The following is a 56,637-nucleotide window of genomic DNA, read 5'->3' on the forward strand; positions in this document are numbered from 1 at the left end:
GCTGCACAAGGCGCTCGTCCCTTCGCGTGGCCTGTTTGCCTCAGGCAAGTTCGACCAATACAAGCGCGACATCCCGTACTCCACCCTGGGCCAAGCCTTCCAGAGCCTTGTTCGCTCGCTCCTTACCCAAAGCGAGCGGGAGCTTGCACGGTGGCGGGATGCCTTGAGCGAGGCGCTGGGCCCAAACGGTCAGCTCATCGTCAACCTCGTTCCCGAGCTGGAGCTCGTGATCGGGAAACAACCACCGGTCGCGGACCTGCCGCCGCAAGACGCGCAGAACCGCTTCCAGATGGTGTTCCGGCGTTTCCTCGGGGTGTTCGCGCGCAAGGAGCATCCGCTCGCGCTGTTTCTCGATGATTTGCAATGGCTGGACGCAGCCACGCTCGACCTTCTCGAGCATCTGGTCACCCACCCGGAGGTGCGGCACCTGCTGTTGGTCGGCGCCTACCGCGACAACGAGATCGGTCCCTCTCATCCGCTTCTGCGAACGCTCGATGCTACCCGTAGAGCGGGGGCGTTGGTGCAGGAGATTGGTCTTGCGCCACTCGCCCGAGAGGACCTGGAGCGGCTCATTGCGGATACACTTGGCTGCACGTCGGACAATGCCGCTCCGCTGGCGCGACTGGTGCATGAGAAGACGGACGGCAATCCGTTTTTCGTCATTCAGTTCATTTCTACGCTGGCTGAAGAAGAGCTGCTCCGCTTCGACCATGACGCGGCGTGCTGGCGCTGGGAGCTCAATCGCCTTTACGCCAAGGGTTTCACGGACAATGTGGTTGACCTTATGGTCGGGAAGTTGACCCGCCTGCCGGTCGAGACCCAAGCTGCGCTGCAGCAGCTCGCCTGCCTCGGTAACCACCCAGATGTCACAATGCTTTCGATCGTCCTTGGGAAATCGAGCGACGAGGTGCGTTCGGATCTCTGGGACGCCGTTCGTCTGGAACTGGTCGAATATTTGGATGGCTCGTACAAGTTCATCCATGACCGAGTCCAGGAAGCCGCATATTCGCTCATGCCGGAACGGTTGCGCGCCGAGGCGCACTTGCGCATCGGAAGGCTGCTCGCGGGAAATACCCCGCCGGACAAGCGCGAGGAGGTCATCTTCGAGATCGTAAATCAGCTCAACCGCGGCGCCGTCTTGATCACCTCGCGGGACGAGTGTGAGCAACTCGCCGAATTCAACCTGCTCGCGGGTCAGCGCGCCAAGGCCACTACCGCCTACGCCTCGGCGCTCACCTATCTCACCGCAGGTGCGGCCCTGTTGGCGGAAGATTCGTGGGAGCATCGGCACCAGCTCAGCTTTGCGCTGGAGCTACACCGGGCCGAATGCGAGTTCCTCACCGGCGCGCTGGCGGAAGCGGAGCAGCGCCTGGCGGCGCTGTCAGGCCGTGCCGCGAATACGGTGGAACGAGCCAGGGTCGCATGCTTGCGCGTGGATCTGTACACGACCCTCGATCAGAGCAGCCGCGCCATTGCCGTCGGTCTCGACTACCTCCGGCATCTGGGCATCGATTGGTCGCCGCATCCGACAGAAGAGGAAGCGCGCCGCGAATACGAGCGGATCTGGTCGCAACTAGGCAGCCGTACGATCGAAGCCCTGATCGATCTGCCTTTGATGAGCGATCCGGCATCGCTGGCGACGCTGGACGTTCTGACCAAGATCGGGCCACCCGCATTCTATACGGATGCGAACCTTCTTGCCGTGGTCACCTGTCGCGCGATCAATCTCAGCCTCGAGCACGGCAACTGCGACGCTTCGTGCGTCAACTACGTGTACCTTGGCATCATCGCGGGCCCGCGTTTTGGCGACTATCAGGCGGCATACCGCTTCGGTCAACTCGGCTACGACCTGGTTGAAAGATGCGGGCTGACGCGTTTCCAAGCCAGGATCTATATGGATTTTGGCAATGTCGTTCTGCCCTGGACGAGACATGTCCGGCTTGGCCGTGATCTGGTGCGCCGCGCGCTCGAGGCGGCAAACAAGGCCGGCGACCTCACTTACGCCGCCTACTGCGGCAACGAATTGAACACCAACCTTCTCGCCGCGGGCGATCCGCTTGCCGAGGTGGAGCGCGAAGCCGAGCGCGGCCTCGCGTTCGCGCGGAAGGCGCGATTCGGCTTTGTTGTTGATACCATTGCCAGCCAGCTCGGGCTGATCCAGACACTGCGCGGCCTGACGCCTAAATTCGGCTGTTTTGATGATGAGCAGTTTGACGAGGCTCGGATCGAGCGCCGTTTTTCAGAAAATCCTGACCTCGCGTTTGTCGAGTGCTGGTACTGGGTCCGCAAGCTTCAGGCGCGATTCTTTGCCGGCGACTATGCTTCGGCCCTCGAGGCCTCCTTGCGGGCGCAACGGCTATTGTGGACATCGCCATCCTACTTCGAAAAGGCCGAATATGTGTTTTACAGCGCGCTGTCGCATGCCGCATCCAGCGACGCCGCGCCGGCAAACCAGCGGCGGCAGCATGTTGAGCAAATAGCGGCCCATCACGGGCAGCTCCAGCTCTGGGCGGTGAATTGCGCGGACAATTTCGAGAACCGCGCCGCGCTGGTCGGCGCTGAGATGGCCCGCATCGACGGCCGCGATGTCGATGCGATGCGCCTCTATGAGCAGGCCATCGGCTCGGCCCGTGCCAACGGCTTTGTTCACAACGAAGCGCTCGCCAACGAGCTCGCCGCGAGCTTCTACGCGTCGCGTGGCTTCGAGAAGATTGCCCGTGCGTATTTGCAGGACGCCCGCCATGGCTATCTGCGTTGGGGGGCCGACGGCAAGGTGCGACAACTCGAACAGCTTCATCCGCATCTTCGCGACGTACCAGTGCCTGTATCAGCCACCACTACCATTGGCGCGCCCGTCGAGCGGCTGGACGTCGGGACGGTGCTCAAGGCCGCGCAAGCGGTGTCCAGCGAAATCGTCCTCGGTGAGCTCATCAAGACGCTGCTGCGGATCGCGGTCGAACATGCCGGCGCCGGGCGTGGCCTGCTCATTCTGTTCGACGGCGAGGAGCCACGAATCGCGGCGGAAGCGACGACCGGCCGCGGCCAGGTTCAGGTCATGCTGCGCGAGACGGCCCCGTCAGCGGACGACCTCCCCGAATCCATGCTTCAATACGTGATCCGGACGCGGGAAAGCGTGATCTTAGATGACGCCTTGGCGCAGAATCCGTTCTCGGCGGATGAGCACATTTACCGAAAGCGCGCCCGGTCCATCCTCTGCCTGCCGCTGGTGAAGCAGTCCAAACTGATCGGGGTGCTCTATCTCGAGAACAACCTGGCGTCGCACGTATTCACGCCCACCCGGATTTTGGTGCTGGAACTGCTGGCGTCGCAAGCAGCGATTTCGCTGGAGAACGCCCGTCTTTATGACGATCTCCGCGAACGGGAGGCCCGGATTCGCCGCCTGGTCGATGCCAATATCATTGGGATCATGATATGGACGGTCGATGGCCGCATCCTGGAAGCAAATGAAGCGCTACTCGGGATGTTGAGCTATAGCCGTGAGGACCTCGTCTCGGGTGGGATAGGGTGGGCGGAACTGACACCCGCCGAGTGGGTCCCCGCCGACCAGGATGCGTTGGCCCAGATGAGTACGACCGGAAGCTGCAAGCCGTTTGAGAAGGAATATTTCCGCAAGGACGGTAGCCGCGTTCCCGTGCTGATCGCCGGCGCGCTGTTTGAGTGGAAACAGGACGAAGGGGTCGCCTTTGTCATCGACATGACCGACCGCAAGCAGGCCGAAGAGAAGCTGCGCGCCAGCGAACAGCGCCTGCTCGACGCCCTCATGGAGCTCGCTCACGTCAATCGCGTCACCACGATGGGGCAGCTTACCGCCTCTATCGCCCATGAAGTGAACCAGCCGCTCGCCGCCGTCGTTGCCAACGCGGAGGCTTGTTTGAGCTGGCTCGACCGCGAAACTCCCGATCTGGACGCAGCGCGCCGCTCAGTGAACTGGATTATCGACGACGGCAATCGGGCGAGCGAGGTGATCCGGCGCGTCCGGGCGCTGGCGAGAAAGAGCAACCTTGAGAAGGCGCCGCTCGACATCAATGGCGTCATTAGTGAGACCCTTGGGCTGGTGCAGCGCGAGTTGATCGGTCACCGGGTGTCGCTGCGGACGGAGTTGGCATCCGCGCTACCCGCGGTCCTGGGTGATCGGGTCCAGTTACAGCAGCTGATTACCAACCTGGTGATGAATGGCATCGAAGCAATGCAATCGGTCACCGATCGGCCGCGCGAACTGGTCGTCCGATCCCACCAGGACGAGACACAACAAGTGCTCGTAAGCGTGACGGATTGCGGCGTGGGGATCTCCGCCGGGAACGCGGACCGGCTATTTAACGCCTTCTTTACCACCAAATCGAGTGGCATGGGCATGGGATTAGCGATCTGCCGTTCGATCGTGGAAGCCCATGGTGGGCGACTATCGGCTTCCGGCAATGAAGGGCCGGGTGCAACCTTTCAATTCGTCCTGCCCTTGCATCATCACGAGGATGCGTCGTGACCGAGCGTCCCAAAACATCGCATGGACCTACGGGCGCCAAGGAACCGATCGTGTTCGTTATCGACGATGACGAATCGATGCGCAGGGCGCTCACCAATCTTTTTCAATCGGTGGGATTGCAGGTCGAGGCGTTCGGTTCGGCGCCGGAATTGCTGCAGAGAAAGCTTCCGGATGTTGCCAGTTGCCTGGTGCTCGACATCAGATTGCCGGGAGTGAGCGGGCTGGACTTCCAATCCGAATTAGCCAAGTCGAACATTCACATTCCGATCATCTTCATGACCGGCCATGGCGATATTCCGATGACCGTCAGGGCCATGAAGGGCGGAGCGGTCGATTTCCTGACCAAGCCGTTTCGCGATCAGGATATGCTCGATTCCGTGGTGGCGGCCATTGAACGGGACCGGAAGAGGCGCGAAGCCGATAAAATCGTCGCGAACCTGCAGGCGCTGTTTGAGACCCTGACCCCGCGGGAGCGGGACGTTTTGGCCTTGGTCGCTTCCGGCCTCATGAACAAGCAGGTAGCGGCGCAGCTGGGACTTGCCGAGATTACCGTTAAGATCCATCGGGGCCATATCATGAAGAAAATGGGCGCCAGATCGTTGGCCGATTTGGTCAGAATGGCCGAGACGCTCGGGGTTCATCGCCCCAAGCCCTCGGACCTGCAAACCTAAGTATATTTTACAATCTCGATTCCTAGCGACATCTTATGAACGGGCCGATGCGCTACCGCAAGCGCTCTGTTCCGGCGTTAGGAAGGACCGTCTTGTCAACGTTTTCGGTTATCTCCGTCATTGACGATGATGCATCTGTCCGTGCCGCGACGACCAATCTTCTGAACTCGCACGGCTATGTCGTCCACACATTTGCGTCGGCCGAGGAGTTCTTGCGGTCGACCCATCTGGATGACACGTCCTGTGTCGTTGCGGATGTCCAGATGCCGGGCATGAGCGGCGTGGACCTGCTAACCCACTTACGCAGCCAGGGTTACCTCGCGCCGTTCATTTTCATCACGGCCTTTCCCGAGGAAAGCGTCCGCGACCGGGCGCTGAAGGAGGGAGCGATTTGCTTCCTGGCCAAGCCCTTTGCGGGACCCAGCTTGATCAAGTGCCTCACTGCGGCGTTGAAGGGAGGTCGCGGCTGTACCGGCAGCTAAGATGGGTGCGCACCGGCGTCGCTTCGTGCACGCCTCCTGTAATCGCTTTTAGAGTGCTATCGCCTTCCATGGACGGCTTCTCCCGCTGCTAAACCAAGGTATAGGGCGCCCAAACCAACACGACATTGGAATCAACCTCCGTAGGATCGAGTCACTCGCCTTGATCGGATTAGGTTGGCATCGGGCGCCGGACCCAGCAATGCGCCGGGCCAGTGTTACGCCAGGGGTTGAACCATGTCGACGAAGTCGTTGCCGCTTCGGTCCAAGCCTCGCGGGCATTCCCAAGGGCATGCGGAAAAGGTCGGCGTCTCCGCGATCTCAGGGTGGAATGACCTCACGCAACTACCCGAGTTCACGCGCTCCACGACGCTGCGATGGACGTTGTTGGTGGCGGGCCTGTTTGCGGTTTTCACCGTTGCGTTGCTGGGGTTTGTCTACCTGAAAATGAAACATGACTTGACGATGCGATCCGACCGGATGATCGCCTCGCAGATTGGCGTCCTGGCCGAGCTGTCGTCCGAGCGGAGGCTGGATGCGATCAATGAGGACATCAAGCAGGATCCCGGTCGCGTCCGGCTCGCAGGCTTGTTCGGACCGGATGGCCGCAGAGTAGCGGGCAATCTGGAACGCCTGCCAGCCGATCTCAGGACCGGTGATACCGTACAAAACACCGTCGTCGACCGGTTGGATGAGAGCGGTCCGGAGAAGCAGGCGGCCCGCCTGATCTCACGCAGCCTGGCAAACGGCGACATCCTGGTGATTGGACGAAATGTCGCTGAAGTCAGCGAGATCGCAGAGGTCGTCGGCGGGGTCCTCGCGCTTGGTTTGTTTCCCGCCGTGCTTCTTTGCCTTGCGGTGGGCCTGTCGTTGAGCGCGCGGGCCCGCAAGCGTGTCGGTGAAGTCAACGAGCGGGTACAGCGTATCGTCGCCGGCAATTTGCGCGAGCGATTGCCGCATCGGAATACCGCCGATCCCTTCTCCGAGCTTGCCACGATCGTCAATGGCATGCTCGACGAGATGGAAACGCTGATCCACTCCCTTGCAGGCGTTGGCAACAACATCGCGCACGACCTGCGCACTCCACTAACCCGGGCGCGGCTGACGTTGGAGCGCGGTCGCAGCAACGCTACGACACTAGAGCAGCTACAGGCGGTTGCGGACAAGACAATAGAGGGACTCGATCAATCCTTATCCATCATTACTGCCATTCTGCGGCTGGCGGAAATTGAGAAAAATGAGCGATCGGCCGGCTTTGGCCAAGTCGCGCTCCCCGATCTCATCCGTGAAGTGGCCGACATGTACGAACCGATCGCGGAAGACAAGGGTGTCAGCCTGATGATCGATGCGCCGCACGAGCTAAGCGTGCATGCTGACCGGGATCTACTGATCGAGGCGGTCGCCAACCTCGTCGACAATGCCGTAAAATATACGCCGGCCGGCGGACGGGTGGAAATCGGACTGGTGCGCGGCGACGGCGAAAACATCGTGCGCGTCAAGGACACCGGTGTCGGCATCAGCGAACACGAACGCGACGCCGTATTAAGGCGTTTCTACCGGTCGGATCGAATTAAACACACGACAGGCCTGGGCCTTGGCCTCAACCTGGTAGCCGCAATCGTAAAGTTGCACGGCTTCCGGTTCACGATCGTTCCGGGGTCCGGGTGCGTGGTCGAGATCGGATGTCCGTGCGCACCGATACCAGCGTGAACCGCCGGGGCCACCCAGAAGGTGTTCTGCGCTAGATCGTTCGCGCTACGGCGGGAATCCTTCGTAACAACAGCGTTAGCGCCCAGCTCATCGATAGCGTTCCGGTGAACACGATGGCGAATTTCACGAAGGCCGGGAAGGGTGGATCGTAGACGATGTATTGCAGCCAGATCAGGAAAACGAAATGCACGAGATAGATGCCATAGGCGGAGGGCCGCATCGCGTCGAGCAGCCCGAGCGGGGACCGGGCAAAGCGCAGGAATACCGCAGGGATCGTGAACGTCATCGCTGCTGAGAACATCGCGAAGGCAAGACCATAGGCGGTATGCCACCATAATGGCGGCGAATTGAAATCCTCCAGCCAATTGTGGTGCGCGTAGACCAGAAGCAGGATCACGCCATAAAAGACAAACGCAAAGGCAAGCCACACAACCCAGCGCTTGGCCAGCGCCCCATTCTCGGCGAGCACTCCCGTTTTTAGGTTGACCGCACCGACGCCGACCCCGGTCAAGAAATATCCGGCATAGAGCAGGATACGGCTGGTCTGGATCGGGAGCGGATAGTGGCCGGGCACCAGCCAGGATGTATCGCCAAACATCACGCGCATCGGCAGATAGATAATGACCGTGAGGGTCAGGAATGCGGCGAAAGCGGTCATCGGCCGCTCGTGCAGGGTTGCGATGAGCTGTCCGAATGTCTCGATCAGCCGAGGCGCCGCAGCCCACAACAGAGCGGCGATCGCATCAAGCGCCAGCAATACCCACAAGAACCATGCGGACCCCGAGGGCCAGGGGCCGATGGTCAACGTGTTCCACCAGAAATGCAAAAAATTGGAATCAATCGCGGCTTGGGGATTATGGCGCAGAAAGGTCGGATAATAGGCGATCGGCATCACGACGAAGATCGAGATCAGAAACGGCACACCCAGCCGCCAGGCACGGTTGGCCAGGAAGTTCGCGGGTCGTCTGCGCGCCAGACTGTCATGAACGAACAATCCGGAAATGAAAAACATGCAGGCCATGAAGAAACTGTCGTTGAACAGGACGATCAGGTCGAACCCCAGCCAGCGCATCCGGTCGGCATTGCCGAAATAGGTGTAATTGATGACCGAGTGGTGCAGCACCACCAGCAGCGTGATAAAGCTGCGCGCGCGATCCAGCGGAACGATGCGTTCCACCGTCAGCACCGTCTGTGGGCCGCTGTCGGGTTTTCGCAGCATCAAATGCCCCCGCTCTTCGACCCTACCCCGTTCTGACCGCGACGTCGAACGTATTGCCGTTGACGGTGCGTAGCTGCAATGTGGCGACGTTATGGAGGCTGTCGGTGTTGACGCCGCTTGGGGCGGGCAATGTTATCGTCGCCATCGCCCCCACTTGCGCCCGCAGCCCGAACGGACCCGGTACAAAGCGGTTGTAGGCGAACTCGTTGTTGATCGCGGAAGCCGGCAGGTGACTCAGCGCGCTGCCGTCCCATTGCTCGAGCACGATGCCGTCATGGGATCTGAGCACCGCGGTCATCACGTTGGAAGGGGCTGCCGGCGTGCCGCCATCGAGATAGGCATGAAACCGCACCGCGCCGTTCGGAAGCAGAACGCCATCCGTCAGGCTGAGATGATGCTTGCCGGGGCTAACCGGGCCGCCATGAAACGGCGTGAGGACCGAGCCGCGATAGTAATTATAGGTTGCGACATTGAAGACGACAGTCGCCGCAAACACCACCAGCGCGAGCTTTTGAAAGGTGGCGCTCCGCACCGGAAGCGGCAAGGCGCCGGACATCCAGCGAAACCACCCCCGTCCGGCGAGCACCGGCTTGCGCGCCAGCAGCACATTGTCCAGCGAGAATGCGCCGCTGCCGCCAAGCATCAGGGTGGCACCGATCGCCAGATTGCAGGCTGCCATGGTCCATTCATCGATGCAGGTTGCGCCCTGCCATCCGAACATCAGCATCAGCGCGACCGAGAGGCCGATCGAGACCAGCGCCGCGACTCGCGTGAGAAAACCCGCCATCAAGAACAGTCCGGTAACCAGCTCGGCCGCGCTGAACAGGATCAGCGAGACATAGAGAAGATAAAAATGATGCAGGAGAAAGGCGATGATATGGTCGGTTCCCAGTAACGCCCCCGGCATCGCCGATTGGAATTTGTTCGCCATCCAGCTCGCCGCGTTCGGATCGAGCTTGGCGGGCGCATAGATGAAGCGGCGCGATCCGCCGCCCCAATAGATGAATCCTTGAATGAAGCGGATAGAAAGCAGCGCCAGTGCCGCGATGCGCAGCGTGTCCGCCTTGCTGCGGTGGGCGGCTGGATTGGCGGCTGAGGCCGTGCCGTCGAGCATAAGCGTGGACATGGTGATTTCCCGTCGTGACGGCTTCAGGTTTGCGCTGGTGGGCATTACGTTGCGTAGTGAAAGCCGGCCTGCTGCAATTCGGGTAGCGTGCCGACAGCTCCGGGGATCAGGACCGCGCCATCCACCAGATGGTTGGTCAATTCGGCCGCGAGCGCGCCATGCGAGAGCTTGTCAGGATTGACGCCGGTCTTGATGAGGGCTGCTGCCTGTTCCCAGATTGCATTGTGGCAGGCCATGAAAACCACGCCGCGCCGCATCAGCGCCGGTATCGAATTATCTTCACCGGAGAAGGCTCCCGCCGGATCCTCATAGTCCGCGGGATCGGCGGACGCTGCTTTCTTCTCGATGATCGGCGTATTGGTCTTGAACTCGTCGCCCGCCAGCTCGGTGAGCCGATACTTGTCCCACGTGGCCTGGTCGTAGAGCGCGAGAAGCGCCGTACCGTGGGTCACCGACACTGTGAGGAAATCCGGATGTTTGAACGACCAGATCTGCGTATTGAGCGCGGTGCGCATGAAGTTCAGCCAGGGACTTGCGATCGCGGTATTGTCCCAGACCTGCTTGGGCACGGGTTTGTAGGAGAGCACTTCCGTCAAGGCTTCGTCATCCCATTGCTCCCGGTGGTTCAGGATCATCGGCACGGTCTTGAAATCGCGGCGGCGGGGTGCCTGCGCGAGACGCTTCTTCAGCGCCTCAAGATGCGTAGCACCTGGTGGCGTCAACGCGGGTTCGACAGCGGCCGCCGCGGGCCTGGCTCCCGCCGACGCGAAGCCGATCGCGCTCGTCGCCATGCTCAAGGCGAGCGTTCTCAATACCTCCCTTCTTTCGCTGATGATGCTCATGGGCCTTCATCTCCCGACGATCATCTTCAGAAAGATACGCCGCGGGACCTCTCAAGACCAATAAATCCTTTTTTATAATAATCGAGTTTGGCTGGTCTTGCGCTATTCCAGCTCGCCTTCGAAGCATTGGCTTGATTGTCGTCACGGGCAGCCTGGCTCCGTCCACGGGCCACGAGCAAACGGAGCTAACAAAATGAAACTTGCATCTGCACCAGGTCGTATCGTCAGCCTCGGCCTAGCCTGCGTTCTGGTTTGCTCGGCCGGCGCCGTAGTCGCTACGGCGCAGACGAGCACACCGCCGGAGCTACCGGCGACACTCAACGCCGTGGATTTTAATTTTGTCGGTCAAGCGAACCTGGGCGCGCCGTTCCAGATCGATTCCGGCCGGCTTGCGGAAACCAAGGGCACGAGCGAAGCGATCCGCGGTTACGCCCATCTGATGGTAACCAGCCATATTCCGGTCGTCGATGCGCTGAACGTGATCCTCAAGCAGAAAGCCGTCACTCCGTCGAACACGCTTTTGCACGGCGCCTACAACGCCATGATTGCCACGCTCGAGGCGGATCGTCGCGCCGCGTTTGACCGCGACTATTTGAGCGGTCAGGTCGAGTATCAAAAAGGAAACGCGGCGTTGTTCGAACAGGAGATCCAGAACGGCAGCGATCCCGACCTCAAGGAGTTTGCGCGCAAAACCCTGCCGAAGATCGTGGATCACTTGCAGCGCGCCGAAAAGCTTGCCGCCGCAGCGGGCGTACACATCGCCTCGAAATGAGGCTCGATGGACTGACGGACTGAGCCCGTAAACCGTTGTGAAGGGAAACCACAATGCGCATCGCCATCGCGAGCGTCGTCGTGCTCGGAGCAGTTGCGTTGCTCCCGCCGGCCGCGGCCGCGCCATTTGCAGAAAAGAAAGTTCTGACCCTGGAGATTCCGCGAAAGATCGTCGCGACAGCTGAGCAGGAGGCGGCGCGCGATCACCTGGCGGGAGTTATAGCGGTTGTCGACGACGGTGGGTGGCCGATCCTGATCGAGCGCATGGACCATGCCGCCTATCTCGCCAGCGTGGAACTTGCCCCCGGCAAGGCTCGAACGGCCGCGCTGTTCAAGAAACCCAGCCAGGCGCTGGAGGACGCGATCAACCACGGTCGCGTCGCGGCCGTCACGGCGCAGGGGTTTACCGAGATGCAAGGCGGGCTTCCGATCGTTGTCGACGGCGAGGTGATCGGTGCCATCGGCGCGAGCTTCGATACGCCGGAGCACGACGTGCAAATCGCGCAGGCTGGGCTGGCAGCGGTCCCTCGTCCCCGCGACTAAAGCGAAGTGCTTCTAAAGCCGAATTTAATGGCATACCTGCAGCCGCCTTCCCATGTGGTGCTCATATCGTCCAGCCAGGAGACCAACATGAAATTCGCATTGATCGGCGCTATCGCGGTTGCGGCGGCAGCTTTCGCAGTGCCCGTTATGGCGCAACCCGTTGTCGAAGACCCCGGCTATTGCGCGCAATTCTATCCGAACGCAAATTGCCAGAACTTCGGACCGGGCAACCCGTATACCGATAGCCGCTATTATCACAGCGATCCGATGGCGACGACGCAGGCGGCCGAGGCCAATGCCTACCGTTATCATGGCGGACCGAAATACAACGATTGATGAGCCTAGTTCTCGCCATCTCGTTCAAGACATCTGGAGCTGAGCGGCCGCCGCGTCAAATCGCGGCGGCGCGCAATCAGAAGCGAAAGCGAAGCCCAACCGTCGGATCGATACTGCTCCGATTGAGGAAGCCATTCGCCAGGCCACCATTGACCTGCGAGAACATGATCCCGGCATAGGCATCAAACTTCTTCGCAAACTGCCAATCGACGACGAAGGAAACGGCGTCGAACGTCCCATGGCAGTTTGAGAACGCCGAGGGGTTGGTGCAGTTGACGAATGCGCCAAAGGTGGGCTGCGTATAATGGTAGTAAGCGCCGATCACATCCAGATTGTCAGTGACGGCGTATTTCACTCCGGTCCAGAATACATGGAATAACTTGTCGCCGGCGTCGAAAGCCGTGTTGCTGATGTTCGTGCCGTTGATCGCAGTGCAGGCGGCGCAGACGAAGTCTCCCGCGATATCACTAAAACCAGTACCGGGGGCAAACCGATTGCTGGGGGGCGCATATCGAATGAATTCGTACCCGGCAAACAGCTTGAGTGGCCCGTTGCTGTATTTTCCAACCAGCATCACGCTCGAATTGTCGGAGAGCGTCGCGGTGAGAAACTGCGGCAGCACCGCCGGCAGCGTGTTGCCGCCAAGCGTTATCGACACGGCGTTCTGGACGTAGCTGCCAATCGCGTCGAGCGAAAGCGTGCCGCCGGCCAAATTGGTAATGTCCCCGCCGATCTGGAGTTGGTAGGAGCCGGTCGCGGCGTTGTTGAGCTCATAGCCGCCGAATTGCCAGAGTGCCGCGACCCTGAACTGGCCAATGTTGACATGGTACTTCACCGATGTGCTAAATCGGCAATCCTGGGTATCGCCCACGCCGCAGGTGATTCCCTGCCAGCCGATCGGCGAGAAGGCGTACGAAAGGCTCATTGGATCGTAGGCAAAAATGGCGTCCAAAGTCAGGTTGTTTTGCCGGAAAACGGTCAAGGTGCCATAGGGTGAACTGACGCCCAAATAGCCCACGGCATTGTAAAATTGCCCGGCCCGGCTGGAGTCGGCGTACGAGTCCTGGCTGGTAAGCGGCACGCCGATGTTCTGAAAGTCAGAGTGCGGTCCGTTGGAGAGGTGCAGGGAATAAGGATCGAACCCGGCCTGCAGATCGAAGATAAAAGCCCATCCCGGAGCGAGCGGCTCGTTGCCCTTGATCCCGATATTTGAGTTGGTCAAACCGTTCGGCGCGAGATCCCACCGCGGGCCCCTGCTGTACTTCTGGATGAGATAATCTACCCCGACGGCGGATGTGCCATTGAAGGGCGCTCCGTGGCTCCGCCACGTCACACCCCCGTCGATCGTACCGTAGACCGTGATGCCGTTCCAGGTCAGTGGGCAGGCCGTGGCGACAAACTCCTCAAGGCTGGTACACGTCGCCGGCTGCGAGGGAGCCTGCGCGCTTGCGGCGGGCGCAGCCTTTGTCGCGATGATGTCGTCGGCGGCCGATGCTTCCGAAGCCGTCGCAAGCAGGAGTCCGAGGCCGGCTAAGACTGTAAGCCAAGCAGTGCGAGCCATCGCGCCCTCCTACCGTCCCTTGCTCCAGCCGTTGGGGGACCTTTCTGCGACCGCGCCCTACCTGACTATCCGACGCGTCGCTCCGTGATGCAAGTGGCCAAGATGCCAGACCGCAGCGCAAGACCGCCGGGTTCCTACCGTGGATTCGGGGCAACATATTTTTTTGCGCTGCGCTCGCAACTGTCGCAGGTCGCCGCGTCACCCGACATGCCCAGGGCCATTCACGACGCTCTCGCTTGATTTTCGATGGCCAGCACCGCGCCTTGGCAATGCTCAACGTAGCATTGATCATCACAGTAGGGGAGCCGCGTCTCGATCTCGCGCAGGTAGCTTGCGCCGATCGGCTTGCGGCACAGCGCACATAAGGATAGTCGAAAGGGCGTCCTGCCATTTACCAGGATGAATCTCACGTGGCGTCTCCCGATGCGAAGCGGATAATCGTGGTTGATGGGTGAAAGAGTTTGTATTGAGGGTTCATTGCGCAGCCTCTTCGCTCCGAAATCCCGTAAGCCCGGCTGCAACTGTATTTCGGGCGACGTGAAACCGGATCAACCATCTGCGATCCGCCTCCTCGCGGGACTTGAAGCGATCGACGCACTTCTTCGAACAGAGGGCGGTTCGCCAGGAATAGTGCCGGATGAGACCGAACTTTCCGTCACAGATGGCGCAGCGCTTCGCCCCGTTGCGCTGAAGATTTTGTGTGTTGTTGCGTTCCTTCATTGCTTCCTCCTGTGGGCTTGGCTCGTGAGGCTAACTCTGTTGGCGACGCCGATACTCGGTCGGCGTCATTCCGGTGAATTTTCGGAATCCCCTCGTGAACGAACTCGTCTCGCGAAAGCCGAGCTGGATGCCGATCTGCGTCACGGAGAGCGCCGGCCTCTGCAACAACGTCCTGGCTCGATCGATTCGACGCGCCATATGGTAGCGATGCGGAGGTGTGCCGAACGATCGCCGGAAGGCGCGCGCAAAATGGTAGACGCTGAGACCGACGAGCTCCGCGAGAGCCGCCAGCGAAATCTCCTCGGCGAGATGGCTGTCGATGAATTCCGCCACGCGCTTCTGCTGCCACGCCGGCAAGCCGCCGCGAAGCGGCCTTGCCGCAGCGGATGCCGGAGGCGAGGAGGGGAAACCTACCAGGTTGATGCCCGTGTCACTCATTTGTGTGGTCCTGATGCGCACGCCGGCTCCCTGCTGTGCGTAAGAGCAGCGATCGAGGATGAGGGTAAGCGGATGGCTGTCGGGCACCATTAAATTGCCCGTCAGATAACTAAATTCGGTTTTAGGGCACGTGAGGCAGGATCATTCAAGCCGCAGCAAGCCGGGACAAGTGCTGAAACCGCTCGTCACTAAATTGCTGGGAGCAGCCGTCGCAAGCTGCGCATCCATCGATGCGGCTGCGTTCGGTCAGGAGCCTCCCATGTCCAAGCACGAGCCCGGTTCTCATCTCGACTTCGGGAGGCGAGCCGAAAATCCGTCGAGCGGGTCTCGCGGCGGCTCTCAATCCAGCCGCCCACCGCTGATGGGCGATATCGGCTTCATCGGCCTTGGCCACATGGGGACGGCGATGGCGGCAAACCTGGTCGCCGCCGGACGCCGGGTGATCGCCTATGTCCGTCGTCCGGAGCAGATCGGCGAGCTCGAGCCGCTTGGCCTCAGGCCCACGACCGATATCGGTGACTTGATCGACTGCGACGTCGTCATCACCATGTTGCCTGACGACGATGCCGTGCGCGACGTCGTGTTTGGCCGCAGGGACGATCCTCTCGACGGTCTGGCCGCGGGTCTGATGCCCGGCGCGATCCATCTGTCGATGAGTACGATCAGCACGAAGGCTGCATCGCTCTTGGCAAGTGAGCACGCACGGCATGGTCAAGGTTATGTGGCGGCGCCGGTGTTCGGGAATCCGGATGCCGCCAAGGCGCGTCAGCTGTTCATCGTCGTCGCGGGCGCAGAGGCCGATGTCGCGCGCTGCCAGCCGATCTTCGACAGTCTCGGACAAAGAACGTTTGTCATTGGCACCGACCCGCAACATGCAAACCTGGTCAAGCTGCTTGGCAATATGATGAGCGCGACGGCACTCGAGATGCTCGGGGAGGTCGTTGCCGTGGTCCGGAAGCGCGGGATGGATCCGCAACCCTTCATCGACATCATGACGAGCACGATGTTTGGCGGACGCGCGCACAAGATTTACGGCGACAAGATCGCCAGACAGATTTACGCGGCCGGCTTTGTCCTGCCTCTCGTTCTGAAGGATGTGCGCCTGGCGCTTGCGGAAGCGGAGAGGGCGGGTGTCCCGATGCCATCGGTGGGCGTGGTCCGCGACCGGCTGATCACGGGGATCGCGCGCGGCTACGGCGAACTCGACTGGACTGCGCTCGGGCTTATCGCCGCGGAGGAAGCGGGAATCTACGCCGTGCCCTCCGCGAATGACAATTGAGACTGGACTTAGCCGCCAATCGCGCTCCCACACCGCACACTTAGAGGAGAATCAGGACCATGGCCGATCAAGCAGAAGCTCTCAAAATGAGCATGGAACTCACCGAGATTCATGGCACGTCACTAAAAGTGTCGCCGGTCGCGATCGGTACCTGGGCGATCGGCGGGTGGATGTGGGGCGGAACCGACGAAGCCGAATCTATCGCGACCATCCAGGCCGCATTCGAGCATGGCATCAATATCGTCGACACCGCCCCGGTCTATGGATTTGGCCGCTCCGAGGAGATTGTCGGCAAGGCTATCGCGGCGGGTCTGCGGCGTTCGGATGTCCTCATTGCCACCAAGGCCGGACTGCAATGGGATGGTGGACAAGTATCCCGTAATGCCAGCCGCGCCCGCATCCTGCGCGAGGTCGAGGATTCCCTGCGCAGGCTTCGAACCGATTACATCGACATCTATCAGGTTCATTGGCCCGATCCGCTGGTCACGATCGAGGAAACCGCGGAAGCGATGCTGACGTTATTGGTGCAGGGAAAAATCCGCGCCATCGGAGTGAGCAATTTTTCGGTGCTCCAGATGGAGCGATTTCGCCGTGTTGCGCCGCTGCATGTGCTGCAACCGCCGTACAATCTGTTCGAACGCGAAATCGAGACCGACCTTCTGCCTTATTGCCGGAAAAACAAAATCGCGACGCTGGGATATGGTGCCCTGTGCCGGGGCCTGCTATCCGGACGGATGCGGGCGGATACCGCTTTCGATGGCGACGATCTGCGGCGAACCGACCCGAAATTCCGCGAGCCGCGGTTCGCGCAATATATCGCCGCCGTACAAAAACTCGACAGGCTCGCTCAGCGACGCTTCGGCAAGCGCGTTATTCACCTGGCGGTGCGTTGGATGCTCGACCAGGGCATCACCACGGCACTGTGGGGGGCGCGTCATCCCGGTCAGTTGCAGCCGGTCGACGAGGTGACTGGCTGGACGCTCGATGCCTCTGCCAAGGCCGAGATCGATCGGATCCTGCGCGACACGATCACCGATCCAGTCGGACCGGAATTCATGGCGCCGCCGCCGCGCAGCGCCGCAGCATAGTGCAACACAGCTCGTCTTGGAAAATTAACGGCGAATTTAATAGCCCGCACCGTTGCCATTCCTAGCTTCAGGTAGTCGCCCTCCTGCTAGGCTGAGAGAATTGCAATGGACATGACCGCGCTTCTGCTGTCGCGAATTCAATTCGCCTTTACCATCACGTTCCATATCATCTTTCCTTCCTTCACGATCGGCTTGGCGGCCTGGCTCACTGTCCTCGAAGCTCTGAGCCTTGCGACCGGCCGCCCGGTCTATCGCGTGATCTTCGAATTCTGGCTGAAGATATTCGGCGTGGCATTCGGATTGGGGGTGGTGTCCGGGATCGTGATGGCATTCCAGTTCGGCACCAATTGGAGCGTGCTGTCCAAAATGTCCGGGCCGATCCAGGGCCCGCTTCTGATGTTTGAGACCTTTTGGGCCTTCATGCTCGAGGCCAGTTTCTTCGGCGTCCTCATCTTTGGCCGCAGCCGCGTGCCGCCATGGTTCTATTTGTTTTCCACCGCAATGGTCGCGCTGGGTACCTCGATCTCGGCGTTCTGGATCATGGTCAATAACAGCTGGATGCAGGTGCCATCGGGCTATGTGATGGAAAACGGCGCCTTCGTTCCAAACGACTGGACCAAAATTATCTTCAACTCGGTGGTGTGGTCGCGATTTCCGCACATGTTGCTCGCCGCTTACCTGACCGGTGCCTTTTGCGTTGCCGCGACCGGCGCGTGGTACATGCTGCGGAAGGTATATCACGCCGAGGCGCGGATCATGCTGCGCATGGGCCTTGGTCTCGCGGCCGTGCTGATGCCGATCCAGCTTGTGTTCGGGCATCTGGTCGGCGGCTACGTCAACACCTATCAACCGTCCAAGATGGCCGCCATTGAGGGGCGCTGGAACGACGAGAAGCCGGGTTCGGAAGTGCTGTTCGCCTGGCCCGATGTGGAGAACCGGCGCAACCTGTTCGCGATCACGTTGCCACCGCCGTTCGGCAGTCTGATCGATTCCGACAGTTTCACCGCTGCGGAAACAGGGCTCAACAGTATCCCCCGGGAGAACTGGCCGCCGGTGGTCCTCCCGTTCTTCGCCTTCCGGATCATGGTGGGATGCGGTCTCTTGATGCTGGGGCTAGCCTGGCTCGGCAGCTATCTGAGTTACAGACATCGTCTGGCGTATAATCGCCCGCTGCTTTGGCTGACGTTCTTCAGCTTTCCGCTGCCCTTCATTGCGATCATTACCGGCTGGTTCACCGCCGAAGTCGGCCGTCAGCCCTGGGTCGTCTTTGGGGTGTTGCGGACCGCCGATGCCATGACGCCGTTCCTGACCACGCAGCAGGCGACGATCTCGCTCGTGATCTTCTGCTCGGTCTACGCCTTCATCTTCCTGTTTGGCACCTTTTACATCTACCGGCTGATCCGCACCGGCCCGCGGAAGCCATTCGAAGTACCCCATCTCGCGGTTCCGAACCGGCCGATGTCACTGGCCGATGACGAGCCGATTACAGAACCGCATCATTTCGTCGCCGGAGAATAACCATGGTCATGTTCTGGGTCTCGCTGTTGGCGATCAGCATTTTGCTCTATGTCCTGCTCGACGGGGTTGATCTCGGCGTCGGCTTGCTGTTCGGACTTACAACCAACGAAGCCAGGCGTGCCACGATGCTGAGCGCCGTCGCGCCGATCTGGGACGGCAACGAGACTTGGCTGGTCATCACCGCCGTTATTCTGTGGGGAGCTTTTCCGGTGGTCTATTCGAATTTGCTGTCGGCCTTTTATCTACCGCTCATCGTCATGCTGCTGGGCCTGATCCTGCGCGGTGTCGCATTCGAGTTTCGTTACAAGACGCAACGGCTACGTTGGGTCTGGGATTTGAGCTTTGCCGGCGGGTCGCTGATCGCGACGTTCATACAAGGCATGACGGTCGGTGCGCTGGTGGAGGGTTTGCAGTTCACCAACGGCCAATATTCCGGCGGTGAGGTCGGCTGGCTGACGCCGTTTGCGGTGCTTTGCGGCATCGGCCTGTGCCTTGGCTACGCGCTTCTCGGCGCCTGCTGGCTGGCGAAGAAATGCGAGGCCGAGGTTCGCGAAGTGGCGCATCGGCAGATCCCCGTTCTCGCAATCGGCGTATTGGCGTTCCTCGTGCTTGTCTTTGCTTACGCGCTGGCCGAAAACCTTCCGATCCTGCATCGTTGGATCGATCGGCCATATCTGTTCGTATTCCCGGCGATCGGCGCGGTCGCAGCAACCGTGCTTGGGTTGAGCATCCTGCGTCACAACGATCATTGGCCGTTCTACATGGTCGTACTGATCTTCGTGTCGGCGTTCGGCACGCTGGCGCTGTCGTTCTGGCCCTACATGATCCCCTTCGTCATCACCATCGACGAAGCCGCCTCGCCGCATTCCAGTCTCGCGTTCATGTTCTGGGGGTGCGGCGTCGTCGTCTTCCCGATGATGCTGATTTACACGGTCGTCAGCTACACCGTCTTCAGGGGCAAGGTCCGGGCAACAGCCGGATACCACTAAAAACAGCGAAGCGCAGCCGGGGAACTTCGATTGTCACCATTCACATGATGCTGGTGACGCAACCGGCGATTATCGACTACTATAAGGCGTTCACAATCGCGCATCATGCGACGGGCGACGATCTCACGCTCAAGGTCGCCGCCCTCGAGCTTGGTCGTCGGCGAGGAACAGTTCGATCGATGACCGATCCGGCAATGAAGGTGTGGCTCTGTTTCGCCGTTGCGATCTGAGCCTCTGCACCGGGAGCGGCCCGCTTGCGGTGTTCCAGACACCGACCAGGGAGTAGCTACCATGTCCGTACAAATAACTGCCACTGGCTATGACCTTCTTCGCGATCCCCGGCTGAACAAAGGTACTGCCTTCAGCGACATAGAACGCCGCACACGGGGCATTGAAGGGTTGCTGCCTCCGGCCAGTATCACGATCGAGCTCCAGGTCGCCCGCCTGCACGCCGAACTCGCCAATCTCGACAATGACCTGCAGAAGTACCTTCTGCTGTCGGACCTGCAGGCGCGCAACGAGACACTGTTCTACGCCGTCCTGATGTCGGATCCGGCGAGTTTCATGCCAATCGTTTACACGCCGACAGTGGGGGAGGCCTGCCAGAAGTTCGATGAAATCTTTCACTCGCCTCGCGGCATGTATTTGCCGATCAGCGAGCGCGGCCGTCTTCGCGAAATTTTGAGCAACTGGCCACAGAAGGATGTCCGTTTCATCGTTGTCACCGATGGCGAGCGCATCCTCGGGCTGGGCGATCTCGGCGTCGGAGGAATGGGCATTCCGATCGGCAAGCTCGCCCTCTACACTGCCTGCGCCGGTGTGCCGCCGCAATATTGCCTGCCGGTAGCCCTCGACGTCGGCACTAACAACCAGGACCTTCTGGATGACCCGCTCTATCTAGGTCTGCGCCAGAACCGCGTCCGCGGCGAGGACTACCGCGCCTTCGTAGATGAGTTCGTCGAAGCCGTGCAGGCGCTCTATCCGCTATGCTGCATCCAGTGGGAAGATTTCGCTAACCTCAACGCGGTGCCCATTCTCGAGCGTTATCGCGACAAAGTCTGCACCTATAATGACGATATCCAAGGAACCGCGGCGGTGGCGCTGGCCGGTATGCTCGGAGCACTGCGCATCTCCGGACAGAAGCTGACCGAGCAGCGTTTCCTGTTTCTCGGCGGCGGGTCGGCGGCAACCGGCATTGCCGAACTGATCAGTCAGGCCATGGCGCTCGAAGGCATGGACATTGCGACGGCGCGCAGCCGCAATGCGCTGTTTGATATCAAGGGGCTGATGGTGCGCTCTCGCACTGACCTTGCGGAATTCCAGAAGCCATTCGCGCAGGATCATGCGCCCATTTCCGTCTTTGCCGATGCGGTGAAGGCACTTCAACCGACCGGCATTATTGGCGTCAGCACCGTACCGAAGCTGTTCAATCAGCAGGTCATCGAGGCCATGGCCGAGATCAACGAGCGCCCGATCATTTTCCCGTACTCCAATCCGACCTCGCGCTCGGAGTGTACGGCCGAAGAGGCTTATCGTTGGTCCCAAGGCAGGGCGATCTTCGCCAGTGGAAGCCCGTTTCCGCCGGTGGAAATCGCCGGCAAGACTTTCGTGCCGGGCCAGGGCAATAATGTCTATATCTTCCCGGCCATGGGCATGGCGGTCTTTGCGACAGAAGCCAAGCGCGTGACCGAAGAGATGTTCATCGTGGCGGCGCGAGCAGTCGCTGAACAGGTTACGGACCAAAACCTCGCCACCGGCCTGATTTATCCGCCGCAGAGCCAAATCCTCAAGGCCTCTCTGCATGTCGCCACCCGCGTCGCCGAATACATCTTCGACAAGGGCATCGCTCGGGTATCCAGGCCACATGATATCGGCGCGTTGATCCGCGGCCGCGCCTACCGTCCGGTCTACCCGACGTGAACCAAACCCAGGGAACGCCAGTGGATTCAATCCGAACTCAGGGCGAGCTGCCTTACTCCGAACCGTTCCTCGAATTCCACCACATTGACGATGCCGCGGCGATGGGTGCCGTCGCCGATCTTGCGGTCGCCATCCCAGGCCTCGACCTCGAATACCACGCTCTTGGGATCGATCTGGATGACCCGAGCGATGGCGCGGACGGTACGGCCGACCGGGGTTGCCGCGAGGTGGCGGACCTTCACGTCCATGCCGACGCTGACAAAACCCTCCGGCAGGTGTGAAGCGATGGCGAAGCCCGCCGCCATTTCCATATGCAGGATCATCATCGGCGTGGCATAGACCTGCGGCATTTGCGCCACGAAATGACCGACCGTCATCTCAGAGGTCATCGTCACGATCTTTTCCGCCGTCATGCCAATGGTGACGTTGTCGAGCACACCCATATCTGTCTGGTCCGCGTTGAATATAAACTGGCGGCATCTCTGATGCCGCCAGCAACGTTGTTTGTAGGAGGGCTACGGCTCCGACTCGGCCATCTACGCTTTGGGCATGACGCCCGGGCCGCCGTCCGGCCATTTGGCGATGGTCGCTTCGTCTATATTGAGATGCTGGGCAACCAACGCCGGCGGCGTATGCGTCAGCCAGTTGGACAGCGAAATCTCTTCATACTGGGGTGCCCTGAAGACCCCGATAAACACCAGGTCCGTGTCGCCTACATTCTCAACATAGTGCCCCAGGTTTTTCTTGACGTAGCCGATGTCTCCAGCATTGAAGTCCATCGTCATCGCATTCGGGCCGGTATTGAACACCGTCATGCGGCCCTTGCCCTTGATGTAATACTGCCACTCGTCGGCGTTCGGATGCCAGTGCATCTCGCGCACCCCGCCGGGACGAACCGTTACCAGCGCGGCTGCAACCGTCGTTGAGACCATGAAGTTGCTGCTGTCGGCAACCCGCACGTCGCCGCCTTTGGATTCTTTCGTCGGAGCTGACGCTCCCAGCCGGAAGATAAAGGGATGGGGTGGAACGCCCCCGGTTTTTCCGATTGCAGCGCGGTCCGCTGCCAGATCGCCAGGCAGCTTGCCCTGGAAGATCCAGAGATCTTGCAGCGGAATCTTCGCGAACGTCTCGGCCGGAACGCCGAAATTCTTGGCGAGCACTTCGGGGGGCGTATGGGCGAACCAGTCCGTCACCAATAGCGTATTGAACTCGCTGGCGTCGCCGTCGTCAAAGCAGATCACGAATTCGCAACCGTCCGGGCCGAGACCCTGCAACGAATGCGGGTAGCCCGCCGGAAAATACCAAAGGTCGCCCTCTTTGACGTCCGCAACGTACGGCCGGCCCATGGTGTCGAGAACCGTCACGCGGCAATTGCCGTAAGTCATGATCGCCCACTCGGCGGCCTGGTGCCAGTGTAATTCCCTGATGCCACCGGACGTCAGCCGCATGTTGACGCCCGAGATCGTTTTCGAAATTGCGAAATCTTCCTGCGTCACCTGGCGTGCCCAGCCGCCGTTCTGGACGCGCTTCGGCGCGTTGTTGAAGGAGGCCCAGTCCAGCGGCATGCCGCCGACGTCGGTCGGCGGCGGAAATTGTGCTGACGGAAACTGGTTGCCGAGGGCTGGGTTTTGCGGGCCGGGATCGGCAAGAGTTCCCGGACCCTTCGCATTGATGGCGCCTTGCGGCGGCAGGTCCGGATTCCCGAACGAGGCAGCCCGTGCGGCGCTTGCTGTCATGACAGCGCCCGCAGCGGACACTGCCAACACTTCTCTTCGCGAAAACATGATGGTCACTCCTCGGCAATTCAATTGATGGTGTATGGGAGATAAGGTCTCGATTACCGTGAGCCATTAAATTAACTTTCAATCTTACCGATCGAGCCGGGTACGAATCCTTGTCGTGCTCCGCGAGGTGCGGTGTTCTACGGTGTTCCAATCTTCCATCGTGGCGCGCCATCTGCACGATAGTCGACATCTGCGATCTCCCATCCGCCTCCCAGGGCGCGGTAAAGATTGACGAGATTTGTCGCAATCAGCGTGTCGCTGTCGGCAAGATCATTTTCGCTCTGCAGCAACTGGGCTTGCGTCGTGATGACATTCAGGAAGTCGATCGCACCCTCCGAGTAACGTTGCCTGGCGGCTTGCAGCGCGGCCTGATTTTCAGTGACGGAGCGGGCAACATCGCCGCGTCGGCGTTGCGATTCGCGATAGGCCGTCAGGGCGTCGTCGACCTCCTTCCAGGCCCGCAAGACCGTTTTCTGAAAGAAGATAGCCGCCTCCCGCTGTTGTGATTCGCGCAGCGCCAAGGTGCCCTTCAACTGCCCTCCTTCGAAGATCGGGATCGAAATCGACGGCCCCACCGCGAATGCGGTCGACGTCGGGGTAAACAGATTGCTCAGGTGCAAGCTTTCCACGTTGGCGGCGCCGTTCAACGTCACGTCAGGGTAGAAGCTCGCCACCGCGACGCCGGTCTGTGCCGTGGCTTCATGCAGGTGCGCCTCGGCTTCGCGTACGTCCGGGCGGCGGCGCACGAGCGTTCCGCGCAAGCCCACCGGAACCCTGTGCGGCACGCGCGGCAGCATCCGGGAGCGGCGCAACTCGGCCTCGAGCGCGCGGGGAGCATCGCCCAACAGCAATCCGATGGCGTTGATGAGCTCCACCTCCTGGATGCGCAACGGCGGCAGGGTCGCGGCGATGGTGGCCTGCTGAGCCCGGGCTTGTGCCAGGTCGAGCGTGGTGGCGACCCCGCCGCCGAAACGCTGGTTCACCAAATCCACGTTCTCTCCCGCGAGACGGAGGTTGCGCTTCGCGATCTCAAGCCGGTCCTGCGTTCCGCGCAATAGCATGTAGCTTTGCGCCAGCTCGGCGAGCGCCGCCAGCGCGACGCCGTGCCGGTTCTCCACGGCCGCCAAGGTCTCGGCATCGGCCGCTTCCACGGCCCGACGAACCCGACCGAACAGGTCCAGCTGCCATGATGACGTGAGGCCTTCCCGAAAAAGAGCGTATTCCAAAGGCGCGTCGGGTTGTTTTACGAAGATCGTACTGTTCGGGCTCGCCCGATTATAAGTATTTGATGATAGCCCATCGATATGCGGCAATCCCTGAGCGACTGCGACCTGGCGCTGCGCCACGCCCTGGACCACACGTTCCGCCGCCGTCTTGAGGTCGAGGTTTTGGGCCACCAGCCTTTCGACGAGCGAGGACAGCTGAGAGTCCCGGAAGCTTTTCCACCAAGTCGCATCGATCTTGCCCTCGACCGTTCGGCTGGGCAGGTCCACGGTCTCCAGCGGCATCCGCTTTGGGGCCGCGGCAATCTCCGGGCTCTGGTAGTCCGGCCCCACGGTGCAGCCGGCCAGACCGATGCCTAACATCGGACCGGAGAGGCGCGCCGCAAGTCGTAAGGCACGCACCAATCAATGCCCGGTCACGCGGTCGCTTGATCTGCGCTGCTCGTCCACCACATCCTCCAATCCCGTATGGATGGTAGTCTCGACCGACAAGCCCATGCGCAGGAGCTTAGCCAAAGGTTGCCCGGGCGTCACCACAATCTTGACCGGCAGCCGTTGCACGATCTTGGTAAAATTGCCGGTGGCATTGTTGGGCGCGATCGGCGCAAAGGCAACGCCGGAGGCCGGCGGCACGCTGTCCACGGTCCCTTTGAGGTCGATGTCATAGGCGTCCAGATGGATGGTGACGGGCTGGCCGCTGCGGACGTGCAGCAGAGCCACCTCGCGATAGTTCGATTCGATATAGACTTCGTCGAGCGGTACAACAGTCATCAACGTCGTGCCGGGGCCGACGTAGTTGCCGACCTGTACGGACCGCTCGCCCACCATGCCGTCGATCGGTGCCCGAATTTGTGTATAGGACAGATTAAGCTTGGCCTGTTCAAGTTGAGCCTCATCGGCCCTGACCGCGGCCTCCGCCGCAGATCTCTGGGCCTTGAGCACGTCCAATTGCTGGCGTGCCGCATCGAGCGAAGCTTCAGCGCTGTCCAGCGAGGCCTGACGCTGCTGAAGCGTGCTGTCGGCTTGCTGGTGTTCCCGCATTGTGCCGGCTCCCGTCGTGGCGAGGTTACCGTAGCGGCGCGCGTCGGCCTGCGCAAAAGCGAGACTGGCGCGTGCCGACGCAACGGCGGCTTGTTGTTCTTCTATGATCGATGGCTGGCGCGACACATTCGCGGAGATCTCGTCGAATTGCGATCTGTCGCGTGCGACTGCCGCCTCGGCGGAAGCTACGGCGGTCTCATTGTCGCGCGGGTCGAGAGTGGCGAGCACTTGTCCGGTCTTGACGACGTAGTTGTCGTCGACCGGCACCGTGGCGACCTGACCGGAGATGCGCGGTGCGATCGTGGCGTAATGGACCATCACATAAGCATCGTCGGTCCATACGTCCGGGCGTGGCCGGAAAATGATGTACAGGACCGCCACGGCGAAGATCGCCACGAGGAATCCGACCAGAACCAACGGCCAGCGCGGAAGAGGCGAGGGAGACTTGGCGACTTCCTGCGTCTGCGGGCTCTTCGGCGTTTCATCCTTCTGTTGAGGTTGATCGTCGTTGTTGCGCGTCGGGGCCAGGTCCAACTCTTCGTTCCGCTTCGGCTCGGCGGGTGGCGTCTCGAGTTCGGCCATATCCTCTGCCATGCGCCTTCCTAATGCTTTGCAAAGAGGATACGCGGCGGGACGGTGCGGACCGGCAACGTCATCACGACGACCATCAGGAACACGGTCAGGGCTCCGAGGATCAGGAAGGTATCGCTCGCCGATAAAATCGCTACCTGCTGCTCAACGGCATGGCTGAAGGCTTCCAGGCTGTTCGGCGTGCGGAGCTGACCGTCCGGCATCAACGGCGGTGGATATTGGGGCAGCACCCCATTGCTCTGGATTACCCGCCAGCGGTCCTGGCCAGCCTCATCGGCGATGCGGTCGTAATGCAGCGCGTCGCGCCAACGATTGATCAACTCCAGGAACCAGGCGCTCGCTGCCTCAGCGAGGCCGCGCGATGTGTTGACCACGGCAGACGCGAAAGAGCCTTCGGCCGGGCCGGCAACGGTGTTGGTGACCATCATGAGCAGCGGCATGATCACCATCGGCTGACCGACCGCCTGGAGCAGCTGCCATAGATAGAATTGATCCCGGTTCCAATAAACCGTGAGAAAGGACGAGCCAATGCAGGATGCAAGGATCAACGCCAGCCCGATCAGGCTGACCACGCGCGCATCGACCCGTTTGTAATCCAGCAGCAGCGCCATGGCAGGCAGCATCACGAGTTGCGACGCCGCGATCTCCAGCGTGATCAGATTGGACTGCAGCGGTCTGTATCCCTGGACTTCCTGCAGGTATCGCAAGGGCACGTTCGAACCGGATTGACCGATAACCAGAAAGGTGAACAAACCAAGCGCACCATAAGCGAAGTTGCGCCGGCCGAGCATCTGCAGCTTCAGAAGCGGCGAAGGGTGGAACCACTCGTTGATCAATAGCAGCGAGAGCGCGACCGCGCTCACCAGAGCCAGCACGCAGATCAGCCTTGAGTTGAACCAGTCGAGCCGGTCGCCTTGATACAGCATGGTGCTCAGCGCGGCGATCCCAATCATCAGGAGCAACGCGCCGCGCCAGTCCAGCATTCGGAGCCGTTCGTAGTTTGGCTGATCCTGATGCAGACAGTACCAGATCAGAATGCCGGCGAGAGAGCAGAGGGGGATCGTCTGCAGGAATACGAAACGCCAATCCACGATATCGGTCCAAAATGCGCTCACCGTGGCGGCCAGCGCGGGCGTGAAGGTCGCGGTCAAAGCGTAGACGGCCAGGCCGTAGAGCCGAACGTTCGGCGTGACAACGCGCAGGGCCGTGGTCATCAGGAGAGGGATGATCAGGCCCCCCGCGAGGCCCTGCAGCAGGCGCAGAGTGTAGATCGCCTCGATGTTCGGGCTGAACGGGATCAGCACGCTCGAGGCTCCGCATAGCGCGATCGCGAAAAGCGTCCACCGCCTCAATGTGAAGGCCATCATCATCGTTGGCGAGATCGCCATGCCGATGATTTCGGCCGACACATACAGGCTTTCGATCCAGGTTCCGGAATCGTGACCGATCCCGAGTGCACCGCGGACGTCGATGAGCGCGACGGCTGTCACCTGGTCGTTGAATTCAGACGTCATGGCGGCGATGAGGACGCCGCCGAGGCCAAGCAAGGGTTTGATTTCCACGGGGTCCGCCAGGTCATTTCAAGAAGCTACGATCAGGTCGGCATGACTTCCGGCTTGTCCTTGGGGAATTTTGCGATCGTGGCCTCGCTCACGTTCAGATGCTGGGCAACCATCGCCGGCGGTGTCCGAGCAATCCAGTCGGACAGCGAGACATCTGCGAAGTAGGAGCTTCTGAACACTTCGAGGAACTGCAGATCGGTGTCGCCTGTGTTCTTGATATAATGCCCGAGGTTCTTCTTGACGTAGCCGACGTCGCCCGCGTTGAAGTCCATCGTGACGGCGTTCGGGCCGGTGTTGAAGACCGTCATTTGCCCTTTGCCCTTGATCCAGTATTGCCATTCATCGGCGTTGGGGTGCCAGTGCATCTCCCGCAAGCCGCCGGGACGCACTGTCACCAGCGCGGCGGCGACAGTTGTGGAAACGGTGAAGTTGCGGCTATCGGCGATCCGCACCGAACCGCCCTTGGTCTCGCGCGCCGGGGCTCCCGATCCGAGCGAGAAGGTGAACGGGTGCAGCGGTGCGCCCCTTCCGCTCACCGCTTCGCGGTCCGCGGCCAGATCGCCGGGCAGCTTGCCCTGGAAGATGTAGAGGTCGCGCAGTGGAATGTCCTGGAACGTCTCGGCCGGAACGCCGAAGTTCTGGGCGAGGATATCCGGCGGCGTATGCGTGAACCATTCCGACACCAGGAGGGTGGTGAACTCCGAGGCCTTGCCTTCATCGAAGCAGATAATGAATTCGCAGCCGTCCGGGCCGAGGCCCTGCAGCGAATGCGGCAGGCCGGCGGGGAAATACCAGAGGTCGCCTTCCTTCACATCGGCGATATAGGGTCGGCCCAGTTCGTCGAGCGTGGTGATCCGGCAAGTGCCGTAGGTCATGTAGGCCCACTCTGCAAACTGGTGCCAGTGCATCTCGCGGATGCCGCCCGACGTCAGCCGCATGTTGACGCCGGAGATGGTGTCCGCAACCGCGAAGGAGTCTTGGGTTACCTGACGCGCCCAGCCGCCATTCTGAATGCGCCGGGGTGCGTTGTTGAATGACGCCCAGCTCAAGGGCATACTGCCGACGTCGGTCGCCGGCGGGGAAAATGCGCCCGGGAACTGGTCCCTGATCGCCGGGTTCTGCGGACCGGGATCGCTGATGCTCCTTGGATTCTTGGCGTTGATCGCGCCCTGCGGCGGGTCGTTCGGATTGCCGAAGCTGATATCGCTCTTCACCGGCGTGGCATTCGCCGTGGTCATTGACGCTGCCGTCATTACCCCGCCTGCGGCTGTCGCGGCTAACATGTCACGCCTCGAGAACATCGTGTCTTACTCCTCGTGCCAGTGAATTTGAATGATTGTGAGATAGCCGCGAGTTGTTCGTGCGCCATTAAATTGACGTTTAAAAGACACGCCCACCGGATGCTGTCGGGCATTCCGCAATCGCGGCCTTCTCTCCATTCGGATGCGGGCGGATACGAGTGCCGGCATTTGGGACGGCGGCGATCCCGGGTCATTCGGTAGGCACCGGCGTAGCGCCGCCTGGTCTGCCGTCTGCTAGGAAGCTCATTTCCCCACTGATGGTGAGCGGTCTTGGTCAGCTTGAGGCGCGTCGGCTGCTGTCAGCGCGTGGCCCCGTCGAAGCAGATAAATCGAAATCACGAAGATCAAAATAAGCGTTCCCAAGACCCCCAGCTCTACAATTGAGGAGCGGAACAACATCTCGCCTTCAATTGACATGAGGCCTTCCGAGGTTACGCCCGATGACTTGAGGGTTATGACGAGAACGTTTCGGATCGAAGCGATGAGCCCTATGATCAAGAATGGCTCGGGAGTCAACGCACCCGAACGGACGGAACCTCGGACGGTATGCAGGATCTCGATTAGCATAAGCACGAACATCAACCTATCGACGATTAGGAATATCGCGCTGGTGCCGCTCCAGTCACGCATTCCCTCCCACAGAAGGAGCGCCGCACTCGCGAGCGCTAGCAACGCGGTCACAGACAAGAGAATGCCGAGTGCTACATAAACGACGAGCTCGATGCGCAGGAACAGTTCGGTCGAAAGCCGGGTCGCGCGATCTTTTTCAGAGCGTCCGCCGGCCATCCCTTTATTCCTTCACACTCGCGGTCTTCGCACGACCCTGGGTCTCTGGCCGATTAATAGGACCCGGCAGGCGAAGCGACATGCGGCGGACGCGCGATCCATTGAATTGAAGTTTAGAACGGTCGTCCGCGTGTATGTTGTCAGGCCATTCCGCGACCGTCGCGTCCTCTGCATCGAGAATGCCGGGCAACCAATATTGTGGCGGCATTGGCACGGCTGCGATCCCAGGTCATTCGGCGGGCGCCGGCGCTGCCTCACCAGAGGCGCCCTCCGGCTTCTTCTTGTCCCCGAACAGCCAGGTCTGCAGCTTGTCGAGATAGATATAGACGACCGGCGTCGTATAGAGAGTGAGCACCTGCGACAGAGCGAGACCGCCGACGATGGCATAGCCGAGCGGCTGGCGAATCTCCGAGCCGACCCCCGTACCCACCATCATCGGCACGCCGCCGAGCAGCGCTGCCATCGTGGTCATCAGGATGGGCCGGAAGCGCAGGATGCAGGCCTGGTAGATCGACTCTTCGGCCGACAAGCCGTGGCTGTGCTCGACCTGCTGGGCGAAGTCGACCAGCATGATGCCGTTCTTCTTGACGATACCGATCAGCAATATGAGGCCGACGATGGCGATCACGCTCAGATCCACGTGAACCGCCATCAGCAATAGCAGCGCGCCGATGCCGGCCGAAGGCAGGGTGGAGATGATGGTGATCGGATGGATCAGGCTCTCGTACAGCACGCCGAGGATGAGGTAGATGACGAACAGCGATGCGACGATGAGGATCGGCGTGCTCTTCAGCGATGCCCCGAATGCCTGGGCGTTACCCTGAAAGCTGGTCTGAAGCGAAAGTGGGGCGTTGAGATCCTTTTCAACCTTCTGGATGGCGCTGACCGCATCGCCGATCGCGGCGCCCGGCGCGAGATTGAACGAGATCGTTACCGAAGGGAACTGGCCCTGGTGATTGATCACGAGCGGCGCGACCTTCACCACCGAATCGACCAGCGTGGATAACGGCACCTGCTGCCCGCTCGATGATTTGACATAGATGCCGTTGAGCGCTTCGGGTCCGTACTGGAATTTTGGATTGACCTCCAGAATGACATGGTATTGCTGCAGGGTGGTATAAATGGTCGAGACAATGCGTTGGCCGAAAGCGTCATCGAGCGTGTTGTCGATCGTGTAGGGCAGGATGCCGTAGCTCGAGGCGACCTCACGTTTGATGGTGATGTCGAGCAGCGGCCCGGCATTGAGCTGATCGGTGGTGACGTCGGCAATACTGGGGATCGCCTTCAACTTGTCGAGGAACAGCGCGGACCAGTGATCGAGCTCGCCGGGATCGGCGTCGTTCAGGGTGTACTGAAACTGCGTCTTGTTCAGCCGCGCGCCGATGGTGATGTCCTGCGCGGGTTGCATATAGAGCGTGATGCCCTGGATCTTGGCGAGGTTGGTCTGCAACCGCGCGATCACCTTGTCGATCTTGTCGCGCTGGTTTGCGGGCTTGAGCTGAATGTAAACGCGGCCGTCGTTGAGCGTGTAGACGCCGCCGCCGGCGCCCACCGCCGCACCAACTGTGTCGACGGCCGGATCCCGCATGATGGCATCTTGCAGCGCCTGCTGGCGTTCCAACATGGCCTGGAAGGAAATATCCTGCGCCGCCTCGGACTGGCCGATGATCAAGCCGGTATCCTGTTGGGGAAAGAAACCCTTGGGAATGATGACGTAGAGATATCCGGTCAGCGCAATGGTGCCGAACATCACCATCAGCGTGATGAATTGGTGCCGGAGCACGATCTTGAGACCTGCCTCATAGACGTGGAGCAGGCCATCGAAGCCGCGTTCGGACATCCGGTAGAGCCATCCGTGCTCCTTCTTCTCCGGCTTTAGCAGGTAGGCGCACATCATCGGCGTCAGCGTCCGCGAGATCACCAGCGAGAGCACGAGCGCCACGCTCACGGTCATCGCGAACTCGCGGAACAGCAATCCGACATAGCCGCTCATCAGGAACAGCGGAATGAACACGGCAATGAGCGAGAACGTGATCGCCATCACGGTGAATCCGATCTCGCCGGAGCCTTTCATCGCCGCATCATACGGCGAGAGGCCTTCCTCGATATGCCGCACGATATTCTCGATCTCGACGACGGCGTCATCGACGACGAATCCGACCGCGATCGACAAGGCCATCAGCGAGAGGTTATCCAGACTGTAACCCATTTCGTAGAGCACGGCGAAGGTGCCGACCAGCGCCAGCGGCACGGTGACGGCTGGGATAATGGTCGCCCAGAAACTACGCAGGAATATGAAGATCACCATTACGACGAGCGCCACGGTCAGCAGCAACGTGAATTGCACGTCGCTGAGCGAAGCGCGGATGGTCTGAGTGCGATCTGAAATGACGCTTATCTTCACGGCAGCCGGGATCGATGCCTGGAGCACAGGCATCATCGCTTTGACCTTACCTACGGTCTCGACGACGTTGGCGCCGGGCTGGCGCTGGACCGTCAGAATGATTGCCCGCTTCTGGTTGAACCAGGCGGAAATCAGCTCGTTCTCTCCGGCGCTGACGGCGTGGCCGATATCGCGGATGCGGACCGGCGATCCGTTGCGATAGGCGATGACAAGGTCATCGTATTTGTCGGGCTGGAACAGCTGGTCGTTGGTATTGAGCGTGTAGGTCTGGCGCGGGCTGTTGAGCGTGCCTTTCGGAAGGTCGACATTGGCCTGGCCGAGTACCGTGCGCACATCCTCGAGATTGATGCCGCGCGCCGCCAGCGCCTCCGGATCAACCTGCACGCGGACGGTCGGCTGCTGCTCACCTCCGACGCCCACGAGGCCGACACCGGATATCTGCGAGATCTTTTGCAGCAGAATGTTTTGCGCATAGGCGTCGACCACGGTCAGCGGCAGGCTGTCCGAGGTGATGCCGAGCACCAGGATCGGCGTGTCGGCCGGATTGACTTTACGGATGAGCGGCGGATACGGCATATTTTTGGGCAGGTAGGCGGCCGCGGCGTTGATCGCCGACAACGTGTCGGCGACCGCCCCATCGATCGGACGGCTCAACTCGAACTGCAGGGTGATCTGGGTGTAGCCGAGCGCGCTCGACGACGTCATCTGCGTAAGGCCGGGGATCTCACCGAACTGCAACTCGAGCGGCGAGGCCACCGTGGAGGCCATGGTCTGCGGGTCGGTGCCTGGCAGCTGCGCCGTCACCGTCAGCGTCGGATAGTTGACGCTCGGAAGCGACGCCACCGGCAACAGCGGATAGGCGATCAGGCCGCCCGCCAACAACCCTACCATCAGCAGTGCGGTCGCGATCGGCCGTTGGATGAACGGTGCTGAAATATTCATGGGATCGGCGCCTGTAGCGCGTCTTGCGCGGCTGCTTCCTGTGCCGCCTGGCCGTGCAATATCGTGACATGCGTGCCTGGCTGCAGCTTGTATTGTCCGTCGACCACGACCTGCTCATTGGCCTTGAGGCCGGAATCAATCAATGCCTGGCCGTCACTGGTTTGCGCGACCTTGATTGGGCGGATTGCCACCGTGTCGTCAGGATTGACGACATAAGCGTAGGGTCCTTTCGCACCTTGCTGCACGACCGCTGCGGGAACGGTCAGGCCGTCATGCCGCGTATCGACGAGCAGCCGCGCGTTGACAAGCTCGCCCGGCCAGAGCTTGTTCGCCTTGTTGTCAAAGTTCGCCTTGAGCTGAATCGAGCCCGTGGTCTGCAGGATCTCATTATTGACGAGGCCGAGCACGCCTTGATCCAGCTGCATCGAATTATCCTGGTTGTAGGCAAAAACCGTGAGCGGGCTCTTGGTTTTTTGCTGCTGCTGCTGGATTTGCGGCAGGCTCGTCTCCGGCAGAGTGAATATCAGCGAAATCGGATGAAGCTGGGTGACGACGACGAGGCCGTTCGTGTTTGACGGGCTGATGATGTTGCCGACGTCGATCTGACGAATGCCAACCACGCCATCGATCGGCGACGTCAGGCGCGTGTAGGAGAGCTGCACCTTGGCGGCGTCGATCAGCGCCTGGTCCGTCTTGATCGCCGCTTGCAGCTCGCCGACCTGCGCCTGCTGGGTCTCGATCAATTGCGGGGTGGCCCAGCCCTTGTTCCCCAATGTGGTGTAGCGGGTGAGATTGGCCTCCGCATTCTTGAGCTGGGCCTGATCGCGTTCCAGATTTCCGGTGTATTGCTCGATCAGCGCCTGATAGGGACGCGGATCGATCTGGGCGAGCAGGTCGCCGGCATGCACGGTCTGGCCTTCGGTGAAATTGATGCTGATGATTTGCCCCTGGATCTGGGCACGCACGACATCGGTGTTGTACGCAATCACCGTGCCGACGCCGGTCAGATAGATCGGGACGTCATGCTGGGCGACCGTCCCGGCGACGATCGGTACCTTGGGTGGAGCGGGCGTGGCATCGACCTTCTCCAACGGCTGGATATGCGTGAAGTACGCACCTCCGGCCGCAAGCGCCGCAATCAGCAAGACGGCAGGGATGACGACTTTCTTCTTCATGACCGCTCTCTCTCACAGACCAAAGAATTGCTTCACGGGATGGTGGTGGTTCCCGTCGGTGAAATCGTGGGGATTGTTGGTACCGACGAACGCGACCCCACGCTGCCTGTAACGGGCAATACGCTTGGCGTTGGTACCACTTGTGCGGCGCTAACCCCGAGATTGCCGATCCCGGTAGAATCCAACGGAACTCCAACTCGAGCGGCGCCGCTCGTCATGGTGGATGAGGTTGACGTTGGGTTCGACGACGCAGCAAGGCTGCTCGAACCGGAGCCGCACATTCCCGTCAGCCCCGACGTTTCCACCATTCCTGAGGATGTCGCTTCTCCCGATGTCGCGGAGATTGCCGTCGACGTCGATATTCCCGACGAGGTTGATGTTCCCGACGTCGCCATGCTGCCCGAATTTGCTCCGGTGGCAGGCGTCGCTGTTCCGGTTGCCATCGCCAATCCGCCGCCGTCATAGGTCGAGGGCGATCCGAACGTTCCCATTGGCGAAGTCGCCAAGGTCGAACATGCCCCCGCGCCGCTGCTCGTGCTTGGAACGCTAATCGTGCCGGTGATGCCGTTCGGTACCGGCGTGACCGTGGGCGCTGCGCCCACCTGCAGGCCATTCGGGCCGACCGGTGCACCGGGCACCGTACCAAGCGAAGAGGTGATGCCGAGTGGAGGCATGACGGTGCCGACCTGGGCGAATGCGGGGCTGCAGCTCAGCAAGGACCCGACGGTCGCGAAGATAAACAATGGTCGCATAAAGGACTCTCCGATCATGGCCGTTGACAAAGGATGGAATCCCTCTGGAGCCGCGCCGGGATCGACGTGCCGGTAACCCCGGCGTTGCCCGCGCCGGCGAAGTTTCGGACGCCCAGGCTGGAGCCGGGGTTCGTGCACGCCGGATTGGTGGATGTGGTCGTGGACGAAGTCGCCGTTGAAAGCGTGGGTATCACGGGCAGCGAAGCACTCGGCCCTACAGTGCCTGTAATGGGTAATACGTTTGGCACCGGTACGGGCGGCGTTGAACCGACGCCTAGATTGCCGATCTCGAAAGATCCGAACGGAATTCCGGTTCGAGCGCCGCCGCCCGGCGTGGTGGGCAACGTTGACGTCGGACTGGACGATGCAGCGATACTGCCTGAGCCGGAGCCGCACATTCCCGACATTCCCGATGTGTCCAGAATCCCCGGGGATCCCGAGGTTACCGGCATTTCCGGCGTCACCGTTATTGGAGGCAACGTTGTTGCCCCCGAGGTCGTGGTGGTGGTTGGCGTCGCCGTGGTGCCTGAACCTGCCGCGGTGGCGGGCGCCGCGGTTCCGACTGCCATTCCGCCGCCGTCGAAGCTCGCGGTCGATCCGAACATTTCCGAGGGCGAGGTCGCCACCGTCGTACATGCGGTGGAACTGGTAATGGTTGGAATTGTAATTGTGCCGGTTACGCCGGTCGGTAAAGGACTGACGCCGGGTGATGTGATTTCGGTGCTGCCCAGCGGGATTCCGGTCGGCGAACTTGTCGAACCCGCGGAGATGCCAAGGGGCGAGGTCGCGCCCATCGTCGGCGTCGGGGTGACGGTCCCGTCAAATGGTACGTCAACCTGCGCCATGGCGGGGTTGCCGACGAAGAGCGCTGGGAGCACCGCTGCAATCAGCAGAAGTCTTGTTGGCGTTCTCGGTTTTCCGGCCGAGCCGCCGCGACAGGCACCTACGTCGATCATTGCGACGGGTTTGCTTGCTGTGAAGCTATCGGACATCGGTCAATCCTGGGTAACGGTGCATGAAGTCCTGAAAACATCAGCAGCGGCAGATGTTCAATTTCTTGTCCAGCGCATCATCCAGTTTCTGTTGTTCCGCGTCGAACTCAGAAAGCCTCCGTTGCTCCGCCTCGCTCGCTGGAGAGCGCGGCTGGAAATCGTCGGCGCGCGGCTGCACGTGAACGGCCGGCGCTCCGGCAGGCGCCGGGGTTGCTGATCCAGCGAGTGGCTCGGCTCGAACAACCAGGCTAGTTGAAATCAGAATGCTCGCGAGGATCGGTGTCGCGAGAAGAACGGCACGCATGAAGTTGCTCCCGAGTTTCGAAGAAAAGTGCTGACCTTTATGCCGCGGCTAATTCAGTTTCTCTTCGCCAGAAGGTGGCTAGCTTGGCGCACCCGTTCAATTAAATACGCATTTATTGTCCTGACGCGGATCGTGCCGACCAAATCCAATTGTGTGCCGCTGTACCGGAACTCGCTTTGAGACATTGATCGGCCGGCGAGCGGTCGCTTCACTCTAAAAGTAATTTTAGTTGAGCGGCTCACGGCCGGCCCCGATGTCTATCGACCACCAGCGCCGGAAATATCCAAACAGTCGGCAAGCATCTCTCGGCGAGATATTGCCCCGCTAAGGAAAGCCCCATGAGCAAAGATGATCTCGCAGGCGTCAGCGACTATGAAGGAGCTGCGGCGGGGTGGGGCGCCCTGAAGGCTGTTGCGGACGCCGTTCGCGGCCAGAAGGCCATCGTCAAGGAGACGCGTGGTCTGCTTACCATGAATCAGCCGCACGGATTCGATTGCCCGGGCTGCGCCTGGCCCGATCCAAAACATACCTCGTCGTTCGAGTTCTGCGAGAACGGAGCCAAAGCGGTCTCATGGGAGGCCACGGCCAAGCGGACGACACCGGAATTCTTTGCGGCGCATCCCGTCAGCGAACTTTTGACATGGCCGGATTTCGACCTGGAGAACGAGGGCCGTCTGACGCATCCGATGGCCTATGACCAGACCACGGATCGATACCTGCCGATTTCATGGGACGAGGCGCTGAAACGAATCGGTACCGCGCTGCGGGCGTTGCCGAATCCCGATATGGCGGAGTTTTACACCTCCGGCCGGGCATCCAACGAGGCTGCTTTTCTCTATCAGCTGTTTGCGCGTGAATTCGGAACCAACAATTTTCCGGATTGCTCGAATATGTGCCATGAGGCGACCAGCGTCGGCCTGCCGGAGTCGATCGGCGTCGGCAAGGGAACCGTGACGCTCGAGGATTTCGACCATTGCGACGCCGTGTTTTGCATCGGCCATAATCCCGGCACCAATCATCCGCGCATGCTGACAACGTTGCGCGAGGTCTCGAAGCGAGGCGCGCCGATCGTCGTCTTCAACCCGCTGCGCGAGCGCGGTCTCGAGCGGTTCACTTCCCCGCAGCACCCCGTTGAGATGTTGACGCTGAGCTCGACGCCGATCGCATCGACCTACTACCTGGTGAAGGTCGGTGGCGATATCGCCGTGTTGAAGGGAATGATGAAGACGCTGGTGGCACTCGATGCAAAAAGCCTTTCTGAGGGCGGCCCGGGCGTTCTCGACCGTGAGTTCATCGCACGTCACACGACGGGATTCAAAGACCTGCTGGCAGACCTTCATGCCACCTCTTGGGACGCCATCGAGAAGGCCTCGGGACTGTCGCGATCGGATATTGAGTTCGCCGGCAATATCTACGCCAAGGCGGAGCGGGTCATCATCAGTTACGGCATGGGGATCACCCAGCATCGTCACGGCACGGGGAATGTGCAGCAGATCGCCAATCTGCTGATGCTCCGCGGCAATATCGGGCGCCAGGGCGCCGGCATTTCTCCACTGCGCGGCCACTCCAATGTGCAGGGCGACCGCACGGTCGGTATTACCGAGGTTCCGAATGACGCCCTTCTCGACGGTTTGGCCCGCGTCTTCGGGTTCGAGCCGCCGCGCCGCAAGGGCCACAACGCGATCGAAGCCATCGAGGCGATCCGGGATGGACGCTCGAAGGCGCTGGTCTGCCTCGGCGGCAATTTGGCCGTTGCGATGGCCGATCAGGAAGTCACCTTCAAGGCGATGCGGAACCTCGATCTCGCGGTGCATATCGCCACCAAGCTCAATCGCACGCATTTGCTGTTGGCAAAACAGTCCTTCATCCTTCCCTGTTTGGGACGTACGGAGATTGATACTCAGGCGACCGGCCCCCAGTCGATCACCGTGGAAGATTCGATGTCGATGGTTCACGCCTCACGGGGCGGCCTGAAACCCGCCTCCGAGCACCTCAAATCAGAACCGGCAATTATCGCAGCGATGGCTCTGGCCACATTGCCGAACACGCGGGTCGGATGGGCGGAGTTGGTTGGCGATTACGGAAAGATCCGCGATTGCATCGAAGCGGTGTTTCCGGAATTCGCCGAGTTCAATGCCCGCATCCAGAAGCCGGGTGGGTTTCGGCTGTATGTCGCTGCGTCGGAGCGCGAGTGGCTGACGCCGACCAAGAAGGCCAATTTTCTGGTCTGTCCTAGAATAGATGAAGATCCGCGGGTGGCCGATCGCGATGTCCTCACCCTTGCGACAATCAGGAGCCACGATCAGTACAACACGACGATCTACGGCCTGAACGACCGCTATCGCGGAATCACGGGGCGGCGCGACGTCGTGTTCGTCAACGAACGCGATCTCGCAAGCCGCGGGCTGAAGCATGGCGACCTCGTCGATATTGCCGTCGTGCCTGGATCGAAGCCGGGCGAGCGTGTCATGCGGAAACTGACCGCGGTCGCGTTCCATATCGCCCAGGGCTCCGTCGCGGCCTATTATCCCGAGGCGAATGTCCTGGTTGCGCTCGATCATCACGACGTCAAGTCCGGGACGCCTTCCTACAAGTCGATACCGGTTCTGCTTCGCGCTTCCAGAGGCTAAACGCGGAATGCATTTGGGCACGCGCCGGGCATCGATCCCCGGATGTTAGAGCCTGACCGGACACGCAGCCAGAAGTTTTCGGACTCTTCGAGGTTGACTTTCTTTTTCGTCATGGCCGGGCATAGCCGTCCGAAGGACGGCTATGCCCGGCCATGACGAGTCTTGCGGCCGGAGGTCGAGCGCGTCGCTTAGGCGGCGCAGACCTCGGCTCTGCGAGCGTTGCGCAATTCCGGGCGGCTGGGCCCGCGCCGCTGCGTCTCCACCTCTGCGACGAGCTTCTTGGTGGCCTTTCGCACCTTCTCGAACGCGCGCGTCTCGATCTGCCGGATGCGTTCACGGGAGACGTTGAATTCCAATGCAAGCTCTTCCAGCGTCAACGGTGCGTCGGTCAAATGGCGCGCCTCGAAGATGCGACGTTCGCGGCCGCTCAGTACATCGATGGCGCTTAGGAGCGCCTCATGCCGATGCTCTTTCTCGTCCTGTTCGGCGACGATAGCTTCGGGCGAGGGAGACTGATCGATGAGGTAGGTTTGCCATTCTTCGGCGTCGCCATCCTCGTGGATCGGCGCATTCAGCGATGTATCGCCGGCGAGGCGGCGGTTCATGTCGATGACCTCTCGCTCGGGTACATTGAGGCTGTTCGCGATTGAGGTGACCTGATCGGGGCGCAGGTCGCCGCCGCTTTCGAGGGCCGAGATCTTGCGTTTCGCCGAGCGCAGCTTGAAAAACAGCTTCCGCTGGCTGGCGGTGGTGCCGATCTTCACCAGTGACCACGAACGCAGAATGTAATCCTGGATCGAAGCCTTGATCCACCACATCGCATAAGTGGCAAAGCGAAAGCCTTTTTCCGGCTCAAAGCGGTTCAATGCCTGCATCAGACCGACATTGCCCTCGGAGATGATCTCCGAGATCGGCAGGCCATAGCCGCGGTAGCCCATGGCGATCTTGGCGGCGAGACGGAGATGGCTGGTCACAAGCTGGTGCCCGGCGTCACGGTCGCCGTGCTCGCGCCAACGTTTGGCCAAGCTGTACTCTTGGCTCTTTTCGAGCATCTCGAAACGGCGAATGTCGTTGAGATAACCGTCGCCGATCCTGACTTTGACGAACGCGAGTTCGCGCCGGGTTCCAGAAGTAGGGCTTCGAAATTGTCCCTCAATGCTCATTGGTCTCTCCGTCCGGGAAATTGAAAGCCTTGCGGCTTGAAATTCGAGCTGACCAGTCAATGATAAGGGGAGCGCACCGGGGAGCCATTAAATTGGGGTTTAGGACCCTAAATTCGAATCTAATCGGGCGATCAGAATTTAGGCAGGTGGCCTTGATGCCGCATGCAGCGGCATCAAGGTTGCGTGACTTGCTCTGGCGAGCGCACATTCGCTCGCCAGTCGAGCGCTGTGCATGCAGGGAAGCGGAAGCCGCGCGGCGGCCGCTTCCGGACGACATTCAGTAGGCGCAGGTGTACGGCAAGGTTGCCGCATCGTATGGGTAATAGGGGCAATCAAGGCCGTAATCGTAAAAGCCGCGGCGGGCGAAATGATCGCGACGAATACCGTTCATGTGACCGACCCTGAAGCCGCCGACATGACCTTCGCCGAGACGGCCGATATGTGCGCCGCCCAGACCACCGATACGGGCGCCACCGAGGCCACCGATGTGGGCCCCGCCGAAGCCACCCATGTGAGCGCCACCGAAGCCACCCATATGGCCGCCACCGAAGCCGCCCATGTGGCCGCCGCCGCCGCCACCATGGCCACCGCCACCGCCGCCGCCGCCGCCGCGCGCTTGCGCAGCATTGGCGAGAAGGCTGCCGGCAAGCACCGCACTCGCCAAAACCATCATCACTCGTAGTTTCATCGTATTCTCCTTTTGGGAACAGGCGGCGCTTGCCGCCACATGGCTCTGTCAGACGCCGGCGCCGAGCAAGGACACAACGTCAGCGTCGCGATGATCTGGAGATGGAGACGTTTCTCGGCGGTCTCCACTAAATTCGAGTTCAACGAACCCGAACCGCCGTGAGTGAGCCTCTCAAAAAGAGCGGACGGCGCGCGCCCGCTTCATTCAGGGGGCATAAGGCACGGCGCGCGCCGCCCAGTTGACAGCCGGATGATGTCGCCTCGAGAGAGATAGGCGTGGCTGCTTGGAAGATGATTTGGGCTGGCGGGGCCATTTGCACCATTAAATAGTGATTTAGGTTGCGCGCCTCGCTTCTTGGTGATCGGGGTAGGACCAGCGCTGCCAGCAGGTTGCATCAATTCAGGAGCATGTTGGCCGGCCAGCCATCCTTATCCGGGCTGCGGGCGTAGCCCGTCCTGCCTGACGCTCTTGCCGTCGGAACATGCCTCTCGACCGTGCTTTTCTCGTGCCAGCGATAGTCATTTTGGAAATACGGCGTTGGCCTTGCGAACGCGCAGGCGCTGCCGATTAAGGTGAATGTAACGCAAAGCGTTATCAATTTGTAACTGGTGTTCATGTCTCATTCTCCAGACCCGCTTCATCAGCCGGTACGGCCGACGACGGAGTTATCTCGTCCTGTTCCGCGCTGAGTTTTGTTCAATGCTCCGATGAGGAGACCGAACCAGCGACCGCTTTATTCCCGAGGAAGCAAGACGTCTGATAACCTTGGGCAAAGCTGGCGCTGCAACGGATCTAAGTCGCGGGCCTATTTCGCACCAATAAATAGCGCTTTAGGATTGCCCGCATTGCGGCTGCGATCGGGCAGGACGATGCCTGTTCTCCGAAAGCTAAATTCGTTTTTAGTTGAGAACGCCTGGTCAGGCCGCGATGTCTAGTAACTGGGGATGCGTCGGAGCATGGATGATGGATGCGGCCTTGGTTGTGGATCGCCAGAGTTGGCGGGCAAACGGTCCGAGCTTGGGCAATCGTTCGATTCCGCAGGAGACCGCGGTGGCGCTTACGTATAATGGCGGGACCTATGCGGTCATGATGGCAACACCTCGGGATCTCAGAGATTTTGCGGTTGGCTTCAGCCTCAGCGAAGGCGTCGTCAACTCTGTTGCCGATATCGAATCGCTAGATCTCGTGCGTCTCGGTGACGGTGTTGAACTGCGGATGTGGCTCGGCGGGCCAAAAGCCGATCGCCTGCAGGAGCGGCGGCGACATATCGCGGGGCCGACAGGGTGCGGATTGTGCGGCATCGAGTCGATCGCAGAAGCCATGCGTCCTGCGGCCATTGTCGGACACGGCCGGCATTTCTCCTCGGAAGAGATCATGGCCGCCATGCGCGATCTCCCTTCGCGTCAAAAGCTCAACATAGAGACCCGCGCGGTTCATGCCGCGGCATTTTGGGATGCGACCCGCGGCATCGTTGCCCTGCGCGAGGACGTTGGCCGTCACAACGCTCTTGACAAGCTCGCGGGCGCGCTAGCCCGCTCGTCGGCCGCGGCGAGCGAGGGCATCATCCTTCTAACCAGCCGGGTGTCGGTTGAGATGGTGCAAAAGAGCGCCGCGATCGGTGCGCCGGTCATGGTGTCGGTTTCGGCGCCGACCGCGCTCGCCGTCCGTATGGCCGATGCCGCAGGCATCACGCTTGTCGCCGTTGCGCGCGCGGATGGCTTCGAAGTGTTTACGCACCCCCACCGAATTTTGTAGGCGGCCGCTGACGGTGGCGGTTGCCGGTGAGGGCCTTGTCACAGCTCTAAACGCCAAGCTGAAATAACAAAATTGCTAACCGGAAGTGACGCGATAGTTACCTCGCTTAGTCGGCGACAACCTATCTCATTGGAGACAGGCCGCATCTGCGCGAGGTCTCGCGCCAGCGCGTCCGTGTCTGAACACGGAAGATTGAGATTTAACGGAGACTACAATGCAAAATACAGTTCTAACCATACTCGGCGCGTCGATGATTATCGCATCGACGGTCCAATGGGCCGCCGCAGCTGAGCGCCATACTCACAAAATGGAGCGCGCACGAGCGACTGCGAGCCAGCAGTTCCGCAACGCCAACGACTCGCTTGCCTGGCCGTCTGTCGAACAACAGATCTTGTCCGACTACAGCGAGGGCCACGTGATCTCGGCGCCGGCCGGTCGCTAATCGCCGATCCCTATCTGACCACGTCATGGCCGGGCTTGTCCCAGCCATCCACGTCTTTCTTGCTTTGCCGCCCTAAGACGTGGATGCCCGGGACAAGCCCGGGCATGACGAGTTTCACTTGACAGTGTCGGGGCTTTTTGCGTGGCGTTGTCCTAAGTAGCCGGCTTCGGTGCCGAGCCGGGGCGAGCCGACGACACCCGCCAAACCGTGTTTCCAACGTCGTCGGCGATCAGCAATCCGCCGCTCCGATCGATTGCCAGACCAACCGGTCTTCCGCGCGCGTGACTATTGGCATCGAGGAAGCCGGTGACGACGTCCTGCGCCAGGTCGCTCGGCTTTCCATGGCTGAATGGTACGAACACCACCTTGTAACCGTTCAGAGGAGTTCGATCCCAGCTTCCGTGTTCGGCGACGAACGCACCGCCGCGGTAGTTCGCGGGAAGCTCAGTGCCGTTGTACATGGCGACCCCCAACGGTGCCACGTGGGAGGAGAGCGCGTAGTCCGGCACAATCGCCTTGGCCACGAGATCAGGCCGCTGCGGCTGCACACGCGGGTCCAGATGCTGGCCAAAATAGCTATAGGGCCAGCCATAGAAGCCTCCGTCCTGTACCGAGGTCAGATAGTCCGGCACCAGATCAGGCCCGATCTCATCGCGTTCGTTGACGATGGCCCACAGCTTGTGGGTCTCGGGCTCCCACGCAAGGCCGGTAGGATTGCGCGTCCCGCTCGCGAAGATGCGATGCGCGCCTGACGCGCGGTCGACTTCCCAGATCGCGGCGCGTTCGTATTCCGCTCCGATTCCGTTTTCGGTGATGTTGCTGTTTGAGCCGACACCGACATAGAGCTTGGAGCCATCCGGGCTGGCCAACAAAGCTTTGGTCCAGTGATGATCGATCGGGCCGCCGGGAAGGTCGGTGAGTTTGGTGCCGGGGGCGGTGATGCTGGTTTGTCCTTCCTGATAGGGATAGCGGACGATCGCATCGGTGTTGGCGACGTAAAGATCGTTGCCAACCAGGGCGACGCCAAAGGGTGAATTGAGGTGGTCGAGGAAAACGGTTCGCACCTCGGGAATGCCGTCGCCATTGGTGTCGCGCAGCAGCGTGATGCGGTTGGCGCTTGGCGCCTTGGCGCCCGCGAACGACTGCACCCACCCGGTGATGAAATCCTTCGGCCGGAATACCGGCGCCTTCGGACCGTTGCTCTCCACCACCAGCACGTCGCCATTGGGGAGGACGTAGAGCTGCCGCGGATGTTCAAGACCGGTGGCCAATGCATGGACCTCCAATCCCTGCGGCACCGTCGGCGTTTCGTCTTTACTCCATCCGACGGCTTTCGCGATCCGGATCGGCGGCATCAAATACTGCTGCAGCGCGGGCAGCGGTGGATTGGCCCCGATCTGGCGCGTCGGATCACCGCCATTATCGTCGCAGCCGGTGAGCGCCAGCAGGGACACCGCGGCAAGGAGGACGGCCGGGCGCGGCCGCTTCAGTGAACGTGTAAAGTCGAAGGCGCGCATCATAGGGCCACTCCTTTGCGATGGCGATGAACCAGGGCTGAACCTGCCCAGCCCGTAACCAACAGTATGATCACGACGAGCGCGGAAAGCGTCAGTCCGGTCGGGACCACGGCGGTATAAGCGTCGCGGCTATGAACGAAGGCATTCACCAGTGAGACCGCCAGCGCGAGCACATAGCCAACCACGTGAGGCCAGGCCAGCCTACGAAACCGCTTCCCGAGAGCTACGTCGATCAGGCCAGCGATGACCGCGACGCCTGCCAGGATCAGGCCGATGGTAATCAGCCAGATCGAGAACCTTTCCCACATCACGTCGTCCGTGCGCCAATACATGAGATCGGTGACCAGCGCGCCCGCGAAGCAGGCGATAGGAAACGGCACCAGCGCCGGAAGAATGGCTCGTCCGCGAGGCTTGGCCGTTGATAGTGGATCGGCGTCGCCGACGAGAGCCGTGTCTGTTATTCTGATGTGCTGCATGCTTCAATCCTCATAACGATCCTGCGCCTCTAGCGCGTCCATTGGATACAGATTGACCTCGGCGCCCCCATGCGCGCGAGCAACGTCACGTTGGTGATTGAATATTGCGTCGCCTTCGAACATTGGTCTGCTAAATTCGATTTTATTTTTGGAGCGCTGTTCGACACCCATCGGCGCTCGGTGAACCATACGAAGGCTTGTGTTTAGCGCGTTCACCTCAGCTCTGCGCCCAATAGGGCAGGGCGCAACGGGCAGCGAGGCCGCCTCGTTGCAACACGTCACCGGCCGTATCAGGTTTGTATCGGCAGGGATGAAAGCAGCTTGTCCAGGGTGACCGGAAAATCACGGACCCGCGCACCGCAGGCGTTGTAGATCGCGTTGGCGAGCGATGCGCCGGCGCCGCAGATCCCGAGCTCGCCGATACCTTTGCTCTTCAGCGGGTTGGATTGCTGATCGAGCTCGGGAAGGAAAATGGCGTCGATGGCCGGAATATCGGCGTGCACCGGCACGAGATATTCGGCGAGGTCCCGATTGACGAAGTAGCCGAAGCGGGGATCGAGCGTCATCGCTTCGTGCAGCGCGGCGCCGACGCCGAATACCATTCCGCCGATCGCCTGCGAGCGGGCCGTCTTGGCATTGAGGACGCGGCCGGCGGTGAATACGCCCAGCATACGCCGCAACCGCAGTTCGCCGGTGTCGGCATCGACGCCGACTTCGGCGAAATGCGCACCGTAGGATTGCTGCGAGAATTCCTTGTTGTTGCGGCCGGGCCCGATTTCGCCGTCGGCCTCGATGCCGGTGTCGACAAGATCCGTCAGCTTTATCGAACGTTCGCCCGACGCGATGCGGCCGTCGGCAAAGCGTGCGGTCTTTACGTCCATGCCGGCCTGCTGGGCGAGCTTCTCACGTAGGCTCTCACACGCCTCGAACAGGGCCGAGCCGGAACTGCCGGCTCCCCACGAGCCGCCCGAACCGGCGGCTTCCGGAAAGTTGGTGTCACCGAGTTCGACCCGGACGCGATCGGTCGGCAGACCGAGCATCTCGGCCGTGATCTGCGCCAGGATGGTATAGGTCCCGGTGCCGATGTCGGTCATCGCCATTTGCACCGTCGCGGTACCATCGGGATTCAATCGGACACTGGCGCTCGAGGGCCGAAGCGGGTTGCCCCGCGTCGCCGCCGCCATGCCCATTCCGACCAGCCATCGCCCGTCGCGAACTTGTCCCGGCTTCGCATTGCGCTTGTCCCAACCGAAAAGGCGCGCGCCTTCCTGCATGCAGGCGACCAGGTGCCGGCTGGAATAGGGGATATGCTGTTCCGGATCCTCGCTTGGCTCGTTGCGGAGGCGCAGTTCGATCGGGTCGAGGTTGAGCTTTTCGGCCAGTTCGTCCATCGCGCATTCAAGCGCCATCAGCCCGACGGATTCACCGGGCGCGCGCATCGACGATGCGACCGGAATATCCAGCGGCGCCAGACGATGTCGCGTCAGGCGGTTCGCTCCCGCGTAAAGCGTGCGGGTCTGCAGCGCCGCGCCCTCGTAGGTTTGCTCGCTGGGCAAGTTGCCCGAGAACACATCATGGCCGATCGCGAGCATCCGACCGTCCCGATCGGTCCCCAGGCGAACGCGCTGGATGGTATCCGAACGGTGCGTCGTGACATGAAAGATCTGCTGCCGTGTCAGAGCGGTTTTCACCGGCTGCTTGAGCTGGCGCGACGCGATCGCCGCCAGTATGGCGTCGGCATTGACCCAGAGCTTGCCGCCGAAACCGCCGCCGATGAAGGGACTGATCAGGCGGATATTCTCAACCGGAATTTTCAGGGTTGTTGCGATGACCTTCTGTCCCTGATTGAGCATCTGGTTGGCGGTGTGGAGGATCAGCCTGTCGCCGTCCCACATCGCCAATGTGGCGTGGGGTTCCATCATGGCGTGGCTCTGCAGCGGCGTGGTGTAGGTCACGTCGACCTGGACGGGAGCGCCGGCGAACGCGCCCGCGAAATCTCCGACCGCGCTGTCGGCGGCCGGCGCATCGTCCGGGTGTGGTACGCGCGCCTGATCGAGGTTTTGGCGAAGCGCGTATTTTCCGCTCGACCGGTCGTATTTCACGTCCACCAGATAAGCGGCGGCTCTGGCCTGCTCAAAACTTTCGGCGACGACGAATGCAACCGGCTGGCCGTAATATGTCACTTGCGGTCCCGTCAGCACCGGATGAGCCTCCCGGTGATTGCCGGTACCTTGTGTGGGGGCGTTACGATGGGTGAGCACGAGAACCACGCCCGGCGTGTTTTCCGCAGCGCGCGTATCGAGCGATCTGATCGTTCCCTTTCCGATCGAGGCTTCGACCACGAAGCCGTAGAGCGCGTTTTGCTGTTGCACCTCGTAGGCATAGCGCGCGCCGCCGGTGACTTTCAGCGGCCCGTCGACGCGATCGAGCGGCTTGCCGACGACGCCTTCCGTATCAAGCGCGTTCGAGCCGACAGGTGAGTTCATTTCCATGGATCGGCTCCCTCAGGTCCGGGTAATTTCCGCCAGCACGCCGTGCAGGGTTCGCCGGGTCAATGGAATCTTGAAATCGTTGCCGCCGAATCCGCGGGCGCCGTCGAGAACCGCATTGGCGGCGGCATTGAAGCTGGTGGGATCGGCGGCGACATTGGCGAATTTTTCCTCGGCCTGCGCGGCACGCCATGGCTTGGGGGCGAGGCCGCCGAACGCGAGCCGGGCTGAGCGAATTCGTCCGCGCGCGGTGTCGACGATGGCGGCAACCGAAACCAGCGCAAAGGCGTAGGAGGCGCGGTCACGGACCTTGCGATAGACCTGCACGCCCGGCGGCGGCGGAGGCAGCGCGACCGCCGTGATGATTTCTCCGGATTTGAGCGAGGTCTCGATCTCCGGTGTCTTGCCGGGCAAACGATGCAAATCGGCGATCGGAATCACACGGGCCTCGCCTTCGCGATTGATCGTCTCTACCCGCGCGTCGAGCGCCCGCATTGCCACCGCCATGTCGGAGGGATGGGTGGCGATGCATTGATCGCTGGCGCCGAGGATGGCGTGAATGCGGTTAAGGCCGGCGAGCGCGGCGCAGCCCGAACCCGGACTGCGCTTGTTGCACGGTTTTGTCACATCATAAAAATAGTAACAGCGCGTTCGCTGCAGCAGGTTGCCGCCGGTGGTGGCCTTGTTGCGCAGTTGCGCGCTGGCGCCCGCCAGCAGGGCGCGGCTCAGGACGCCATAGCGCTGTCGCACGCGAGAATCGGCCGCGAGGTCGCTGTTTCGGACCAGCGCGCCGACGCGCAGGCCGCCATCCGGCGTCTCCTCGATTTTGTCGAGCGGCAGCGAATTGATGTCGACCAGCGTCGACGGCGTCTCGACCTGCAACTTCATGAGGTCGAGCAGGTTGGTGCCGCCTGCTATGATTTTTGCGCCAGGCTTCACGGCAGCGGCGGCAGCCCGCGTTGCCGAATCGGCGCGTTGATAAGTGAAGGCCTTCATGTCGGCATCTCCGCGGCCTGTTTGATGGCGGCCACGATGTTCGGATAGGCCGCGCAACGGCAGATGTTGCCGCTCATCCGTTCGCGGATTTCCGCCTCGGTCAGCTCCGGCTGCGGCTGCGCCAGATCGGCCGTGACGTAGCTCGGCATGCCGCTGCGGCTCTCGGCCAGCATTCCGACCGCGGAACAAATCTGGCCCGAGGTGCAGTAGCCGCACTGAAATCCATCATGTTCAACAAAGGCCGCCTGCAACGGATGCAACTTCTCACCCTCGGCCAGCCCCTCGATCGTCGTGACGGATTGCCCGTCATGCATCACCGCCAGCGTCAGGCACGAATTGATGCGGCGGCCTTCGATCAGCACGGTGCAGGCGCCGCACTGGCCGTGATCGCAGCCTTTCTTCGAGCCCGTAAGCGCCAGATGCTCACGCAGCGCGTCCAGCAAGGTCGTGCGCGGATCCAGCGTCAGTGAATGAGAGCGGCCATTGATCCGAAGGTCGACCTGCACAACAGAGGGCGGCGCTCCGTCATCGACCGGACCGGCGGCAAGCGCGGCACGGGGGAGCGTGGTCAGGAGCAGCGCGGTAGTGCCGGTCTCGATCACCGTGCGGCGGGTAATCTCGGTTGCGTTGCGCTCTCTGGCGGATTCGTGTTCGTCCATGACTGTTCCATGTTCGCGACAGCGAGTGAGGGGACCGCAGGAAGACGTCTGGCTTACGGCCAGCTGTCTTCCTGCCGACCGGAGGACGACATCCGGCTTACGGCCAAATGTCGTCCGGAAGATTCACGACGACGGGCGTCGCCGTGCTCCGTACGACAACCCATAGAAACGGCTCCAGTTTCGAAGGGTTTATTTCCATATGCGGCAGGAAGGCGGGAACATGAATGAAATCGCCGGCCTTCGCGCGCGCCGTATGTTCTCCCTTCGCACCCCAGCGTATTTCGCTGACGCCGGAAAGGACGTAGGCGATCGTCTCCTGTTCTCCGTGATGGTGAATTCCTGTCCGCGCTTCCGGTTCTACCTCGAACAGGCCGCCCCAGATCGCCGAAGCGATACCTAGCGTCGAGGCGATTGCCGCGCGGCGTTCGGAGCCCGGCGTCTGCGCCGTTGCGCGATCGAATTCATCTGGGCTGACGATATGGATTGCAGCAGCAGAACTCATGGCGTCCCTGATCGGGTTTGCAAAGCGAACACCGTGAAGCTAGGCGCAGACCGAGCCGAGAGCGATTAAATTGGGGTTTAACGAACTCACGTCGAATTGAGGCGGGACGCGGCTTACTCAGGTTCGAACGTGAATTTTTCTAAAACACAATTTAGCGGCAGCGCCGACGCCGCGTCCCCATCTAGCCGTTACATTGTTAGTAAGGAGACCAAGATGAAATTCACACTGATTGGCGCTGCCGCGATTGCCGCGATGGCCGTTGCAACTCCCGCTCTGGCGCAGCCGGTTGTCTCAAACCCCGGCCGTTGCGCGCAGTACTATCCGGACGCAAACTGCCAGAACCTCGGACCGGGCAATCCCTACACCGATGGCAATTACCAGAACTGGCGGAATGGGAACGCGATGATGCCGCGTCATGTACCGCATCACACGTCGGTATCGCACCGCTAAGGAGGCTTAAAAAAGGCGGCCGGATCGGCCGCCCTTTTTAAGCGCACGATCCGACCTGAGGCGACGGGAACGTGAATTGCAGCCCGAGAGAATGGAGTTTAGCATGAAGGCATTCACGAAATGGACGCCCAATGCAGCAGCGCTAACGCTCGCCGTTGCGCTCAGCGTGCCCCTGTCAATCCCAGCTTTTTCCGAACCGGCTCGCTCGGTTACGGCAATACACGACCAGACTGTTGCTTCGTTCCAGCCTGGCGAACTGGTTCGGCTGCGTTCGGGAGGGCCGGTGATGACCGTTAGCAACGTCAGCGGCGATCAGGTCGATTGCTACTGGATGGACTCGAGCGGTCAACCCAGTGCTGACAAATTTCCGATCTCGGTGCTGAAAAAATTCTAGTGCGGGATCTGGCCGACGGAGCGCTCATATCCGCGCGATTCTTCGGATCTGGATAACCCACCGGAATAGCGTTTGACGCCATCGCGATCGATCAGAAACACCGGGCGGTAATAATCCTGCACCTGCTGGTCCTCGGGCATGACAAAGTGTCGACTGTCCAGGATGAGCCAATTGCCGTCGAGCCGCGCCGCGACAACGGCGTGGTCCTCTTCCCTTGCGTCGTCCCGCAGGATGACGATCCGAAGATCGTCAGAGGAAACACCGACCTCCTCGAGCGCAACAAATTTGGCGATCGCGTAATCTTCGCAATCTCCGGCGCCTTTGGCGAGGGTGGCGAGAGGCGGGCTCCAGACATCCTCCACGCCGTAAAGGGCCTGGTCGCTCATCGGTCTTATTTTCAGATTGATGGCGCGGTTGATTTCGCCCAGGCGGGCGCGACCTTCGAGGCCTCGTGCGCTGTCGACGATCGCCAGGAATTGAAGCGCCGGCTGCGATGGACACGATACCGAATTTTCTTCGCAGATCCTCAGTACACCCCGCTCGCCATCAACTCTGTGTTTGACGTCAAGCCATTTCTCCAGCACCGAACCCGTGGTCACGATCGAGGTTGCAAGCCCGAATGGTTCATCGGCCCGGTCGACGGTTGAAGTTACAGTTCCAGCCAGGATTTCCGTTGGGGCGCAGATCAGTGATAGACCCCACGCAAACAAGATGACGCGCCAGGTGTTGGAACAGCCTGTTCTCGACATGGGCTCTCTGATTATTTTCGGCTCGACCAACCGGGTCTGACGTCGAACGACGTGGTGCCGCGCGGTTACAGGGCGGGCGGTTACAAAGAATGCGAAAGTTCCGACGCTTGTGCTTCAGTTCGGTCTGATCTGAAGCCGGTACACTCAGCGGGCCCCAATTCTAAACTAATCACGAATCGATTTCGTCCAAGCGCGCTTGAAGAAGAACCCCGTGTTTCCCGATCAACAACCCGTGTGCCAGCCACCCGAGCGCGGGGCGCGACCATCGATCGATCAGGTTCCCGAAGGCTGAACGTAACAGAAGACGTAACCGGAGCGGCCCAGGAATACGATGCCGTGTCCGGTCGGATTGCCTCTGTCCCATTTGAGTTTGTTGTTTGGAATTTCGATTTCCGTTCCGATGTCGACGTGAGGCCGCTTGAGCGGTTCGTCGGCTCGATCATCGGTTATGGTGGCGTAGGTCTTGCCGTTTCTGACATGGACCTCATCGGCCCAATACGCGTCGGCCTCGCCGCAACATGATGCATTCGGGACATCGGGCTGCATCAGCGCCTGGTACCATTGCCGGACCGCGGGATCCGAGTTTCCCCATTGTCCGAGGTCGCGGGCACTCGCACCAGCGATCACACAACAACCAAAAAGACAAAGGATGATGCGTTTCATCCAACTCGCTCCAACTCTCTGAATGCTTCTCACTGCAATTGAACCATTGCAGGCTAGGACGATTGAGATCGATCGCTCAATTGTACGAAGGTAAGCACCCGAGACCGAAATGGAGCGGGAGACCCATACAAAGGTTTGTGGTTTTGCCGTTCACGTGTTTGTTCAGTTGCGATAGGTCGCCGAACACTCAGCCGTGAACAGCGTAGCGTCGGTTTCTCCCTACCTCAGCGATGGAGCGCTGGCTCGCGTTGCGACGGAAGAGCCGGGAGTTCGAAAAACAGCGCCAATATCTCGATAGGTAAGACAGATGCAGAAGTACGACGCCCAACCGGGGCTAACGCGACGGGGCGTGATCCATGGAATGGGGATCGCCGGCCTGGCGCTGATGTCCTCGCCGGCGCTGGCGCAAGAGACGGTCGATCTGCACGTGTCCGGCGGCCCCGGTACGCGGCCCATCACCACATCCTATCCGCAAAAGGGCCGAATGATCCTGCAGCGTTCAAGCCCGCCATGGCTCGAGACGCCGTTCGAAGTCTTCGACAAGGGCGTGTTCACTCCGAACGACCAGCATTATGTCAGTTGGCACTGGGCGAATTTTCCGGGCGACATCGATGTGGACAGCTTTCGCCTTGCGGTTCGCGGCCAGGTCAACCAAGCCTTATCGCTGTCGCTCAATGATGTTTTGCAGGGTTTTTCGAGAGTAGATATCGCGGCGGTGAACCAGTGTGCCGGCAATTCCCGAATCTACGCCGAGCCCCGCGTTGCCGGCGCGCAATGGGCGGATGGTTCGATGAGCAACGCACTCTGGACCGGTGTGCGTCTCAAGGATGTGCTTGACCGGGCCGGTGTAAAACCCGGCGCCATTCAAGCCCGCTTCGGCGGCCTGGACGAGCCGGTGATGCCGGGCGCGCCGAAATTTCTCAAGTCGCTCACCGTCGATCACGCGCGCGACGGCGAGGTGATGATCGCTTTCGCCATGAACGGCGAGCAGCTTCCATTGTTGAACGGGTTTCCTCTGCGCCTCGTCGTTCCCGGCTGGTGCGGAGTCTACTGGATCAAGATGCTGAACGACATCGAGGTGCTCGACCAGCCCGACACCAATTACTGGACGGCGACCGGATACCGTGTGCCGGATACGCCGCACAATTCCGTCAAGCCGGGCGACACCGGATTCAAGATGGTGCCGGTGACCCGCAACGCTCCGAGGTCGTTCATCACCAACATCCGCAACGGCGACAGCGTGCCGGCGGGGTCGGCGGCTTTGGCGCGGGGCATCGCGTTCGGCGGCGATTGCGGCGTCGCGCGTGTCGATCTGTCGATTGATGGCGGCAGGAGCTGGCAGCCGGCGAAGCTCGGCGCCGACCAGGGAAAATATGGCTTTCGGCAATGGCAGACGCAATTCACGCTGCCGGCGCGCGGCGCACACCGACTGATGGTCCGCTGCACCAACACCGGAAATGAGGCGCAGCCCGGTTTCCGGATCTGGAATCCGGCCGGCTACCTCTACAACACCATTGAAACGACCGATGTGGTCGCGGCCTGACGAGGAACCGGCAATGCAACGTGAAGTTCTGCTGATGGTGGCCATTCTGGGCCTCGTTCTCTGGCATCCCGGCGAGGCCGCGACGATCGCCGCATTGAAGTCGCTGAAGCTGGATGTCCCCACCAGCGACGCGATGTTCCCCGGTCCGGGATCGGATGCGATCAACAACAACTGCCTTGCCTGCCACTCGGCCGACCACGTGTTGAACCAGCCCTCGTTGTCGCGGAAGGCGTGGCAGGAAGTGGTCGACAAGATGATCACCGCTTACAAGGCCCCCGTCAGCCCCGACGACGCCAAAGCGATCGTGGATTATCTGGTCCGCACCAAAGGCACCTCGTAAACACGGGCGACGCAAGCCCTCAGCGCCAGCGCCGCCGAACTTCAAGAAAAAGGAAGAGCTCACTATGACGAGAATTGGCATCACAATATTGGCAATGGTCTTCTGCTTCTCAGCCCAGGCACAGACCATCAGCGTGACGACGCTTGATCAAGCCGGAGCCCAGACCGTGCTGCAAGCAGCCAAGGAGAGCGCGCAGCAGCGCAATGCGCCCTCGGCTATCGCCGTGGTTGATCCCGCTGGCGACCTGCTTGCCTTCCAGCGGATGGATGGGGTCCGCCCGGCGAGCGCGGACCTTGCCATCGCGAAGGCACGAACCGCGGCGCGGCTTCAGCGGTCGACGTCGGAGATCGAAGACAACATCAATCAGGGACGAACGGCCTTTGTCACGGCCGGTGTCCTGGTCCTGCGCGGCGGCATGCCGGTCCGCGTCAACGGCGCCGTCGTCGGCGCAGTAGGCGTTGCCGGCTTGAGCAAGGAGACCGACGCCGAGATCGCCAACACCGCGGCGGCCGCGCTGAACCCCTCGCCGGTGACAGCCCAGCGTCGGTGACGGATTGGGTCGCGCCGCGTCTTTCGTGGTCGCCTACATCTTGCAATCACTTGCCGCACGCGTGCCGCGAGATCGGTCGCAGGCGTCGGACGGAGGCCGGCCCGAGCTTCGGGCCGGCTTCCCCCGGCGGAGGTCATACGAGATTGGTCTCGACGGCGATGTTGCCGCGCGTGGCCTTGGAGTACGGGCAGATCCCGTGCGCCGCATGGATCAGCTCTTGCGCGACCTCGCGGTCGAGGCCGGGCAGGCTGACGTTGAGACGCGCCGCCAGGAAGTAGGCGCCGTCGGCGAGGTTCAGGTCGATCTCGGCGTCGACCGACAATTCGGCCGGGAGCTTGATCTTCTTTTGGGAGGCGGCGAGTTCGATCGCGCCCATGTAGCAGGCCGACCAGGCGGCACCGAACAGATTTTCCGCCGCCGGGTGCGGCTGCGGCAGCTTGATGTCCAGAAAGCCGTCGCTGCTGCGCGCGGCGCCGTTGCGGCCGTTGGTGTTGTGGGTCTTGCCGGTGAGAAGAACCTTCGCGGTCATGGGGAACTCCTGTTGGGTTTGGGTTTGATCGATACCGATTTAATAGGATGCGCGTGAAAAGTCCCGACCCTTGCCTTCCGGCTGGTAACGCGTTACACTGTCACGCGTTACAGATGGAGAAGCCCCATGACCGCGCCAGCCGAAAGGATGAAGATGATGCGGCAGCGGCGGCGCGCACGGGGATTGCGCGAACTGCGTCTCGTGGTAGCCGATGCCCGCTCGCGGGCGGTGCGACGACGGGTGGCGAAGCAGGTCGCCAGTCTCGACCCTGATCGCGAACGCGACGCGCTGGAGTGGATCGAGTCGGTCTCCGAGTTTGATGCAGATGCAACGCGGTGACGTGGTAATTGTTGCCGCGGCCGGTGACTATGGCAAGCCCCGCCCGGCGGTCATCGTGCAGACTGACGCCTTTCCGGAGAGCCATGGCTCTGTAGTGCTTTGCCAGTTGACTTCCGAACTGGTGGACGCCCCGGATTTTCGCGTCACCCTCGAGCCAAAGCCCGAAAATGGATTGCGGCTTAAATCGCAGGTGATGGCCGACAAGCCGGTCACCGTGAGACGCGAACGGATCGGGCAGAAGATCGGGCGTCTCGGTAACCAAGACGTGGCTCGGCTCGGAATTGCCTTGGCGTTTGTCTTAGGGCTTGCGGATTAGCAATGCTTTCGGTCGCGTCGACGTACGGCAAGTCTCGTGCGGCTGCCGGCGGCTTGATTTCGACGGTGCCGGATTCGGTTGGCCGGGTCGCCGAGATGCGCAAGCATCTGCGTCCTTATTGGTATCATGCGGAGGTGGGCGGCATCGTTCTTGTCACCGGGATGGGCACGCATCGCGACGAAGGCTTCTTCAGGGCAATGGCGGCAGGAGTACCGGAGGTGGCGAGGCTCGCCCAAGATGAGCAGCAGCTCAAGATTCTGGAGCTTCTCTCTGACGACGTCCGCGCGTTTCTCGCTTCAGCAAAGCTTGCACCGGGACCCTACCAGCTCGACAATTATCACCTCGAAGAGGCGCCAGACCGGAAGCTCAAGTTCAATTCCTACGGTGAAGCTCCGATTGAGTTGCCGGCGGAGCGCACATTCGTATTTGCGGTGACAGAGGAGCATCTGAAGTTGCTGCGTCACCTCAATGCAAGAGAATCGTTCAATACTAGGGAATGGTACGGTTTCCTCGAGCTCATGGACGTGAAACGTCCGTATGGCGATATGGCTTATTATTTCATCGACATGGCTGACGCGCTCGGTGAGCCGCTGCCGCCGCGCGATGCCGACAATAGGCCACAATTCACGCCGCAGCAGATCGAAAGGTACGTCCGTCTGCACAAGGAAATGCTGTTCGCCGCCCAGGCATTCTGGAGTTACGCAGTCATGCGATGATGAACTCATCCAAGCATACCACGCGCGTCCGCGGCTGCTCTGGGACTTTTTTCAAGTTCTTTGGCCGATCATAGAGCTTCCGTTTGCAACAACCGGGGCGGCGGCAACTGTAAGGGTAGGCAGCGAAACCCAATTTCGCTCGGCAAACGCTACTTCGGAACGC

Annotated in this window: 56 protein-coding genes (2 of these 56 only partly in view); 27 read left to right on the top strand and 29 right to left on the bottom strand. The window is 61.0% G+C overall.

Annotated elements, in window-relative coordinates; all coding sequences use genetic code 11:
* The 4 genes from B5526_RS33665 to B5526_RS33680 all read left to right on the top strand — a co-directional run.
* On the top strand, positions 1-4,501 hold the 3' portion of the coding sequence (locus B5526_RS33665) for a trifunctional serine/threonine-protein kinase/ATP-binding protein/sensor histidine kinase (RefSeq protein WP_079545809.1). 926 nt of this gene lie to the left of the window's left edge; only the last 4,501 of its 5,427 coding nucleotides appear in the window; its start codon lies beyond the left edge, outside the window; its stop codon occupies positions 4,499-4,501.
* Positions 4,498-5,172 (top strand): response regulator transcription factor, encoded by a 675-nt coding sequence (locus tag B5526_RS33670; RefSeq protein WP_079543978.1) that lies wholly within the window; start codon positions 4,498-4,500, stop codon positions 5,170-5,172. The genes B5526_RS33665 and B5526_RS33670 overlap by 4 nt, the downstream gene beginning before the upstream one ends.
* A gap of 92 nt (positions 5,173-5,264) precedes the next feature.
* A complete protein-coding gene (locus B5526_RS33675) occupies positions 5,265-5,654 on the top strand; it encodes a response regulator transcription factor (protein ID WP_079545812.1) in 390 nt (129 codons plus the stop codon).
* Between the two features lie 234 nt (positions 5,655-5,888).
* On the top strand, positions 5,889-7,361 hold the full coding sequence (locus B5526_RS33680) for a sensor histidine kinase (RefSeq protein ID WP_079543979.1): 1,473 nt from the start codon (positions 5,889-5,891) through the stop codon (positions 7,359-7,361).
* 31 nt (positions 7,362-7,392) lie between these two features.
* On the opposite strand, the gene B5526_RS33685 is transcribed toward B5526_RS33680, so the two are convergent.
* From B5526_RS33685 to B5526_RS33695, 3 genes are read right to left on the bottom strand one after another with little or no spacing between them, the layout of a single operon-like run.
* Positions 7,393-8,580 carry an acyltransferase family protein gene (locus B5526_RS33685; RefSeq protein WP_079543980.1) on the bottom strand — a complete coding sequence of 396 codons (1,188 nt, stop codon included), beginning with the start codon at positions 8,578-8,580 and terminating at the stop codon, positions 7,393-7,395.
* Positions 8,581-8,602: 22 nt separating this feature from the next.
* A complete protein-coding gene (locus tag B5526_RS33690; RefSeq protein ID WP_079545814.1) occupies positions 8,603-9,706 on the bottom strand; it encodes a TQO small subunit DoxD in 1,104 nt (367 codons plus the stop codon).
* 44 nt (positions 9,707-9,750) lie between these two features.
* Positions 9,751-10,548, bottom strand: a complete 798-nt coding sequence (locus B5526_RS33695; protein WP_079543981.1) for a transcriptional initiation protein Tat — start codon at positions 10,546-10,548, stop codon at positions 9,751-9,753.
* A 97-nt stretch (positions 10,549-10,645) separates the two neighbouring features.
* Here B5526_RS33695 and B5526_RS33700 point away from each other — a divergent pair, with 97 nt between their 5' ends.
* The 3 genes from B5526_RS33700 (at position 10,646) to B5526_RS33710 (ending at position 12,198) form a co-directional block, all read left to right on the top strand.
* Positions 10,646-11,320, top strand: a complete 675-nt coding sequence (locus tag B5526_RS33700) for a DUF4142 domain-containing protein (protein ID WP_154071587.1) — start codon at positions 10,646-10,648, stop codon at positions 11,318-11,320.
* A 53-nt stretch (positions 11,321-11,373) separates the two neighbouring features.
* The gene (locus tag B5526_RS33705; RefSeq protein WP_079543983.1) at positions 11,374-11,862 is read left to right on the top strand and encodes a GlcG/HbpS family heme-binding protein; all 489 of its coding nucleotides are present in this window, start codon (positions 11,374-11,376) and stop codon (positions 11,860-11,862) included.
* A gap of 87 nt (positions 11,863-11,949) precedes the next feature.
* Positions 11,950-12,198, top strand: coding sequence for a hypothetical protein (locus B5526_RS33710; protein ID WP_154071588.1), 249 nt, complete (start codon positions 11,950-11,952; stop codon positions 12,196-12,198).
* Positions 12,199-12,274: 76 nt separating this feature from the next.
* Here B5526_RS33710 and B5526_RS33715 read toward each other — a convergent pair whose 3' ends face one another.
* The 4 genes from B5526_RS33715 to B5526_RS33730 form a co-directional block, all read right to left on the bottom strand.
* Entirely contained in the window at positions 12,275-13,759 is a 1,485-nt protein-coding gene (locus B5526_RS33715; protein ID WP_079543985.1) for a porin, read from the bottom strand.
* 221 nt (positions 13,760-13,980) lie between these two features.
* Complete coding sequence (locus tag B5526_RS33720; RefSeq protein WP_079543986.1) at positions 13,981-14,169, bottom strand: hypothetical protein; 189 nt, start codon at positions 14,167-14,169, stop codon at positions 13,981-13,983.
* 64 nt (positions 14,170-14,233) lie between these two features.
* A complete protein-coding gene (locus B5526_RS33725; RefSeq protein WP_079543987.1) occupies positions 14,234-14,479 on the bottom strand; it encodes a hypothetical protein in 246 nt (81 codons plus the stop codon).
* Between the two features lie 30 nt (positions 14,480-14,509).
* Positions 14,510-14,917: a helix-turn-helix domain-containing protein gene (locus tag B5526_RS33730; protein ID WP_172842166.1), complete on the bottom strand. Its 408-nt coding sequence runs from the start codon at positions 14,915-14,917 to the stop codon at positions 14,510-14,512.
* A 259-nt stretch (positions 14,918-15,176) separates the two neighbouring features.
* Here B5526_RS33730 and B5526_RS33735 point away from each other — a divergent pair, with 259 nt between their 5' ends.
* The 6 genes from B5526_RS33735 to B5526_RS33760 all read left to right on the top strand — a co-directional run bounded on the left by B5526_RS33735 (position 15,177) and on the right by B5526_RS33760 (position 21,711).
* Positions 15,177-16,196, top strand: coding sequence for an NAD(P)-dependent oxidoreductase (locus B5526_RS33735; RefSeq protein WP_197688391.1), 1,020 nt, complete (start codon positions 15,177-15,179; stop codon positions 16,194-16,196).
* A 59-nt stretch (positions 16,197-16,255) separates the two neighbouring features.
* On the top strand, positions 16,256-17,284 hold the full coding sequence (locus tag B5526_RS33740) for an aldo/keto reductase (RefSeq protein WP_283807584.1): 1,029 nt from the start codon (positions 16,256-16,258) through the stop codon (positions 17,282-17,284).
* Between the two features lie 105 nt (positions 17,285-17,389).
* Positions 17,390-18,802, top strand: a complete 1,413-nt coding sequence (locus B5526_RS33745) for a cytochrome ubiquinol oxidase subunit I (RefSeq protein ID WP_079543990.1) — start codon at positions 17,390-17,392, stop codon at positions 18,800-18,802.
* 2 nt (positions 18,803-18,804) lie between these two features.
* Positions 18,805-19,791, top strand: coding sequence for a cytochrome d ubiquinol oxidase subunit II (gene cydB / locus B5526_RS33750; protein ID WP_079543991.1), 987 nt, complete (start codon positions 18,805-18,807; stop codon positions 19,789-19,791).
* Positions 19,792-19,835: 44 nt separating this feature from the next.
* On the top strand, positions 19,836-20,021 hold the full coding sequence (locus B5526_RS33755) for a hypothetical protein (protein ID WP_079543992.1): 186 nt from the start codon (positions 19,836-19,838) through the stop codon (positions 20,019-20,021).
* 61 nt (positions 20,022-20,082) lie between these two features.
* A complete protein-coding gene (locus B5526_RS33760; RefSeq protein WP_079543993.1) occupies positions 20,083-21,711 on the top strand; it encodes an NAD-dependent malic enzyme in 1,629 nt (542 codons plus the stop codon).
* A 26-nt stretch (positions 21,712-21,737) separates the two neighbouring features.
* Here B5526_RS33760 and B5526_RS33765 read toward each other — a convergent pair whose 3' ends face one another.
* The 9 genes from B5526_RS33765 to B5526_RS33805 form a co-directional block, all read right to left on the bottom strand.
* Complete coding sequence (locus tag B5526_RS33765; protein WP_079543994.1) at positions 21,738-22,154, bottom strand: thioesterase family protein; 417 nt, start codon at positions 22,152-22,154, stop codon at positions 21,738-21,740.
* Between the two features lie 93 nt (positions 22,155-22,247).
* Complete coding sequence (locus B5526_RS33770; RefSeq protein ID WP_079543995.1) at positions 22,248-23,495, bottom strand: oxalate decarboxylase family bicupin; 1,248 nt, start codon at positions 23,493-23,495, stop codon at positions 22,248-22,250.
* A gap of 137 nt (positions 23,496-23,632) precedes the next feature.
* Positions 23,633-25,081 carry an efflux transporter outer membrane subunit gene (locus B5526_RS33775; protein WP_079543996.1) on the bottom strand — a complete coding sequence of 483 codons (1,449 nt, stop codon included), beginning with the start codon at positions 25,079-25,081 and terminating at the stop codon, positions 23,633-23,635.
* 42 nt (positions 25,082-25,123) lie between these two features.
* Positions 25,124-26,353 carry an HlyD family secretion protein gene (locus tag B5526_RS33780; RefSeq protein ID WP_244562132.1) on the bottom strand — a complete coding sequence of 410 codons (1,230 nt, stop codon included), beginning with the start codon at positions 26,351-26,353 and terminating at the stop codon, positions 25,124-25,126.
* Positions 26,354-26,361: 8 nt separating this feature from the next.
* Positions 26,362-27,912, bottom strand: coding sequence for an MFS transporter (locus B5526_RS33785; protein WP_197688392.1), 1,551 nt, complete (start codon positions 27,910-27,912; stop codon positions 26,362-26,364).
* Positions 27,913-27,944: 32 nt separating this feature from the next.
* On the bottom strand, positions 27,945-29,213 hold the full coding sequence (locus B5526_RS33790) for a cupin domain-containing protein (RefSeq protein WP_079543998.1): 1,269 nt from the start codon (positions 29,211-29,213) through the stop codon (positions 27,945-27,947).
* Positions 29,214-29,456: 243 nt separating this feature from the next.
* The gene (locus B5526_RS33795) at positions 29,457-29,999 is read right to left on the bottom strand and encodes a phosphate-starvation-inducible PsiE family protein (RefSeq protein WP_244562133.1); all 543 of its coding nucleotides are present in this window, start codon (positions 29,997-29,999) and stop codon (positions 29,457-29,459) included.
* A 229-nt stretch (positions 30,000-30,228) separates the two neighbouring features.
* Entirely contained in the window at positions 30,229-33,345 is a 3,117-nt protein-coding gene (locus B5526_RS33800) for an efflux RND transporter permease subunit (RefSeq protein WP_079543999.1), read from the bottom strand.
* The gene (locus B5526_RS33805; protein WP_079544000.1) at positions 33,342-34,520 is read right to left on the bottom strand and encodes an efflux RND transporter periplasmic adaptor subunit; all 1,179 of its coding nucleotides are present in this window, start codon (positions 34,518-34,520) and stop codon (positions 33,342-33,344) included. Before B5526_RS33805 ends, B5526_RS33800 begins: the two co-directional genes overlap by 4 nt.
* Positions 34,521-34,559: 39 nt before the next feature.
* Here B5526_RS33805 and B5526_RS38190 point away from each other — a divergent pair, with 39 nt between their 5' ends.
* The 3 genes from B5526_RS38190 (at position 34,560) to B5526_RS33820 (ending at position 39,198) form a co-directional block, all read left to right on the top strand.
* Positions 34,560-34,985, top strand: coding sequence for a hypothetical protein (locus tag B5526_RS38190; protein ID WP_154071589.1), 426 nt, complete (start codon positions 34,560-34,562; stop codon positions 34,983-34,985).
* Between the two features lie 320 nt (positions 34,986-35,305).
* Positions 35,306-36,481 carry a hypothetical protein gene (locus B5526_RS33815; RefSeq protein ID WP_079544002.1) on the top strand — a complete coding sequence of 392 codons (1,176 nt, stop codon included), beginning with the start codon at positions 35,306-35,308 and terminating at the stop codon, positions 36,479-36,481.
* Between the two features lie 425 nt (positions 36,482-36,906).
* Positions 36,907-39,198: an FdhF/YdeP family oxidoreductase gene (locus B5526_RS33820; protein ID WP_079544003.1), complete on the top strand. Its 2,292-nt coding sequence runs from the start codon at positions 36,907-36,909 to the stop codon at positions 39,196-39,198.
* A gap of 188 nt (positions 39,199-39,386) precedes the next feature.
* On the opposite strand, the gene rpoH is transcribed toward B5526_RS33820, so the two are convergent.
* Positions 39,387-40,361 (bottom strand): RNA polymerase sigma factor RpoH, encoded by a 975-nt coding sequence (gene rpoH / locus B5526_RS33825; RefSeq protein ID WP_079544004.1) that lies wholly within the window; start codon positions 40,359-40,361, stop codon positions 39,387-39,389.
* Positions 40,362-40,728: 367 nt separating this feature from the next.
* Between rpoH and B5526_RS38195 the strand changes: the two genes are divergently transcribed.
* Positions 40,729-41,043 carry a hypothetical protein gene (locus B5526_RS38195; RefSeq protein WP_154071590.1) on the top strand — a complete coding sequence of 105 codons (315 nt, stop codon included), beginning with the start codon at positions 40,729-40,731 and terminating at the stop codon, positions 41,041-41,043.
* Between the two features lie 400 nt (positions 41,044-41,443).
* On the opposite strand, the gene B5526_RS38200 is transcribed toward B5526_RS38195, so the two are convergent.
* Complete coding sequence (locus tag B5526_RS38200; protein ID WP_154071591.1) at positions 41,444-41,665, bottom strand: hypothetical protein; 222 nt, start codon at positions 41,663-41,665, stop codon at positions 41,444-41,446.
* Between the two features lie 344 nt (positions 41,666-42,009).
* On the opposite strand from B5526_RS38200, the gene fdhD reads away from it, so the two are divergent.
* Positions 42,010-42,804: a formate dehydrogenase accessory sulfurtransferase FdhD gene (gene fdhD, locus B5526_RS33840; protein ID WP_079544007.1), complete on the top strand. Its 795-nt coding sequence runs from the start codon at positions 42,010-42,012 to the stop codon at positions 42,802-42,804.
* 214 nt (positions 42,805-43,018) lie between these two features.
* A complete protein-coding gene (locus B5526_RS33845) occupies positions 43,019-43,246 on the top strand; it encodes a hypothetical protein (protein ID WP_079544008.1) in 228 nt (75 codons plus the stop codon).
* 152 nt (positions 43,247-43,398) lie between these two features.
* Here B5526_RS33845 and B5526_RS33850 read toward each other — a convergent pair whose 3' ends face one another.
* The 7 genes from B5526_RS33850 to B5526_RS33875 all read right to left on the bottom strand — a co-directional run bounded on the left by B5526_RS33850 (position 43,399) and on the right by B5526_RS33875 (position 49,885).
* Positions 43,399-44,763 (bottom strand): PQQ-dependent sugar dehydrogenase, encoded by a 1,365-nt coding sequence (locus tag B5526_RS33850; protein ID WP_079545822.1) that lies wholly within the window; start codon positions 44,761-44,763, stop codon positions 43,399-43,401.
* Positions 44,763-45,239, bottom strand: a complete 477-nt coding sequence (locus B5526_RS33855) for a DUF2231 domain-containing protein (RefSeq protein WP_079544009.1) — start codon at positions 45,237-45,239, stop codon at positions 44,763-44,765. The genes B5526_RS33850 and B5526_RS33855 overlap by 1 nt, the downstream gene beginning before the upstream one ends.
* A 3-nt stretch (positions 45,240-45,242) precedes the next feature.
* Entirely contained in the window at positions 45,243-45,410 is a 168-nt protein-coding gene (locus B5526_RS38205; RefSeq protein WP_154071592.1) for a hypothetical protein, read from the bottom strand.
* A 119-nt stretch (positions 45,411-45,529) separates the two neighbouring features.
* The gene (locus tag B5526_RS33860; protein ID WP_079544010.1) at positions 45,530-47,731 is read right to left on the bottom strand and encodes a xanthine dehydrogenase family protein molybdopterin-binding subunit; all 2,202 of its coding nucleotides are present in this window, start codon (positions 47,729-47,731) and stop codon (positions 45,530-45,532) included.
* A 12-nt stretch (positions 47,732-47,743) separates the two neighbouring features.
* The gene (locus B5526_RS33865; protein WP_079544011.1) at positions 47,744-48,724 is read right to left on the bottom strand and encodes an FAD binding domain-containing protein; all 981 of its coding nucleotides are present in this window, start codon (positions 48,722-48,724) and stop codon (positions 47,744-47,746) included.
* Positions 48,721-49,383: a 2Fe-2S iron-sulfur cluster-binding protein gene (locus tag B5526_RS33870; RefSeq protein WP_079544012.1), complete on the bottom strand. Its 663-nt coding sequence runs from the start codon at positions 49,381-49,383 to the stop codon at positions 48,721-48,723. The genes B5526_RS33865 and B5526_RS33870 overlap by 4 nt, the downstream gene beginning before the upstream one ends.
* A gap of 97 nt (positions 49,384-49,480) precedes the next feature.
* Positions 49,481-49,885 (bottom strand): cupin domain-containing protein, encoded by a 405-nt coding sequence (locus tag B5526_RS33875; protein ID WP_079544013.1) that lies wholly within the window; start codon positions 49,883-49,885, stop codon positions 49,481-49,483.
* A 213-nt stretch (positions 49,886-50,098) separates the two neighbouring features.
* On the opposite strand from B5526_RS33875, the gene B5526_RS33880 reads away from it, so the two are divergent.
* Positions 50,099-50,335: a hypothetical protein gene (locus B5526_RS33880; protein ID WP_079544014.1), complete on the top strand. Its 237-nt coding sequence runs from the start codon at positions 50,099-50,101 to the stop codon at positions 50,333-50,335.
* Positions 50,336-50,438: 103 nt separating this feature from the next.
* Positions 50,439-50,729, top strand: a complete 291-nt coding sequence (locus B5526_RS33885; protein ID WP_172842167.1) for a DUF2158 domain-containing protein — start codon at positions 50,439-50,441, stop codon at positions 50,727-50,729.
* Here B5526_RS33885 and B5526_RS33890 read toward each other — a convergent pair.
* Together B5526_RS33890 and B5526_RS33895 are read right to left on the bottom strand one after the other, a co-directional pair.
* Positions 50,726-51,508, bottom strand: coding sequence for a transglutaminase-like cysteine peptidase (locus tag B5526_RS33890; RefSeq protein ID WP_244562134.1), 783 nt, complete (start codon positions 51,506-51,508; stop codon positions 50,726-50,728). The genes B5526_RS33885 and B5526_RS33890 overlap by 4 nt on opposite strands.
* A 243-nt stretch (positions 51,509-51,751) precedes the next feature.
* Positions 51,752-52,141, bottom strand: a complete 390-nt coding sequence (locus B5526_RS33895) for a hypothetical protein (RefSeq protein ID WP_079544017.1) — start codon at positions 52,139-52,141, stop codon at positions 51,752-51,754.
* Between the two features lie 307 nt (positions 52,142-52,448).
* Between B5526_RS33895 and B5526_RS33900 the strand changes: the two genes are divergently transcribed.
* The 3 genes from B5526_RS33900 (at position 52,449) to B5526_RS33910 (ending at position 54,574) form a co-directional block, all read left to right on the top strand.
* Positions 52,449-53,684, top strand: coding sequence for a molybdopterin-dependent oxidoreductase (locus tag B5526_RS33900; RefSeq protein ID WP_079544018.1), 1,236 nt, complete (start codon positions 52,449-52,451; stop codon positions 53,682-53,684).
* A 13-nt stretch (positions 53,685-53,697) separates the two neighbouring features.
* Entirely contained in the window at positions 53,698-54,024 is a 327-nt protein-coding gene (locus B5526_RS33905) for a sulfite:cytochrome C oxidoreductase subunit b precursor (protein WP_079545825.1), read from the top strand.
* A gap of 64 nt (positions 54,025-54,088) precedes the next feature.
* The gene (locus tag B5526_RS33910) at positions 54,089-54,574 is read left to right on the top strand and encodes a GlcG/HbpS family heme-binding protein (RefSeq protein ID WP_197688393.1); all 486 of its coding nucleotides are present in this window, start codon (positions 54,089-54,091) and stop codon (positions 54,572-54,574) included.
* A 133-nt stretch (positions 54,575-54,707) separates the two neighbouring features.
* On the opposite strand, the gene B5526_RS33915 is transcribed toward B5526_RS33910, so the two are convergent.
* Complete coding sequence (locus B5526_RS33915; RefSeq protein ID WP_079544020.1) at positions 54,708-55,103, bottom strand: Ohr family peroxiredoxin; 396 nt, start codon at positions 55,101-55,103, stop codon at positions 54,708-54,710.
* 126 nt (positions 55,104-55,229) lie between these two features.
* Between B5526_RS33915 and B5526_RS33920 the strand changes: the two genes are divergently transcribed.
* From B5526_RS33920 to B5526_RS33930, 3 genes are read left to right on the top strand one after another with little or no spacing between them, the layout of a single operon-like run.
* Positions 55,230-55,442 carry an antitoxin MazE-like protein gene (locus B5526_RS33920; RefSeq protein ID WP_244562135.1) on the top strand — a complete coding sequence of 71 codons (213 nt, stop codon included), beginning with the start codon at positions 55,230-55,232 and terminating at the stop codon, positions 55,440-55,442.
* On the top strand, positions 55,429-55,758 hold the full coding sequence (locus B5526_RS33925; protein ID WP_079545827.1) for a type II toxin-antitoxin system PemK/MazF family toxin: 330 nt from the start codon (positions 55,429-55,431) through the stop codon (positions 55,756-55,758). The genes B5526_RS33920 and B5526_RS33925 overlap by 14 nt, the downstream gene beginning before the upstream one ends.
* Before the next feature lie 2 nt (positions 55,759-55,760).
* Entirely contained in the window at positions 55,761-56,474 is a 714-nt protein-coding gene (locus B5526_RS33930) for a hypothetical protein (RefSeq protein WP_079544021.1), read from the top strand.
* 149 nt (positions 56,475-56,623) lie between these two features.
* On the opposite strand, the gene B5526_RS33935 is transcribed toward B5526_RS33930, so the two are convergent.
* On the bottom strand, positions 56,624-56,637 hold the end of the coding sequence (locus tag B5526_RS33935) for a purine-nucleoside phosphorylase (protein ID WP_197688394.1). The gene runs 994 nt beyond the window's last position; only the last 14 of its 1,008 coding nucleotides appear in the window; its start codon lies beyond the right edge, outside the window; the stop codon is at positions 56,624-56,626.

The sequence above is a fragment of the Bradyrhizobium lablabi genome, from assembly GCF_900141755.1.
Classification (GTDB): Bacteria; Pseudomonadota; Alphaproteobacteria; order Rhizobiales; family Xanthobacteraceae; genus Bradyrhizobium; species Bradyrhizobium lablabi_A.

Bases quoted from the DNA above. Each gene is read 5' to 3' on its own strand.
- B5526_RS33680 (WP_079543979.1), top strand. From the start codon at position 5,889: ATGTCGACGAAGTCGTTGCCGCTTCGGTCCAAGCCTCGCGGGCATTCC.
- B5526_RS33685 (WP_079543980.1), bottom strand. From the start codon at position 8,580: ATGCTGCGAAAACCCGACAGCGGCCCACAGACGGTGCTGACGGTGGAA.
- B5526_RS33690 (WP_079545814.1), bottom strand. From the start codon at position 9,706: ATGTCCACGCTTATGCTCGACGGCACGGCCTCAGCCGCCAATCCAGCC.
- B5526_RS33695 (WP_079543981.1), bottom strand. From the start codon at position 10,548: ATGAGCATCATCAGCGAAAGAAGGGAGGTATTGAGAACGCTCGCCTTG.
- B5526_RS33705 (WP_079543983.1), top strand. From the start codon at position 11,374: ATGCGCATCGCCATCGCGAGCGTCGTCGTGCTCGGAGCAGTTGCGTTG.
- B5526_RS33710 (WP_154071588.1), top strand. From the start codon at position 11,950: ATGAAATTCGCATTGATCGGCGCTATCGCGGTTGCGGCGGCAGCTTTC.
- B5526_RS33715 (WP_079543985.1), bottom strand. From the start codon at position 13,759: ATGGCTCGCACTGCTTGGCTTACAGTCTTAGCCGGCCTCGGACTCCTG.
- B5526_RS33725 (WP_079543987.1), bottom strand. From the start codon at position 14,479: ATGAAGGAACGCAACAACACACAAAATCTTCAGCGCAACGGGGCGAAG.
- B5526_RS33730 (WP_172842166.1), bottom strand. From the start codon at position 14,917: ATGAGTGACACGGGCATCAACCTGGTAGGTTTCCCCTCCTCGCCTCCG.
- B5526_RS33735 (WP_197688391.1), top strand. From the start codon at position 15,177: ATGTCCAAGCACGAGCCCGGTTCTCATCTCGACTTCGGGAGGCGAGCC.
- B5526_RS33740 (WP_283807584.1), top strand. From the start codon at position 16,256: ATGGCCGATCAAGCAGAAGCTCTCAAAATGAGCATGGAACTCACCGAG.
- B5526_RS33745 (WP_079543990.1), top strand. From the start codon at position 17,390: ATGGACATGACCGCGCTTCTGCTGTCGCGAATTCAATTCGCCTTTACC.
- cydB (WP_079543991.1), top strand. From the start codon at position 18,805: ATGGTCATGTTCTGGGTCTCGCTGTTGGCGATCAGCATTTTGCTCTAT.
- B5526_RS33755 (WP_079543992.1), top strand. From the start codon at position 19,836: ATGATGCTGGTGACGCAACCGGCGATTATCGACTACTATAAGGCGTTC.
- B5526_RS33760 (WP_079543993.1), top strand. From the start codon at position 20,083: ATGTCCGTACAAATAACTGCCACTGGCTATGACCTTCTTCGCGATCCC.
- B5526_RS33765 (WP_079543994.1), bottom strand. From the start codon at position 22,154: ATGGGTGTGCTCGACAACGTCACCATTGGCATGACGGCGGAAAAGATC.
- B5526_RS33770 (WP_079543995.1), bottom strand. From the start codon at position 23,495: ATGTTTTCGCGAAGAGAAGTGTTGGCAGTGTCCGCTGCGGGCGCTGTC.
- B5526_RS33775 (WP_079543996.1), bottom strand. From the start codon at position 25,081: ATGTTAGGCATCGGTCTGGCCGGCTGCACCGTGGGGCCGGACTACCAG.
- B5526_RS33780 (WP_244562132.1), bottom strand. From the start codon at position 26,353: ATGGCAGAGGATATGGCCGAACTCGAGACGCCACCCGCCGAGCCGAAG.
- B5526_RS33790 (WP_079543998.1), bottom strand. From the start codon at position 29,213: ATGTTCTCGAGGCGTGACATGTTAGCCGCGACAGCCGCAGGCGGGGTA.
- B5526_RS33795 (WP_244562133.1), bottom strand. From the start codon at position 29,999: ATGGCCGGCGGACGCTCTGAAAAAGATCGCGCGACCCGGCTTTCGACC.
- B5526_RS33800 (WP_079543999.1), bottom strand. From the start codon at position 33,345: ATGAATATTTCAGCACCGTTCATCCAACGGCCGATCGCGACCGCACTG.
- B5526_RS33805 (WP_079544000.1), bottom strand. From the start codon at position 34,520: ATGAAGAAGAAAGTCGTCATCCCTGCCGTCTTGCTGATTGCGGCGCTT.
- B5526_RS38190 (WP_154071589.1), top strand. From the start codon at position 34,560: ATGGTGGTGGTTCCCGTCGGTGAAATCGTGGGGATTGTTGGTACCGAC.
- B5526_RS33815 (WP_079544002.1), top strand. From the start codon at position 35,306: ATGGAATCCCTCTGGAGCCGCGCCGGGATCGACGTGCCGGTAACCCCG.
- B5526_RS33820 (WP_079544003.1), top strand. From the start codon at position 36,907: ATGAGCAAAGATGATCTCGCAGGCGTCAGCGACTATGAAGGAGCTGCG.
- rpoH (WP_079544004.1), bottom strand. From the start codon at position 40,361: ATGAGCATTGAGGGACAATTTCGAAGCCCTACTTCTGGAACCCGGCGC.
- B5526_RS38195 (WP_154071590.1), top strand. From the start codon at position 40,729: ATGATCGCGACGAATACCGTTCATGTGACCGACCCTGAAGCCGCCGAC.
- B5526_RS38200 (WP_154071591.1), bottom strand. From the start codon at position 41,665: ATGAACACCAGTTACAAATTGATAACGCTTTGCGTTACATTCACCTTA.
- fdhD (WP_079544007.1), top strand. From the start codon at position 42,010: ATGATGGATGCGGCCTTGGTTGTGGATCGCCAGAGTTGGCGGGCAAAC.
- B5526_RS33845 (WP_079544008.1), top strand. From the start codon at position 43,019: ATGCAAAATACAGTTCTAACCATACTCGGCGCGTCGATGATTATCGCA.
- B5526_RS33850 (WP_079545822.1), bottom strand. From the start codon at position 44,763: ATGCGCGCCTTCGACTTTACACGTTCACTGAAGCGGCCGCGCCCGGCC.
- B5526_RS33855 (WP_079544009.1), bottom strand. From the start codon at position 45,239: ATGCAGCACATCAGAATAACAGACACGGCTCTCGTCGGCGACGCCGAT.
- B5526_RS38205 (WP_154071592.1), bottom strand. From the start codon at position 45,410: ATGGGTGTCGAACAGCGCTCCAAAAATAAAATCGAATTTAGCAGACCA.
- B5526_RS33860 (WP_079544010.1), bottom strand. From the start codon at position 47,731: ATGGAAATGAACTCACCTGTCGGCTCGAACGCGCTTGATACGGAAGGC.
- B5526_RS33865 (WP_079544011.1), bottom strand. From the start codon at position 48,724: ATGAAGGCCTTCACTTATCAACGCGCCGATTCGGCAACGCGGGCTGCC.
- B5526_RS33870 (WP_079544012.1), bottom strand. From the start codon at position 49,383: ATGGACGAACACGAATCCGCCAGAGAGCGCAACGCAACCGAGATTACC.
- B5526_RS33875 (WP_079544013.1), bottom strand. From the start codon at position 49,885: ATGAGTTCTGCTGCTGCAATCCATATCGTCAGCCCAGATGAATTCGAT.
- B5526_RS33880 (WP_079544014.1), top strand. From the start codon at position 50,099: ATGAAATTCACACTGATTGGCGCTGCCGCGATTGCCGCGATGGCCGTT.
- B5526_RS33885 (WP_172842167.1), top strand. From the start codon at position 50,439: ATGAAGGCATTCACGAAATGGACGCCCAATGCAGCAGCGCTAACGCTC.
- B5526_RS33895 (WP_079544017.1), bottom strand. From the start codon at position 52,141: ATGAAACGCATCATCCTTTGTCTTTTTGGTTGTTGTGTGATCGCTGGT.
- B5526_RS33900 (WP_079544018.1), top strand. From the start codon at position 52,449: ATGCAGAAGTACGACGCCCAACCGGGGCTAACGCGACGGGGCGTGATC.
- B5526_RS33905 (WP_079545825.1), top strand. From the start codon at position 53,698: ATGCAACGTGAAGTTCTGCTGATGGTGGCCATTCTGGGCCTCGTTCTC.
- B5526_RS33910 (WP_197688393.1), top strand. From the start codon at position 54,089: ATGACGAGAATTGGCATCACAATATTGGCAATGGTCTTCTGCTTCTCA.
- B5526_RS33915 (WP_079544020.1), bottom strand. From the start codon at position 55,103: ATGACCGCGAAGGTTCTTCTCACCGGCAAGACCCACAACACCAACGGC.
- B5526_RS33920 (WP_244562135.1), top strand. From the start codon at position 55,230: ATGACCGCGCCAGCCGAAAGGATGAAGATGATGCGGCAGCGGCGGCGC.
- B5526_RS33925 (WP_079545827.1), top strand. From the start codon at position 55,429: ATGCAACGCGGTGACGTGGTAATTGTTGCCGCGGCCGGTGACTATGGC.
- B5526_RS33930 (WP_079544021.1), top strand. From the start codon at position 55,761: ATGCTTTCGGTCGCGTCGACGTACGGCAAGTCTCGTGCGGCTGCCGGC.